The 44,587-nt window shown below is 71.4% G+C and carries 46 protein-coding genes, 2 tRNA genes and 1 pseudogene (1 of these 49 cut by a window edge); 28 read left to right on the forward strand and 21 right to left on the reverse strand.

Annotated features, from left to right (window positions below; genetic code table 11):
• Both ACWEPL_RS31335 and ACWEPL_RS31340 read left to right on the forward strand, forming a co-directional pair.
• Nucleotides 1–157 carry the final stretch of an ABC transporter permease gene (locus ACWEPL_RS31335; RefSeq protein ID WP_363981591.1) on the forward strand. The gene continues 605 nt to the left of window position 1, outside the view, so 157 of the gene's 762 nt are visible here — the last part of the coding sequence; its start codon lies beyond the left edge, outside the window; its stop codon occupies nt 155–157.
• Nucleotides 154–1,185, forward strand: a complete 1,032-nt coding sequence (locus ACWEPL_RS31340) for an ABC transporter ATP-binding protein (RefSeq protein WP_452438300.1) — start codon at nt 154–156, stop codon at nt 1,183–1,185. The genes ACWEPL_RS31335 and ACWEPL_RS31340 overlap by 4 nt, the downstream gene beginning before the upstream one ends.
• A 3-nt stretch (nt 1,186–1,188) precedes the next feature.
• Here ACWEPL_RS31340 and ACWEPL_RS31345 read toward each other — a convergent pair whose 3' ends face one another.
• From ACWEPL_RS31345 to ACWEPL_RS31375, 7 genes are all read right to left on the reverse strand, one after another.
• Entirely contained in the window at nt 1,189–1,422 is a 234-nt protein-coding gene (locus ACWEPL_RS31345) for a hypothetical protein (RefSeq protein WP_452438301.1), read from the reverse strand.
• A gap of 69 nt (nt 1,423–1,491) precedes the next feature.
• Nucleotides 1,492–5,622 (reverse strand): molybdopterin-dependent oxidoreductase, encoded by a 4,131-nt coding sequence (locus tag ACWEPL_RS31350; RefSeq protein WP_452438302.1) that lies wholly within the window; start codon nt 5,620–5,622, stop codon nt 1,492–1,494.
• Nucleotides 5,623–5,802: 180 nt separating this feature from the next.
• On the reverse strand, nt 5,803–6,861 hold the full coding sequence (locus tag ACWEPL_RS31355) for a threonine aldolase family protein (RefSeq protein WP_452438303.1): 1,059 nt from the start codon (nt 6,859–6,861) through the stop codon (nt 5,803–5,805).
• Nucleotides 6,862–6,921: 60 nt separating this feature from the next.
• Complete coding sequence (locus tag ACWEPL_RS31360) at nt 6,922–7,209, reverse strand: DUF1905 domain-containing protein (RefSeq protein ID WP_350733675.1); 288 nt, start codon at nt 7,207–7,209, stop codon at nt 6,922–6,924.
• A 19-nt stretch (nt 7,210–7,228) separates the two neighbouring features.
• Nucleotides 7,229–7,861 carry a rhomboid family intramembrane serine protease gene (locus tag ACWEPL_RS31365; protein ID WP_363981479.1) on the reverse strand — a complete coding sequence of 211 codons (633 nt, stop codon included), beginning with the start codon at nt 7,859–7,861 and terminating at the stop codon, nt 7,229–7,231.
• A 115-nt stretch (nt 7,862–7,976) separates the two neighbouring features.
• Nucleotides 7,977–8,624 (reverse strand): response regulator transcription factor, encoded by a 648-nt coding sequence (locus tag ACWEPL_RS31370; RefSeq protein WP_452438304.1) that lies wholly within the window; start codon nt 8,622–8,624, stop codon nt 7,977–7,979.
• Complete coding sequence (locus tag ACWEPL_RS31375) at nt 8,609–9,850, reverse strand: sensor histidine kinase (RefSeq protein ID WP_452438305.1); 1,242 nt, start codon at nt 9,848–9,850, stop codon at nt 8,609–8,611. The genes ACWEPL_RS31370 and ACWEPL_RS31375 overlap by 16 nt, the downstream gene beginning before the upstream one ends.
• A gap of 189 nt (nt 9,851–10,039) precedes the next feature.
• Between ACWEPL_RS31375 and ACWEPL_RS31380 the strand changes: the two genes are divergently transcribed.
• The 7 genes from ACWEPL_RS31380 to ACWEPL_RS31410 all read left to right on the forward strand — a co-directional run bounded on the left by ACWEPL_RS31380 (nt 10,040) and on the right by ACWEPL_RS31410 (nt 17,007).
• The gene (locus ACWEPL_RS31380; protein ID WP_363981485.1) at nt 10,040–10,456 is read left to right on the forward strand and encodes a hypothetical protein; all 417 of its coding nucleotides are present in this window, start codon (nt 10,040–10,042) and stop codon (nt 10,454–10,456) included.
• Between the two features lie 37 nt (nt 10,457–10,493).
• The gene (lepB, locus tag ACWEPL_RS31385) at nt 10,494–10,928 is read left to right on the forward strand and encodes a signal peptidase I (RefSeq protein WP_355206899.1); all 435 of its coding nucleotides are present in this window, start codon (nt 10,494–10,496) and stop codon (nt 10,926–10,928) included.
• A gap of 10 nt (nt 10,929–10,938) precedes the next feature.
• Complete coding sequence (locus ACWEPL_RS31390; RefSeq protein ID WP_452438306.1) at nt 10,939–13,839, forward strand: BTAD domain-containing putative transcriptional regulator; 2,901 nt, start codon at nt 10,939–10,941, stop codon at nt 13,837–13,839.
• Nucleotides 13,840–13,913: 74 nt separating this feature from the next.
• The gene (locus tag ACWEPL_RS31395; RefSeq protein WP_192789616.1) at nt 13,914–14,108 is read left to right on the forward strand and encodes a hypothetical protein; all 195 of its coding nucleotides are present in this window, start codon (nt 13,914–13,916) and stop codon (nt 14,106–14,108) included.
• 63 nt (nt 14,109–14,171) lie between these two features.
• The gene (locus tag ACWEPL_RS31400) at nt 14,172–14,693 is read left to right on the forward strand and encodes a MauE/DoxX family redox-associated membrane protein (RefSeq protein ID WP_452438307.1); all 522 of its coding nucleotides are present in this window, start codon (nt 14,172–14,174) and stop codon (nt 14,691–14,693) included.
• 14 nt (nt 14,694–14,707) lie between these two features.
• Nucleotides 14,708–15,205 (forward strand): hypothetical protein, encoded by a 498-nt coding sequence (locus ACWEPL_RS31405; RefSeq protein WP_452438308.1) that lies wholly within the window; start codon nt 14,708–14,710, stop codon nt 15,203–15,205.
• Nucleotides 15,202–17,007, forward strand: a complete 1,806-nt coding sequence (locus ACWEPL_RS31410) for an ABC transporter ATP-binding protein (protein ID WP_452438309.1) — start codon at nt 15,202–15,204, stop codon at nt 17,005–17,007. The genes ACWEPL_RS31405 and ACWEPL_RS31410 overlap by 4 nt, the downstream gene beginning before the upstream one ends.
• Here ACWEPL_RS31410 and ACWEPL_RS31415 read toward each other — a convergent pair.
• The 5 genes from ACWEPL_RS31415 to ACWEPL_RS31435 form a co-directional block, all read right to left on the reverse strand.
• Nucleotides 16,980–17,468, reverse strand: coding sequence for a S26 family signal peptidase (locus ACWEPL_RS31415; protein WP_363981503.1), 489 nt, complete (start codon nt 17,466–17,468; stop codon nt 16,980–16,982). The two genes, ACWEPL_RS31410 and ACWEPL_RS31415, sit on opposite strands and share 28 nt — an antisense overlap.
• Nucleotides 17,465–19,306 (reverse strand): ABC transporter ATP-binding protein, encoded by a 1,842-nt coding sequence (locus tag ACWEPL_RS31420; protein WP_452438310.1) that lies wholly within the window; start codon nt 19,304–19,306, stop codon nt 17,465–17,467. Before ACWEPL_RS31420 ends, ACWEPL_RS31415 begins: the two co-directional genes overlap by 4 nt.
• Nucleotides 19,303–19,851 (reverse strand): TlpA family protein disulfide reductase, encoded by a 549-nt coding sequence (locus tag ACWEPL_RS31425; RefSeq protein WP_452438311.1) that lies wholly within the window; start codon nt 19,849–19,851, stop codon nt 19,303–19,305. The genes ACWEPL_RS31420 and ACWEPL_RS31425 overlap by 4 nt, the downstream gene beginning before the upstream one ends.
• Nucleotides 19,852–19,914: 63 nt before the next feature.
• Entirely contained in the window at nt 19,915–20,100 is a 186-nt protein-coding gene (locus tag ACWEPL_RS31430; protein ID WP_350733697.1) for a hypothetical protein, read from the reverse strand.
• Between the two features lie 179 nt (nt 20,101–20,279).
• The gene (locus ACWEPL_RS31435) at nt 20,280–23,000 is read right to left on the reverse strand and encodes a tetratricopeptide repeat protein (RefSeq protein WP_452438312.1); all 2,721 of its coding nucleotides are present in this window, start codon (nt 22,998–23,000) and stop codon (nt 20,280–20,282) included.
• An 87-nt stretch (nt 23,001–23,087) separates the two neighbouring features.
• On the opposite strand from ACWEPL_RS31435, the gene ACWEPL_RS31440 reads away from it, so the two are divergent.
• From ACWEPL_RS31440 to ACWEPL_RS31450, 3 genes are read left to right on the forward strand one after another with little or no spacing between them, the layout of a single operon-like run.
• Nucleotides 23,088–23,612 (forward strand): MauE/DoxX family redox-associated membrane protein, encoded by a 525-nt coding sequence (locus ACWEPL_RS31440; RefSeq protein ID WP_452438313.1) that lies wholly within the window; start codon nt 23,088–23,090, stop codon nt 23,610–23,612.
• Between the two features lie 16 nt (nt 23,613–23,628).
• Complete coding sequence (locus ACWEPL_RS31445; RefSeq protein ID WP_452438314.1) at nt 23,629–24,516, forward strand: hypothetical protein; 888 nt, start codon at nt 23,629–23,631, stop codon at nt 24,514–24,516.
• 48 nt (nt 24,517–24,564) lie between these two features.
• On the forward strand, nt 24,565–25,197 hold the full coding sequence (locus ACWEPL_RS31450; protein ID WP_363981519.1) for a 2'-5' RNA ligase family protein: 633 nt from the start codon (nt 24,565–24,567) through the stop codon (nt 25,195–25,197).
• A 16-nt stretch (nt 25,198–25,213) separates the two neighbouring features.
• Here ACWEPL_RS31450 and ACWEPL_RS31455 read toward each other — a convergent pair whose 3' ends face one another.
• On the reverse strand, nt 25,214–25,654 hold the full coding sequence (locus tag ACWEPL_RS31455) for a MarR family winged helix-turn-helix transcriptional regulator (protein ID WP_363981522.1): 441 nt from the start codon (nt 25,652–25,654) through the stop codon (nt 25,214–25,216).
• Nucleotides 25,655–25,716: 62 nt separating this feature from the next.
• Here ACWEPL_RS31455 and ACWEPL_RS31460 point away from each other — a divergent pair, with 62 nt between their 5' ends.
• Nucleotides 25,717–26,850, forward strand: coding sequence for an FAD-dependent oxidoreductase (locus tag ACWEPL_RS31460; RefSeq protein ID WP_452438315.1), 1,134 nt, complete (start codon nt 25,717–25,719; stop codon nt 26,848–26,850).
• Here ACWEPL_RS31460 and ACWEPL_RS31465 read toward each other — a convergent pair.
• The gene (locus tag ACWEPL_RS31465; protein ID WP_452438316.1) at nt 26,847–27,737 is read right to left on the reverse strand and encodes an NAD-dependent epimerase; all 891 of its coding nucleotides are present in this window, start codon (nt 27,735–27,737) and stop codon (nt 26,847–26,849) included. The two genes, ACWEPL_RS31460 and ACWEPL_RS31465, sit on opposite strands and share 4 nt — an antisense overlap.
• A gap of 71 nt (nt 27,738–27,808) precedes the next feature.
• On the opposite strand from ACWEPL_RS31465, the gene ACWEPL_RS31470 reads away from it, so the two are divergent.
• A complete protein-coding gene (locus tag ACWEPL_RS31470; RefSeq protein ID WP_452438317.1) occupies nt 27,809–28,744 on the forward strand; it encodes a GlxA family transcriptional regulator in 936 nt (311 codons plus the stop codon).
• A gap of 19 nt (nt 28,745–28,763) precedes the next feature.
• On the opposite strand, the gene ACWEPL_RS31475 is transcribed toward ACWEPL_RS31470, so the two are convergent.
• Nucleotides 28,764–29,036 carry a ribbon-helix-helix protein, CopG family gene (locus tag ACWEPL_RS31475; RefSeq protein ID WP_355206940.1) on the reverse strand — a complete coding sequence of 91 codons (273 nt, stop codon included), beginning with the start codon at nt 29,034–29,036 and terminating at the stop codon, nt 28,764–28,766.
• A 468-nt stretch (nt 29,037–29,504) separates the two neighbouring features.
• Between ACWEPL_RS31475 and ACWEPL_RS31480 the strand changes: the two genes are divergently transcribed.
• A complete protein-coding gene (locus tag ACWEPL_RS31480) occupies nt 29,505–29,852 on the forward strand; it encodes a hypothetical protein (RefSeq protein ID WP_355206943.1) in 348 nt (115 codons plus the stop codon).
• Here the strand turns inward: ACWEPL_RS31480 and ACWEPL_RS31485 are convergent, their stop codons facing one another.
• Genes ACWEPL_RS31485 through ACWEPL_RS31495 form a run of 3 tightly spaced genes read right to left on the reverse strand, consistent with a single transcriptional unit; the run spans nt 29,853 to nt 32,034 of the window.
• Nucleotides 29,853–30,356 (reverse strand): NUDIX hydrolase, encoded by a 504-nt coding sequence (locus tag ACWEPL_RS31485; protein ID WP_363981537.1) that lies wholly within the window; start codon nt 30,354–30,356, stop codon nt 29,853–29,855. It abuts the gene before it with no gap.
• 12 nt (nt 30,357–30,368) lie between these two features.
• The gene (locus ACWEPL_RS31490; protein WP_452438318.1) at nt 30,369–31,112 is read right to left on the reverse strand and encodes an ABC transporter permease; all 744 of its coding nucleotides are present in this window, start codon (nt 31,110–31,112) and stop codon (nt 30,369–30,371) included.
• The gene (locus tag ACWEPL_RS31495) at nt 31,093–32,034 is read right to left on the reverse strand and encodes an ATP-binding cassette domain-containing protein (protein ID WP_452438319.1); all 942 of its coding nucleotides are present in this window, start codon (nt 32,032–32,034) and stop codon (nt 31,093–31,095) included. Before ACWEPL_RS31495 ends, ACWEPL_RS31490 begins: the two co-directional genes overlap by 20 nt.
• Nucleotides 32,035–32,281: 247 nt before the next feature.
• Here ACWEPL_RS31495 and ACWEPL_RS31500 point away from each other — a divergent pair, with 247 nt between their 5' ends.
• From ACWEPL_RS31500 to ACWEPL_RS31520, 5 genes are all read left to right on the forward strand, one after another.
• Nucleotides 32,282–32,815 (forward strand): AAA family ATPase, encoded by a 534-nt coding sequence (locus ACWEPL_RS31500; protein ID WP_452438320.1) that lies wholly within the window; start codon nt 32,282–32,284, stop codon nt 32,813–32,815.
• 50 nt (nt 32,816–32,865) lie between these two features.
• Nucleotides 32,866–33,828, forward strand: a complete 963-nt coding sequence (locus tag ACWEPL_RS31505) for a GH25 family lysozyme (protein WP_363981549.1) — start codon at nt 32,866–32,868, stop codon at nt 33,826–33,828.
• Between the two features lie 88 nt (nt 33,829–33,916).
• Nucleotides 33,917–34,444 carry a C40 family peptidase gene (locus ACWEPL_RS31510; protein WP_363981552.1) on the forward strand — a complete coding sequence of 176 codons (528 nt, stop codon included), beginning with the start codon at nt 33,917–33,919 and terminating at the stop codon, nt 34,442–34,444.
• Nucleotides 34,445–34,517: 73 nt separating this feature from the next.
• Nucleotides 34,518–34,748 carry a transposase gene (locus ACWEPL_RS31515; RefSeq protein WP_350733721.1) on the forward strand — a complete coding sequence of 77 codons (231 nt, stop codon included), beginning with the start codon at nt 34,518–34,520 and terminating at the stop codon, nt 34,746–34,748.
• A gap of 39 nt (nt 34,749–34,787) precedes the next feature.
• A tRNA-Thr gene (locus tag ACWEPL_RS31520) sits at nt 34,788–34,860 on the forward strand.
• A 199-nt stretch (nt 34,861–35,059) separates the two neighbouring features.
• Here ACWEPL_RS31520 and ACWEPL_RS31525 read toward each other — a convergent pair.
• On the reverse strand, nt 35,060–35,806 hold the full coding sequence (locus tag ACWEPL_RS31525) for a DUF2071 domain-containing protein (protein ID WP_452438321.1): 747 nt from the start codon (nt 35,804–35,806) through the stop codon (nt 35,060–35,062).
• A 302-nt stretch (nt 35,807–36,108) separates the two neighbouring features.
• Here ACWEPL_RS31525 and ACWEPL_RS31530 point away from each other — a divergent pair.
• The 7 genes from ACWEPL_RS31530 (at nt 36,109) to ACWEPL_RS31560 (ending at nt 41,156) form a co-directional block, all read left to right on the forward strand.
• A tRNA-Met gene (locus ACWEPL_RS31530) sits at nt 36,109–36,182 on the forward strand.
• Between the two features lie 71 nt (nt 36,183–36,253).
• The gene (rpmG, locus tag ACWEPL_RS31535; protein ID WP_019632658.1) at nt 36,254–36,418 is read left to right on the forward strand and encodes a 50S ribosomal protein L33; all 165 of its coding nucleotides are present in this window, start codon (nt 36,254–36,256) and stop codon (nt 36,416–36,418) included.
• Between the two features lie 692 nt (nt 36,419–37,110).
• Nucleotides 37,111–37,560 (forward strand): MaoC family dehydratase N-terminal domain-containing protein, encoded by a 450-nt coding sequence (locus tag ACWEPL_RS31540; RefSeq protein WP_192789633.1) that lies wholly within the window; start codon nt 37,111–37,113, stop codon nt 37,558–37,560.
• Nucleotide 37,561: 1 nt separating this feature from the next.
• Entirely contained in the window at nt 37,562–37,990 is a 429-nt protein-coding gene (locus tag ACWEPL_RS31545; RefSeq protein WP_363981561.1) for a MaoC family dehydratase, read from the forward strand.
• Nucleotides 37,991–38,404: 414 nt separating this feature from the next.
• Nucleotides 38,405–39,247 (forward strand): hypothetical protein, encoded by an 843-nt coding sequence (locus ACWEPL_RS31550; RefSeq protein ID WP_452438322.1) that lies wholly within the window; start codon nt 38,405–38,407, stop codon nt 39,245–39,247.
• An 11-nt stretch (nt 39,248–39,258) separates the two neighbouring features.
• Nucleotides 39,259–40,296, forward strand: coding sequence for a UDP-N-acetylmuramate dehydrogenase (locus tag ACWEPL_RS31555; RefSeq protein ID WP_452438323.1), 1,038 nt, complete (start codon nt 39,259–39,261; stop codon nt 40,294–40,296).
• 278 nt (nt 40,297–40,574) lie between these two features.
• Nucleotides 40,575–41,156: a TMEM165/GDT1 family protein gene (locus tag ACWEPL_RS31560; protein ID WP_350733731.1), complete on the forward strand. Its 582-nt coding sequence runs from the start codon at nt 40,575–40,577 to the stop codon at nt 41,154–41,156.
• Here ACWEPL_RS31560 and ACWEPL_RS31565 read toward each other — a convergent pair.
• Together ACWEPL_RS31565 and ACWEPL_RS31570 are read right to left on the reverse strand one after the other, a co-directional pair.
• Nucleotides 41,142–43,994 carry an ATP-binding protein gene (locus ACWEPL_RS31565; protein ID WP_363981569.1) on the reverse strand — a complete coding sequence of 951 codons (2,853 nt, stop codon included), beginning with the start codon at nt 43,992–43,994 and terminating at the stop codon, nt 41,142–41,144. The two genes, ACWEPL_RS31560 and ACWEPL_RS31565, sit on opposite strands and share 15 nt — an antisense overlap.
• Before the next feature lie 115 nt (nt 43,995–44,109).
• On the reverse strand, nt 44,110–44,256 hold the full coding sequence (locus ACWEPL_RS31570; RefSeq protein ID WP_192789639.1) for a hypothetical protein: 147 nt from the start codon (nt 44,254–44,256) through the stop codon (nt 44,110–44,112).
• A 199-nt stretch (nt 44,257–44,455) separates the two neighbouring features.
• On the opposite strand from ACWEPL_RS31570, the pseudogene ACWEPL_RS31575 reads away from it, so the two are divergent.
• A pseudogene (locus tag ACWEPL_RS31575) lies at nt 44,456–44,587 on the forward strand (deoxyribose-phosphate aldolase); the annotation flags it as partial.

Consider the following 44,587-nt stretch of genomic DNA (forward strand, 5'->3'; position numbering starts at 1 on the left):
GGGCAACTTCCCGGGCACCACCCGTACGATGCCGCTGGCCGTCTACCTGGCGCTGGAGACGGAGCCGGAGGCGGCGATCGTGCTCAGCCTCGTCCTGCTGGCCGTCTCCGTGATCATCCTGGCCAGCCTGCGGGATCGGTGGGTGAGCAGCCCATGACACTGCAGGCCCATCTGGTGGTCTCCCGGCCCGCCTTCACCCTCGACCTCGCGTTCGAGGTGGCCGCGGGCGAGGTGGTGGCCCTGCTCGGCCCCAACGGGGCGGGCAAGACGACCGCGCTGCGCGCCCTGGCCGGGCTCGTCGCGCTGTCCGGCGGCGAGATCGTCCTGGACGGCCGCGATCTGCACCCGCTGGCCGCCGAGCAGCGCCCGATCGGCATGGTCTTCCAGGACTACCTGCTCTTCCCGCACCTGACGGCGCTCGACAACGTCGCCTTCGGGCCGCGCTGCCAGGGCGTCCCCAAGGCCGAGGCCCGCCGCACGGCCGCCGTCCTGCTGGAACGGGTCGGCCTGGCCGACCGGGCCGCCGCCAAGCCGCGCCAGCTCTCCGGCGGGCAGGCTCAGCGGGTCGCGCTGGCCCGGGCGCTGGCCGTACGGCCCAGCCTGCTCCTGCTGGACGAGCCGCTGGCCGCCCTCGACGCCCACACCCGGCTGGAGATCCGCTCGCACCTGCGCCGTCACCTGGCCGACTTCGACGGCGCGACCGTCCTGGTCACCCATGACCCCCTGGACGCGATGGTGCTGGCCGACCGGCTGATCGTCATCGAGAACGGCGCCGTCGTCCAGCAGGGCACCCCGGCCGAGGTGGCCCGGCACCCGCGTACCGACTACGTGGCCCGCCTGGTCGGGCTCAACCTGTATCGGGGTCTGGCCGACGGGGCGCGGGTCAAGGTCGGCGAGCTGCTGCTGCACACCTCCGAACGGCTCGACGGACCCGCGTTCGTCGCCTTCCCGCCCGCCGCCGTGGCCCTCTACCGGACGCGTCCGGACGGGAGCCCGCGCAACCTGTGGGAGGCGCGCATCGAGGGCATCGAACGGCACGGCGACAACGTACGCGTCCACCTCGACGGGCCGATCACCGCCTTCGCCGACATCACCCCCGCCGCCCTGGCCGACCTCGACCTGACGCCCGGCCAGCAGATCTGGGCCTCGGTCAAGGCCGGCGAGACCCACGCCTACCCGGCATGAACGCTAGACCCATAACCGGTCGGCGGCGCACACCCTGATGTCGGTGACCTGGCTGATGTGCCGCGAGCCGCAGTGATCTCCCGGCATCACCAGGTGCGGCCCCTGCTCGGTCAGGTCCCGGCAGTCCATGGTGACGGCGAGCAGCGCCGCCGTGTTGCCGAACTCAGGGTCGATCTCGCCCCACGACAGCACGGCGCGGTGGCCGTCGCGTCCCAGCACCGCGATCAGATAGCGCACACGTATCTGCAAGGGTTTTTCGGCATGTTCATGGCAGATGAGATGACGACAGGCTGATCAGCACCGCTTTCAGTACACGTCACGTACGTAGCGCTTCGCCGCGGCGAGCTGCTTGACGTACGCGGTGGCGTCGTCGGGGGCCAGGCCGCCGTGGCGGGCCGCGATGTCGCGCAGGGTCTGGTCGACGTCCTTGGCCATCCGGGCGGCGTCGCCGCACACGTACACGTGCGCGCCCTCCTGCAGCCAGCTCCACAGTTGCACGCCGTGCTCGCGCATCCGGTCCTGCACGTAGACCTTGGCCCGCTGGTCGCGGGAGAAGGCCAGGTCCAGCCGGGTCAGCAGGCCGTCGTCGTGCAGCGCGGCCAGCTCGTCGCGGTAGTAGAAGTCGGTCGTGCGGCGCTGCTCGCCGAAGAAGAGCCAGTTGCGGCCGGGGTGGCCGAGGGCCCGGCGTTCGTCGAGGAAGCCGAGGAAAGGAGCCACGCCGGTGCCCGGGCCGATCATCACCATGGGGGCGCCGGGGTCGGCGGGCGGCCGGAAGTGCTTGGTGGGCTGGACGTGCACCGGGACGGTGGTCTGCTCGGGGCTGTCGGCCAGGTACGCCGAGCACGCGCCGCCCCGCGTCGTGCCACGCGGGTTGCGGAAGCGCACCACCGAGACCGTCAGGCTGATCCGGTCGGGGCTGGTGAGCGGGCTGGAGGAGATGGAGTACAGGCGTGGCTGGAGCCGTTTGAGCACGTCGGCCCACTCCTGGGCCGTGGCGCGCACGGGGAGCTCGGCGAGCACGTCCACGGCCTGGCGACCCCACACCCATTTGTCCAGCTCGCCCTTGTTGCCCGGGCGCAGGAGCCGGGCGAGGTCGCGGTCGTGGGTGCGTTCGGCGACGAACTTCAGCAGGCCAGAGGTGATCTTGGTGATGTCGAGGTGGCGATAGAGGGCCTCGCGGAGCGGCAGCGTGCCCAGACCGGGGAGCTCGACGGTGTCGGCGGGGCTGAGGCCGGTGCCGGCCAGCCATTCCATGACCAGGTCCAGGCTGTTGACGGGCAGCACGCCGAGGGCGTCGCCCGCCTGGTAGGTCAGCTCGCCGCCGGTGTCGAAGGTGAACTGCCGAACCTCTTTGGCCGAGCCCGGCAGGCTGAGCAGCCTGTTCGCCGTCAGCGTCGCGGTGAAGGGGGTGGCGCGGGTGCCGGACGGCATGGCCGTCGTGGGTTCGCTCCGCGCCGGTCCGGGATCGGCCAGGGTGGACAGGAGCTGGTTGAGCCAGTCCAGGGCGCGTTCGTGCTCGTCCGGCTCGCAGTCGACGCGTGGCGCGAGGCGGAGCGCGCCGAGCTCCTCCAGGCGCCGGTCGAGGCGCCGGCCGTGGCCGCAGAAGTCGTCGTAGCTGGAGTCGCCGAAGGCGAGGACGGCATAGCGTACGCCGTCGAGCCGAGGCGCCCCGGGCTCGGCGAGCGCGTCCCAGAACGCGGTGCCGTTGTCGGGGGCCTCGCCGTCGCCGAACGTGCTGGAGATGATCAGCAGGTCCGCGTCCGGCGTCAGGGCCTGCGGGGCGCAGTCGTCCATGCTGACCAGGCGGGCGCTGCGGCCGGCGCCCGCCAGCCGCTCGGCGCTGGCCGCCGCGAACTCCTCGGCGTTGCCCGTCTGCGAGGCCCACAGGATGACGATCTCGCGTGCCGGGGCCTCCGGCTCGGCGGATGCGGGCTCCGGTTCGGTGGGCTTCCGCGCCGGGCGGACGATGCGGGAGAAGGCGCCGGCCAGCGCCCCGTTCACCCACACCGCGTGGTCCGGCGCGAAGGGCGCATGATCCGGCAGCACCGGTACGTCCGCTCCGTCCAGCGGGGTGCTCGCCAGGCCGGACAGGAATCCGGACAGATAGCGGCGTTCCGACGGGGAGAGCTCCGGCGGGGTCACGTCGGCGAGCCCGAACAGGCCGCGCAGCGCGCCGACGGCGACCGGCGCCCGCACCTCCTCGGCCGTACGAACATCGGATGCCGGGACGGGAGCGGCCGTGGCGGGGTCCGGGGCGACCTTGGCGAGGGAGACCGCGCACACCTTCAGCTCGGGCTGGAAGGAGATGGGGTCGACGGCATCGCTGGTGACGGCGTTGACGCTGAGGTACTCGCCGAAGAGATCGTTCCAGTGGAACGGCGCGAACAGGTTGCCCGGCATGACCCGGTCCGTCACCACCGCCGGCAACACGGCCCGCCCGCGCCGCGAGGAGACCGTCACGAGGTCGCCCTCGCCGATGCCGTGCTCGGCGGCGTCGGCCGGGTTGATCTCCACGAACGGGCCGGGGTTGAGCTTGTTCAGCTTCGCGATCTTGGCCGTCTTGGTGAGCGTGTGCCACTGGTGCTGCACCCGCCCGGTGTTGAGCACGTACGGGAAGGTGTCGTCGGGCAGCTCGGCGGCGGGCAGGTGCGGACGCGGGAAGAAGATGGCCCGGCCGTCGGGGGTGGCGAAGGCCAGCCGCGGGCCGCTGCCGTCCTCGCGCGTGAGCGTCTCCTGGCTGCGGCCGTCGTTGAGGTAGCGGACCGGGTTGCGCTCGCCGGAGCCGGGCGGGGCGGGCCACTGCACGGGGGTTTCGCGTAGCCGGTCGTACGTCACGCCGCGCAGGTCGTACCCGGTCGCCGGGTTCCACGCCCGCTTGATCTCCTCGAACACCTCCTCCGCGCTCGAATAGGAGAAGCCGTCCTCGAACCCCATCTCGCAGGCGACCCGGGCGATGATCATCCAGTCGGGCAGCGCCTCGCCGACCGGATCGACGGCCTGCCGGAGCAGGGTGAGGTTGCGCTCGGAGTTGATCATCACGCCTTCGGTCTCGGCCCACAGGGCGGCGGGCAGGACCACGTCGGCGTAGGCGTTGGTCTCGGTGGCCGCGAAGACGTCCTGCGTGACGACGAACTCGGCGGCCTCCAGACCCGCGATCACCGTCCTGCGGTTGGCGACGCTGGCCACGGGGTTGGTGCAGATGATCCAGCACGCCTTGATCTCGCCCTCGGCCATCCGGGAGAACATCTCGATCGTGCCCTGCCCGACGTCGGTACGCAGCGTGCCGGGCGCGATGCCCCACAGGTCCTCGACGAACCGGCGGTCCTGCTCCACCAGCACCGAGCGCTGCCCGGGCAGGCCGGGGCCCATGTAGCCCATCTCGCGGCCGCCCATCGCGTTGGGCTGGCCGGTCAGCGAGAACGGGCCGCTGCCCGGGCGGCAGATCGCGCCCGTGGCCAGGTGCAGGTTGCACAGCGCGTTGGTGTTCCAGGTGCCGTGGGTGCTCTGGTTGAGCCCCATCGTCCAGCAGCTCATCCACTCGCCGGCCTCGCCGATCCACCGGGCCGCCTGGCGCAGGTCGGCCTCGGGGATGCCGGTGAGCTCGGAGACCTTGGCGGGCGGGTAGTCGAGCAGGAAGCCCGGCATGGCCTCCCAGCCGCGGGTGTGCTCGGCGACGAACTCCTCGTCGACGTGCCCGTTCTCCACCAGCAGGTGCAGCAGCCCGTTGAGCAGGGCCAGGTCCGTGCCGGGCCGGATCTGCAGGAACAGGTCGGCCTTTGCGGCGGTGGCGGTGCGCCGCGGGTCCACCACGATCAGCTTGGCGCCGGCCTTGACCCGGTCCATCATGCGCAGGAATAGGATGGGGTGGCAGTCGGCCATGTTCGCGCCGATGACGAAGAACACCTCGGCGCGCTCGAAGTCCTCGTACGAGCCGGGCGGGCCGTCCGAGCCCAGCGACAGCTTGTAACCGCTGCCCGCGCTGGCCATGCACAGCCGCGAGTTCGACTCGATCTGGTTGGTGCCGACGAACCCCTTGGCCAGCTTGTTGGCCAGGTACTGGGCCTCCAGCGTCATCTGCCCGGACACGTAGAACGACAGCGCGTCGGGCCCGTGCTCGTCCAGGATCGCGCGCAGCCGCCGGGCGGTCGCCGTGATCGCCGCGTCGACGCCGCTCTCCTCCGGCTGCACGCCCCTGGCGGGCCTGACGAGCGCGCGTTCCAGCCGGCCCGGGGCGGCGAGCATGTCGGCGCTGGTCGCCCCCTTGGTGCACAGGCGACCGGCGTTGGCCGGATGGCTCTTGTCGCCGGCGACCTTGACCACCCGCCGCCGCCCGTCCGCGCCCCGGGCCACGTCCAGGACGATCCCGCACCCTACGCCGCAGTAGGAGCAGACGGTCTTCACACGCGCGATGGCGTTGCTCGGGTCTGTCGCCGTCATCGGCCCTTCCCCTTCGACAGGGCCTGAACGACGTTCCCTCTCCGTGGGCGCGCCGCAGCCGCACCGGGCAGATCCAACGCGCAAAACGTAAGAAACAGGCGTTACGCGGATGTCACAGCAGCCGACCGCCGCCGGTTACATCCACATCACCGCCGATCCCCGCCCGCCACACGCCCAGGGTCACGAGGCGGCGCGGGCGAGCACGTCGCGGATGAGGGCGACCACCTCGCCGGGGGTGAACTCCATGGCGTTGTCGCCGACGCTGATCTCGAAGCTGCATCGGCTCGGGCCGGGCGCGGAGCGGACCCGTCCCCAGAGCTGGATGCCGCGTTCGGCGAGGATCTCCTCGCCGGCCCGCTCGACGGCGCGCCTGGGAGCCGGCAGGTGGATGTGGAACAGCGGCGTCTGCGGGGGATCGGGGTAGGCGTGGGCGGCGCCGTCGGCGTTGACGGCCGCCGCGATGGCGACGGCGTGCTCGTGGTAGGCGGGCATGCGTGCGGCCAGGGTGTCGAGGCCGACGAGGGCGGCCAGGGCGAGCGGCCAGGCGTCGCGGATGCCGCCGCCGAGCCGCTGGCGCCACACCCGGGCCGCGTCCACCGTGGCGGTGTCGGCGGCGAGCACGGCGCCCCGTACGCCCTGCAGGCTCTTGTAGAGCGAGACGTAGACCGTGTCGAAGAGGGCGGCGATCTCGTCGAACGGCCGGCGATAGTACGTCTGGGCCTCCCACAACCGGGCGCCGTCCAGGTGCGCGGCGGCGCCGGTGGCCCGTACGAGGGCGACCTGCTCGCACAGGTCCTGCCATTCCGGAAGCAGGCCGCCGAGGTCGCGCTGCGGCAACTCCCAGACGACCGCCGCGAGCGGCTCGCCCGCCGCCCGCAGATCGTCGGTGGTCATCAGCTCGTGCGGGTCGCCGGTGCGGCGCATCCGCAGGCCGTGGACGGCGTTGTAACCCTGCTCCTCCCAGACGTCGAGATGCGATTGCGGGTGCGCGGCGAAGGTGCGGCGCCCGCGCCGGTCGGCGTGCAGGCGCAACGCGACCTGCTGGGCCATCGTCCCGCTGGGGAAGAACAGGGCGCTTTCCTTGCCGAGGAGCTCGGCCAGCCGCCGCTCCAGCACCGCTACGGGGCCGTCAGGGCCGTCCGGCGGGGTGTCGTCGTCCACGAGCGCCAGCATCTGCTCCAGCATCACCCGTGGCGTACGCCGGATCGGCGCGTGCAGGAACAACGACCGTCGGATCATCTGCATATCCTTCGCTATTGCGACTATTTCGCAATAGTAGCCTCCCGGCGCCCGGATGCGTCAGAGGTCAACGGTCAGGCGAACGGTCACCACGTCCCCCACGTCGAGCCCTTCGGCCTTCCGCACCCCCGCCTTCACCGGCACGATGTAACGCCCGTCCTTCGGGAACAGCGACGTCTTCCACCGGGTCTCCCGTATCTGGGCCGTGACCGGGATCATGCCCCAGCCATAGCTCACCGCGCCGGCGGTCGTCTCCAGATCACGGCACTCCTCGTCCGGAACGGTGATGAAGTGCCAGGGCGCCGGCCCCCTCCAGAACCACATCTCACTGCTGAACTCCACGTTCATCGACCCAGGATAGGAGCTGCTAAAGCCCGAGATCGTCCAGCTCCTTCAGCAGCGCGCTTCGAGGGCTCTGCCGCGGTGGGGCGGACGGCGTGCGCCGGGACCGGCCGCGTTCGCGGAATATCCAGCCGCCCGCCAGGCCGCCGGCAAAGCCGAACAGGTGAGCCTGCCAGCCGATCCCCTCCTGGGGCAGCAGGCCGGCGAACTGGTAGGCGAAGCACAGGGCCATGACCACGCCCACCACGATGTCGATGAGATGCCGGTCGAACGCGCCGCGCACCAGGATGTAGCCGAAGTAGCCGAAGACGACACCGCTCGCGCCCGCCCCCGTGGCGTCGGGGCTGGCGGTGAACCAGGCGCCGAGACCGCTGACCAGGATGATGAGCCCTGTCACGCTGAGGAACTTGCGCACGCCCCGATAAGCGGACAGGAAGCCGAAGATGAACAACGGCCCCGAGTTCGCCTCGATGTGCGCCCAACTCCAGTGCAGGAACGGCGCCGACACGATGTCGGGCAGGCTCGCGGGGTTCCACGCCTGGACCCCGTACTCGTAACTCAGCGTGTAGCCCGATGCCCAGTTGGCGATCTGGATCGTCCAGATGACGGCCAGCGCTCCGACCATCACCCATAACGCCTTGCGCGCCTCAGCGATCATGATCTCGGCCGTAGGGCCTTTGGCTTCCACGTGATTCCTCCGGAGCGTCCGTGCCTTTTCCGGGAATCAGTATCGGGGCCATCGATCACGAATACGGCAGCAGCCGGCGACGACGTCAGGGCTTGTTCAGGTAAGTGAGTACGGCGAGGACGCGGCGGTTGTTGTTGTCGTCATCGGTGATGCCGAGTTTGCCGAACATGGAGGTCGTGTACTTGCTGACAGCGCTCTCGCTGAGAAAGAGCCGCCGGCCGATGGCCTGATTGGACAATCCCTCGGCCATGAGGCCGAGCACGGAGTATTCGCGTTCGGTGAGCTGTCCGAGTCGTCGGTCCGAGGACCCGCTGGACAACAATTTGGCGATGACCGCCGGGTCCATGGCGGTCCCGCCGGCTGCGACGCGTTCGAGGGCGTCGATGAACTGATCGGCGTCGAACACGCTCTCCTTGAGGAAATAGCCGATGCCGCCGGCGCCGTCGGCGAGGAGTTCGCGGGCGTACAACTGCTCGACGTGCTGCGAAAGGATCAGGACCGGCAGCCCCGGCACTTCGCCGCGGGCGGCGAGGGCCGCCCGCAGGCCCTCGTCGGACTGGGTCGGCGGCATGCGGACGTCGACGACGGCGACATCGGCCCGCCACCTCAGCAGCGCGTCGAGCGTCTCGGGCCCGGTGGTCGCCGTCGCCACCACCTCGTGCCCGTACGCCTGGAGCAGGCGGACCATCCCGTCGCGCAGGAGGTAGAGGTCTTCGGCTACAACGATTCGCATGGCACGACCATCCTCACACGCGTCGGACCGCCCGCCGGACTGGTGATCTCCACGGTGCCGTCGAAGACCGCCAGGCGCCGGCGCAGCCCCGCGAGTCCGCCCCCGGCGCTCACACTCGCCCCGCCCCGGCCGTCGTCCTCGACGTCGACGGCGATGCCGGTCTCGTCGCGGGTGATCGAGATTCGCGCCCGGGTCGCGTGGGCGTGCTTGACGGCGTTGGTCAGCAGTTCGGCGACCCCGAAGTACACGGCGGACTCGATCGGCGGGTCCAGGCGCAGCTGAACGCCGGCGCTCACGGCCACGTCGAGCGGGCTGTCCAGGGCGAGAGCGCGGACGGCGTCGACGAGCCCGCGCTCGTTCAGCACCGGCGGGCTGATGCCCCTGACCAGCTCGCGCAGTTCGTTCAGGGAGGTGGCGGCGCCCACCCGCGCGTCCCGCAGCAGCGCCCTGGCCTGGTCGGGGTCGGTCTCCATGAGTTTCTCCGCGGTCGCCAGCGAGAGCCCGAGCGCGACCAGGCGTGCCTGCGCTCCGTCGTGCAGGTCCCGCTCGATCCGGCGGATCTCGGCGGCCTGCGCGACCGTGGTGTCCGCGCGCTGGGCCGTCAGCTCATCGACCCGGTCCGCCAGCGCCATCGCGGGCGACGGGCGCAGGAAGCGGACGGCCACCGGTACGACGGGCCGCCAGGCGTACGGGGCGGCGGCGACCGCCACGACCAGGCCGAGCACCCCGACGAGGAGCGACGACCGGCTGAACCCGAGGACCGCCGCCACGGCTCCGGCCGGCGGGACGGCGGCGACCACACCCGCGGTGAGCGGCGCGATCGCCGTGAACCGCAGGTCGCGCCAGAAGCCGGGATCTCTCCACCGGGTCCGCCACTTCTGGTCCATGAGGGCGTCGCGTCTGGTGCGCTCGTAGCTGAAGCCGTTCCACCAATACCCGGTGGACAGCTGCGTCACCGGCGCGGCCTGCCGATCTCCGGCGGGGATGACGGTGCCCGTCCACTTCGCGACGACGGCGCGGACCATCCGGCTCACCGGGCGCGCCAGGGCGAGCGTGCCGATGCACGCCCACACGAACGGCACCGTCCCCGACCACGGGTCCCCGCCCCACCACCAGATCCACAGAGCCACGGCGGCGGCCCACACGGCCGGGACCGGCATGGTGACGGCCACCACCACGCAGGCACGCACGAACCCCACGCAGGCGCTCGACACCCACTGTCGCATGATTCTTCCTTCTCACTTCACGACCACGGCTTGGTGTCTTCACTGTGCACCGCGCCGGAGCCGCTCCCCGCCGGATCGGCCCTGAAGTGGGTCTGGACCCACCCAACCGTACGTCCAGCCCCATACCGCCCCATCCATGCCCTCCCTAGCGTGATCACCAATCCAGACAACACAAGGGATGAAACAGACATGGAATCCTTCGGCAAGGTCAAGATCCTCGTCGCCGCCTACGGCGCGCTCAGCGCCGCCGTGCTCGCCACGGTCGCCGTCCTCGCGATCGGCGGTCAGACGGTGACCTCGTTCATGTGGGGCCGGTCGGCGGGGGTGCTCGCGAGCGCCGCGGTGACCTACTGGCTGACGGTCCTCGCCGCACGGGGAGCCCGGTGGGCCTATCTGCGTGTACGCGTCATCTCGATCGTCATGCCGGTCGCGATCGTCGCCGTCGACATGATCCCAGGCATCTGCCCGATGTGGTTCGCCATGATGCAGGCGGTATGTGCCCTCCCCATCGCCGCGGCCGGGTTCGTCGTCAACGGATCCGCCCTGCGCGCCGCCTTCCCAGCGGTTGACAGGGTGCGGAGCCAGCGGCGATCCTCAGCCGGATAAAGATCAATATTTCCCTGGGGCGGCGGTGGAAAAGCGGATGAAGCTGATCAGCATGGGATTGCTCGCCGGTGTGCTCGCGGCGGCGGCCGGCGCCTTGGTGGCCCGCCGGCGCTACGTGGTGGTCACCGTCGAGGGGACGAGCATGGCTCCGACCCTGCACGACGGCGACCGGGTGCTGGTCCGGCGGCGCCGGATCGGCCAGGTGGCCAGGGGCGATGTCGTGGTGCTGGAACCTCCGTCCGACCCGCGAGTGGGGATGGACGGCACGCGCTGGAACATCAAGCGCGCCGTCGCCCTGCCGGGTGACCCGGTGCCGCCGGACGTGGACGGCGCCGCGGAGCGCGTGCCCGCGGGTGCGCTGGTGGTCTACGGCGACAACCCCCGCAGCGTCGACTCGCGGCAGCGCGGTTTCTTCCCGGCCGATCGCCTGCTCGGGGTAGCGCTGCGCCGGCTGGGCGGGTCTGCCCTGTAGGCGGCGGGACGTGAAGTTCCGGATGCTCGGACCGCTGCGGATCGAGGGCGACGACCCGCTGGCGGGATGGGCGATGATCACGGCTCCCAAGCAGCGGACCGTCCTCGCCATGCTGCTCGCCCGGGCGGGCCACGTCGTACCGATCCGGTCACTGGTGGCGGAGGTCTGGGACGACCAGCCGCCCCGCTCCGCGGTGGCGAACCTGCGTACGTACCTCATGCAGTTGCGCAAGCTGATGCCGCCCGCGGCCGACCCGGCCGTGGAGCGGCTGGTGACCTCGGACGCCGGTTACCTGTTGCGGGTCGAGCCCGAGGAGTTCGACCTCTTCCAGTTCGAGGCGCTGTCCGCGCACGCCCGCCAGGCGCTGGGCAGGCGCGATCTCAGCACCGCCCTGGACTCCTACACCCGGGCCCTCGCGCTGTGGCAGGGGATGGCGGCCGAGGACGTGCCGCTGGGGCCGACACTGCGGGAGGTGGTCGCGCGGCTCACCGACCACTACCTGAGCGTGGTGGAGGAGCACGCGGACATCCAGCTCGCCCTCGGCAGGCACGCGACGGCGGCCAAGCGGCTGCGCGAGGTGATCGGGCAGTACCCGCTGCGCGAGCGGCTGCACGGCCAGCTCATGGTGGCCCTGTACCAGAGCGGCGACGTGGTGGGCGCGCTGGACGCGTTCGGGGCCGCCCGGAAGGTCCTCGCCGACGAGCTGGGCATCGATCCGGGCCCTGACCTGCGCAGGCTGCATCAGCTGATCCTGCGCAGGGACCCGGCCCTGCTGTCGGAGGAGGAGGCCCCCGCCGACGACGGGCGGCCGCGGCCGCGCCAGCTGCCGCGCGCGCCGAGCGTGTTCGTGGGCCGCTCGGCCGAGCTCGCCCGGATCCACGCCGTGCTGGGCGCCGGCGCGGGACCGCCCGTGCTGGCGCTGCACGGCCCCGGCGGGATCGGCAAGTCGACGCTCGCCATGAAGGCGGCGTACGGCGTGGCCGACCGGTACCCCGACGGCCACCTCTACGCCGACCTCCAGGGATCGACACCGAGCCTGTCGCCGTTGCGCCCCGACGAGGTGCTCGGCCGCTTCCTCCGCGCGCTGGGGGTGCCTCCGGGCGAGGTGCCCGCGGCGCCGGCGGAGGCGGCCGCCCTCTACCAGTCGGTGCTGGCCGACCGGCGCGTCCTGGTCGTCCTCGACAACGCCGTCGGCGCCGCCCAGGTGGCTCCCTTGCTGCCGGCGGGCGGTGGCTGCGCGGCGCTGGTCACCAGCCGGTCGGCCCTGACGACGCTGGACGCCGTACCGATCGCCGTGAACATGTTCGACGAGGAGCAGTCGGTACGGATGCTGGCGCTGCTGGCCGGTCAGGCGCGCGTGGCCGCCGAGAAGGAGGCGGCGGCCGAGATCGCGAGCTGGTGCTGCCACCATCCGCTGGCGCTGCGCATCGCCGGCGCCCGCCTCGCGGGCCGGCCGGACTGGTCGCTCGCGGGCTTCAACGAGCGCCTGAGCAACCAGCGGCGGCGGCTGGACGAGCTGCAGGCGGCCGACCTGCGCGTCCGCTCCTGCTTCGAGGTCGGCTACGCGACCCTGACGAGCGCCGCGAGGACCGTCTTCCGCCTGTTCGGCGTGCTGGAGGTGCCGGAGGTGGGCGTCGAGCTCGTCGCCGCGCTGGCCGACGTCGACCTGAAGACCGCCGAGACCGTGCTCGACGAGCTGGTCGAGGCGCGCCTGATCGAGCCGGTCGGCGAGAGCCGGTTCCGCACGCACGACCTGCTGCGGCTCTTCGCGGGGGAGCTGGCCGCCTCCCACGACTCGCCGGAAGACCTGGACCTGGCCGTACGGCGGGCCCTGGACTGGTACCTCGACCTCTGCCACCAGCTGCGCGACCTGCTGCAGTCGCACCTGCGAGCCGGCGGCGGGAGCCGGGAGCGCCAGCGCGATCCCGGCCTGGTGCTGGGTGACCCCGCCGCGGCCGTGCGGTGGCTCGACACGGAGCTGCACTGCCTGGTCGCGGCCGCCGTCCAGGCCGCGCGCGGGGAGCCGGATACGGCGCGCTTCGCCATCGAGCTGATGACCCTGGTCAAGGCCACGGTGATGAAGGGCGGCTACTGGCGGGAGCTGGAGACCATCGCACGGCTCGCCATCGAGGTGGCGCGGCGCGACGGCGACCGCGGCGCGGAGGCGTCCACGCTCGCGACCCTGGGGCTGCTGGAGTGGCGGGCCGGCCAGGGGGAGGCGGCCGGCGGCCACCTGCGGCGCGCGCTCGAGCTCTGGCGCGACCTGGGCAACCGCGAGGAGGAAGGGATGGCGCTGCACAACCTCGGCTGGCTGCACATGCAGACCGGCGACCTCAACGCGGCCCTCGGCCGCATCAGCGCGAGCCTGCGGCTGCTCAAGACGCACGGGTCCAGGCGCGTCGGGCTGGTCGGCCACAGCCTGGGCGAGCTCCTGCTCCAGCTGGGCAGGGACGCCGAGGCGGTGGACCGCTTCGAACGGTGCCTGACCGTCCGCCGGGCCGATCGCGACCTGAACGGCGAGAGCATCACGCTGGCGGCGCTCGGCCGGGCCTACTGCCTGCTCGACCGGCGGGACGAGGCGCTGGCCGCGATGGACGAGGCGCTGGCCCGCTGCGAGGAGACCGGCAACCGGGAGGACGAGTGGGAGGTGCTGCTCAGCAGGTCCGAGATCCGGCTGCGGCAGGGTGCCCTCGCCGCGGCCGAGCGCGACCTGGTCAGGGCCCTGGAGCTGGCCGCGCAGATCGGCGACGCGTACGGCTACGCCGCCTGCACCCGCCAGCTCGCCAGGGCCAGGACGGCGTCGGGCGACCCGCGTGCCGCGGGGGACGCCCGGCGGGCCGAGGAACTGTTCGCGGATCCGGCGATGCGTCTCAACCCGGTGCTGGAAAGGCTGCTCACCGCCCAGGTGTAGCGCGGCTGTATCGGTCGCTGTATGTCCCCCAAATAGCGTTTCGGCCTGACCGCATCGCTATACAAGGAGCGAACATGACTTCTGTCTTGGGCAAGCTCGGCGACAGGATTCTCGACAGGCTCGTCCCGAAGGCGTCCGCCAAGGCGGCCGCGGAGTGGTACGTGCACTGCTACTGCAGGGAGCGTTCCGACTTCAGGAAGATCTGCACGACCGCCGGCGGCACGACCCGCTGCGGGTCCTGCTACGCCTTCAGGGTCTGCGGCGGCTAGGTAGAACGCGCGGACCGGCGGCGGCCTCCTCCGCCGCCGGTCCCCGGACACGAGGGTGACGCCGTGCTCTATCTCATGATCATGTGCCGGGCGCTGCTGGCCGCCGTCTTCGCGATCGCGATCGCGGGGAAGGTCCGCGGCCGATCGGCGTACGGCGAGTACGTGTCCTCGATCGTGGTCCTCAAGATCCTTCCGCGAACCGTGTCCACCATGGCCGCGCACGCCCTGGTGGCGGCGGAGGCCGCCTCGATCGTCCTGCTGGCGCTGCCGTGGACCGTACCGCTGGGGTTCGCCGTCGCGGTGGGCACGCTCGCCGCGCTGACCGGCGGCATCCTCGTCGCCCTGCGCCGGGGGCGGCAGGCGCCGTGCCGGTGCTTCGGCGCGTCCGTCACGCCGCTCGGCCGGCCACACGTGATCCGCAATCTCGTCCTGGCGGCGTCCGGCGCCACCGGGCTCGCCGCATGGGCCGCGTCCGGCGCGGCGGTGGCGCATCCGGCCGGTGCCGCGCTCGCTCTCGTCGCCGCCGCCGTGGGCGCTCTGCTCGTGGTGCGCCTCGACGACCTGTTGGAGCTGTTCACCGCCTGAAGAGGGGTTGTCCGATGCCTTTCCTGATCGTCGCCGTCGTGCTGGTCGGCCTGCTGTGCCTGCTGGACCTGGTGCTCACCCTGGGCGTGCTGCGCCGGCTGCGCGAGCACACCGCCGAGCTGGAACGCCTCGCGGGGGCGTCGACGCTCATGCCATACGATCCCCGCGTGCTGGTCGGGCGCACGCTGCCGCAGGATGTGACGGGGCCGCGGCTCGTGGGCTTCTTCGACGTCGGCTGCGACACCTGCCACGAGCGCGCGCCGCAGTTCGCCGCGGAGGCCAAGGGGCAGAGCGCTCTGGCGGTCATCTCCGGCGCCGTCGAGGAGACCGCGGACCTGGTCGAGGTGGTGGGCGGCGTGGCGAGCGTCGTCACGGGCGAGGACGCGCTGCGCATCGTGCAGGCTCTCGACATCCACGCGTTCCCCACGTTCCTGCGGACCGACCAGGACGGCAGGGTCGTGGCCGCGGACACGGAGCTGACCGACCTCGCCGCCATGGCACCGGCGAAGTGACCCGTCGCGCCGCCACCCTGGCGCTGCTGTGCTGGCGGGCCGGGCCGGTGCTGGCGGTGTGCCAGCTGGTCGCCACCGTCCTGGCCGGACTGCTGCCCTCGGCCACCGTGTGGGCGACCAAGACGCTCGTCGACGGGCTGGCGACAGGCCGGCCGGAACGCGTGCTCACCCCGGTCGCGGGCCTCGTTGTGCTGGGGCTGGTCGCCGGGGTCCTGCCGCAGTTGACCGGCTATCTGCGGGGCGAGACGGATCGCCGGCTGGACCTGCTGCTGCAGGATCGCCTGTACACGCGGGTGAACACGTTCCACGGCCTGTCGCGGTTCGAGAATCCGGTGTTCCTCGACGAGCTGCGCATGGCCGCGCAGGCGACGGGCAACGCGATGGGGCCGATCACCTCGGGCCTGTTCGACCTCGGGCGCAACGTGATCGCCCTGACCGGGCTCCTCGTGGCCCTCGCCGTGCTGAGCCCGCTCATGGCGGGCCTGGTGGCGCTCGCGGCGCTGCCCGTCCTCGCGGCGAGGATGTCCCTGGAGAAGCGGCGGATCAAGATGATCGCCGGGCAGTCCGCCGCGGCCCGGCGGCAGATCTTCTACTCCTCCCTGATCACCGACGTCGAGGCCGCCAAGGAGGTCCGGCTCTTCGGGCTCGGCGACTTCCTCAAGCGGCGGGTGCTCGGCGAGCTGGCCGTCCTGCAGTCGGGGGAGCGGCGGCTGGACCGGCGGGAGGCGCTCACGCAGTCGGCGCTCGCGGCGCTCTCCGCCGCCGTCAGCGGCGCCGGGCTGCTCTGGGCGGTGTACTCCGCCCTGGACGGCCGGCTCACCCTCGGCGACGTGACCGCGTTCGCCGCCGCCGTGGCGGGCACGCAGGCCGCGCTGACCGCCACCGTGGACAACGCCGCGAACGCCCGCCAGGCGCTGCTCCTGTTCGCCCACCACGAACGGGTCATGTCGCTGCCCGGCGACCTGCCCACGCCCGGCGAACCGGAGCCGCTGCCCGCGCTGCGCCGCGGCATCGAACTGCACGACGTGTGGTTCCGGTACGACGACAGCCATCCCTGGGTGCTGCGCGGGGTGGACCTGACGATCCCCCACGGCGCCTCCGTCGCGCTGGTGGGGCTCAACGGGGCCGGCAAGAGCACGCTGATCAAGCTCCTGTGCCGCTTCTACGACCCGTCCCGCGGCGCGATCCTCTGGGACGGCATCGACATCCGCGACGTGCCACCCGCCGAGCTGCGCGCCAGGATGGGCGTGCTCTTCCAGGACTACATGAGCTACGACCTGACCGCGGCGGAGAACATCGGGGTGGGCGAGGTCGAGGCGATGTCCGACCGCGCCAGGCTCCGGACCGCGGCCGAGCTGGCGGGCGCGCACGAAACCGTCCAGGCGCTGCCCCGGGGCTACGACACCATGCTGAGCCGCGTCTTCTTCGGCCCCGAGGACGACGACGACCCGCAGGCGGGCGTGACGCTCTCCGGGGGCCAGTGGCAGCGCCTGGCCCTGGCCCGCGCGCTGGTGCGCGAGCGCCGCGACCTGCTCATCCTCGACGAGCCCAGCTCAGGCCTGGACGCGCAGGCCGAGTACGAGGTGCACCGCCGGCTGCGCGAGCACCGCGCGGACAACACCAGCCTGCTGGTCTCGCACCGGCTCGGAGCGGTCCGCGACGCCGACCTGATCGTGGTGCTCGGCGACGGCCGGATCGTCGAGCGGGGCACCCACGACGAGCTGATCGCGCTGGGCGGCCGGTACGCCCACCTGTTCGCCACCCAGGCCAGCGGCTACCGTGAGGGCGCCGACATCGGCTGATCGATCTTGCGCAGCACCACGCCGAACAGGCGATCCGCCGCCAGGTAGCCGGACTGCCGGGAGTCGAGCGAGTGGTCCGGATTGTCGCCCAGCACCACCAGGCGTCCGGCCGGCACCCGCGTGCCCGGCTCGGTCCGCAGCGCGGGGACGGTGTCGCGGGGGATGGGGTCACCCGGGACGGCCGCGACGCGCTTGATGATCCAGCCCGGGCCCGCGCCCAGCTGCTGGTGCGGTTCCCGCGGGCGCTCGCCCGGCCGGGCGTGGGCGAAGCCGCTCAGCACGACGACCTGCCCGGGGCGCAGCGATCCGGGTGGCGTCCGCCGTACGAGGACGCGCTCACCCGGCCGGTACGCCGGCAGCATGCTCTCCCCCTGGACGGTCACCACCAGGTATCGCCGGCGCACCCGGAGAACGGCGAGAACGATGCCGACGGCCGCCAGCACGACGATCGCGCCGGTCACCGCGACAGCTCCACGTCGTCCCGGTAGCCGGTCGCCTGCCGGGCGAACAACTCGGCGTACGTGCCGCCCTCGGCCAGCAGGGCGGCATGCGTGCCCTGCTCCGTGACGACGCCGTCGGTCAGCACCACGATCCGGTCGGCCGTGCGGATCGCGCCGAGCCGATGGGTGATGACCACGCTGGTCCGCCCCGACCTCAGCGTGGCGAGCCGGCCGTGCACCTCGTACTCGGCCTCTGGGTCCAGGCCGGCGCTGGGCTCGTCGAGGATCATCAGGTCCCGGTCGCGGCGCAGGAACGCCCTGGCCAGCGCCAGCCGCTGCCACTGCCCGCCGGAGAGCAGCACTCCGGAGTCGGCGTCGTCCTGCTCGTCGTCCGGGTCCTGGGGGAAGCCACGGCTCAGCAGCATGCGGTAGCCGCGCGGCAGGGCCGCGACCACGTCGTGGATCCCGGCGTCCCGCGCCGCCCGCTCGATCCGCGCCGGGTCCTGGGCGGCGGCGAGGTCGCCCACGGCGATGTTGTCGGTCGCCGTCAGCTCGTACGACACGAAGTCCTGGAAGACGGCGCCGATCCGGGCACGCAGCGTCTCCGGCGGCACGTCGCGGATGTCCACGCCGTCCCACAGGACCGCCCCGCGCGTCGGGTCGTAGAAGCGGCACAGGAGCTTCACCAACGTGCTCTTGCCGGCGCCGTTGCGCCCGACCAGCGCGACCGTGCACCCGTTCGGGATGAACAGGTTGACGCCGCGCAGGATCCACGGATGGTCCGGGCTGTAGCGGAACCAGACGTCGCGCAGCTCGATGCCCCGGCGCAGGGGCGGCAGCGACGGGCGCTCGCCCGGCGCCGGCAGATCGGACTCGGCGGTCACGATCGCGACGTGGTGATGAAGGGTCAGCAGGTGCTCGTACGCCATCACGCCGGCCGACACCATGCTGTCCAGCGCCGCCTGCACGCCGGCGACCGCCGCCACGAACATCGCCACGTCGCCGACGCTGAGCCGTCCCTGCCCCGCCGCCAGGATCGCCCAGATGAGGCCCGCTCCGGCCACGATCGCCGAGGCGCCTGACAGACTCGCGTGGATGCGGAGCTCCCGCCGATCCATCCGGCGGCGTTCGGCGTTCGCGGTGCGCAGCTCGGCCAGCATGCGAAGCCGCAAGAAGCCGCCGAGGTCGAACAGGCGGATCTCCTTGGCGGCGTCCGCAGTGGACATCAGGTGCGCGTAGAACCCTTCGCGACGCTCGGCCGGCCCGATCCGCCACAACATCGTGTTCCGTTGCCGCGACATCCGCAGCTCGATGAGCAGCGCCGGCAGGGCCGACAGCACGACCAGGATGGTGAAGGCGGAGTTGACGAGTGCCAGGGACGCGACGAAGCCGGCGACCGTCACCGCGCTGCGAGCGGTGGTGAGCGCGGTGTCCACCAGCCTGCCGGGGTTGCTCGCGCTCTGCTGGGCCAGCCGCAGCCGGTCAAGGAATGCCGGGCTCTCGAACCTGGCCAGACCGGTGAAGCCGGAGACCGCCGCGAACAGCTCGTCCTTCGCGTGCAGCGCCGTCCTGCGATCCACCTCGGCACGCAGGTAATGTCCCGCGTGCGCCGCCACGGCGGCGGCCGTGGTGACGGCGGCGACGGCCGTCGCCAGGGCGAGCAGCGTGCCGGTCTGCCGTAGCGCCACCCCGTCCAGCACGGCCTTGGTCAGCCAGGCCACGGCGATCGGGGTGGCCGAGCCCACCAGCGTGACCGCCAGGTAGGCAAGGACATGGACGGGCGCCGACCGCCACACCATCGCGGCGGCGCGTGCCGCGCTCCTGGCCAGCCCCCGCGACGTCGGCGCCGGCTCGCTCACGCAGGCGACCCGGCCGGCAGCCGGGAGATCTCGGGCGCCACCGCGAGCAGCCTGCCGCCCGCGGTCACCTGGAGGAACGTCGGGAACGAGTGCACGCCGAACGCGTTGCTCACAGCGCTGTCCACGATCACCTGTGCCACGGGCTTCAGAGCGCTGACCATGTTCGCGGGGTCACCCGATCGGTTGTCGACCACCGCCAGCACCCGCGAGCGGTCCTGGCCCGCGGCCCACGAGGCGAAGCCGGGAAGCTTCTCATGGCAGCCGCGGCAATCGGGCGACAAGAACGCGACGACCGTCCCGTCCGGCAGGAGATCCCGGGTGAGAGGGCTCCCGTCCACCGTCGTCGCCTCAAAATCACCGGCGACGTCGCCGACGGCCGGCCCCGCGCCCGGCCCGGAAGGGCCGCCCATCAGGTCGACGGCTTCATACAGTCCGTCCAGCAGCTTGGTGTGCTCCCGAAGCCGCCGGATCACGCCGAGGGTCAGCACCAGACCCACGAGGCACAAAGCGCCGATGAGGGCCACGACGGCGATCAAATAGGACATGAGACAACCTTCCGTGTAAAGGGCCCGGCCGGCCCGCCAGCCGGGCACCCGCTCAACGTGCGGTCACGAGCAGTAGATGTAGCTCTTGCAGCCGCCGCAACTGCGGCTGCCGTTCGGGTAGTAGCAGCAGTACTTCGCGGTGAACGCCGGGAAACTGCAGCACTCATAACCGCAGTCGGTAGCCCTGGCCACGGAGTGCGGCGCGATCAGCTCGAGGAGCCGGTCGGCCATTCTGGTCACGACGCGCATCGAACTTTCCTTTCGGTTGTTCCGGCGGGACGGCGCCCGCCCGTGCGGAAGCGGTACGCCGGACCACGCCGCCGTCCCGCCGCCCGTCGCAGCGTGCGCCAGAGGTCTGAGCGATTTCTCAATGAATTCTTAACGGCCTGTTTCGGCAGTTCAGGCGGGCGATCGCAGGCGCGTGCGGATCAGGGACGGTGGAAGGAGACGATGCGGTCGCGGACCTTCGCCGCCTGCGCGTCGTCAACGGCGTCGAAGAACTCCGCCGCCTGCTTCCAGGTGTCGAGCGCGGTCGCGATGTCACCGGCCGCGACGTGCGTCTCGCCCAGGCGGACCAGCGTCTCGGCGGCCGCGTGCGGGTCGTCGCAGTCGCGCAGCAGCTCCGCCGCCCGCTCGAAGCAGGCCACCGCCTGCGCGTAGTCGCCCTTGAGGTGCAGGACGTGGGCGACGCTGTCCCACGCGTGCCCCTCGCCCTGGGTGTATCCGAGGCCGGCGAGGAGCCGCTGGGACCGGCGGCAGTCCGCCAGCGCCTCGTCGTACTCGCCGAGCTGGGCCCGCAGCCAGCCGGAGTTGTTCAACGCCCGCGCCTCCCCGCCGACGTCCCCGGCCTGCCGGAACAGCTCCAGCGCGTGCAGGGTGTGGCTCAACGCCTCATCGGGTCGCGTCCGGCTCAGCGCGACGGTCAGGCCGAGGTGGACGTGCGCGCGCAGGACGGGTTCGCCGAGGTCGCGGTGCAGCTCGACCGCCCGCTCGAAGTGCTCGACCGCCTCGCCGTCGCGGCCGAGCCGGGCGTGGGCGCGGGCGATGCTGTTGTGGCAGCGGGCCTCGGCCAGCCGGTCGCCGAGCCGCTCGGCCGCGGCCAGCGCCACCGCGTGGGTGCGCAGGATCTCCTCCCAGAGGCCGCGCCGCTGCATGAACTCCGCGAACGCCCACGCCAGCCGCCACGCGTGGCCGTCGAACCCGGCCTCGGTGGCCTCCGCCAGCAGCGCGGGCAGCGCCACCGACGCGTCGGCGTACCACCACAGGGCCTCCGCCGGCCCGGCGAACCGCTCCACCACGGTGCCCCGCGCCGGCGGGTCCAGGAGCAGGTTGTCGCGGTGCGGGTAACACATCCCGTTCGCGACGCAGGCCGAGTGCAGGTAGTAGTCCAGCAGCCGCCGCGTCGCCGACCGCCGTGCCGCCCGGGTGTCGGCGGCCCGCGCCTGCTCCGAGGCGTACACGCGCAGCAGGTCGTGCAGGCGCAGCCGGCCGGGCGCGCGGATCTCGGCCAGGTTGGCGCGGTCGAGGTGCGCGGCCAGCTCCCGCGTGCGCCCCACCGGCAGGGCGGCCAGGCTCGCCGCCGCCGACAGCGGCAGGTGCGGCCCCGGGTGCTGCCCGAGCCGCCGGAACAGCCGGGCCGCCGGCACGGGCAGATCCCGGTACGAGCGCCCGAACACGTGGCGCAGGTCGATCGCGGGGTCGCTGTGCGCGAACGGTTCCAGATCGGCGTCGGCCCGCTCGAGGTCCGCGGCGGCCTCGGCCAGCGGCAGATCGGTGCGCTGCGCCAGCTGCGCCGCGACGATCGCCAGCGCCAGCGGCAGCCGGCCGCACCGGCGGATGATGTTCGCGGTGGCCTCCGGCTCGGCCGCCGGCCGGGCCTCGCCCAGCCACGCCACCAGGAGGTCGTGCGCGTCGTCGCCGGGCAGGACGTCCAGGCCGACCAGGTGCGCCCCCGCCGTGACCGCGAGCCCGGACAGCTCGGAGCGGCCGGTCACCAGCGTCAGGCACCCCGGCGCGGTGGCCAGCAGCGGGCGGACCTGGGTGGCGCTGCGGGCGTCGTCGAGCACGACCAGGACCCGGCGGCAGTCCAGCATGCTGCGGTAGAGCCCGATCTGCGCCTCCACACCCGACGGCACCTGCGCCTCCGTGACCCCGAGCGCGCCCAGGAACCGGGGCAGGACCACGGCCCCGTCGGCCGGGTCGATCGTGCTGAGATCGGCGTACAGCTGCCCGTCGGGAAAGCGGTCGCGGTGCAGGTGGGCCCAGCGCAGGGCGAGTGACGACTTGCCCACCCCGGGAGGCCCGGAGATCGCGCAGACCGTCGCGGTGGCCTGCTGTTCGCCGATCGCGGCCAGCCGGTCCAGCTCGGTCGACCGGCCGACGAAGTGCCGCAGGCCGACCGGCAGCTGTGCCGGGACCGGCCGCGCGGCCTCGGTCGAGTCGCCGGAGCGCAGCAGCTTCCGGTGGACGCTCCGCAGCGGCGTACCCGGTTCGACGCCCAGCTCCTCGGCGAGCGTCCGGCGTACCTGGGCGAAGTGGGCCAGCGCCTCGGCGGTCCGCCCCCACGCGTGCAGCGCCTCGATCAGCGCGGCGGCCACCAGCTCGTCCAGCGGGTACTCCTCGGCCAGCGGCGACAGCGCCGCCACCGCGGCCGCGGCGTCCCGGCCGGTGACCACCCGTGCCCAGCGCAGCAGGAGCTCCCTGCGCTCGTCGCGCAGGCGGTGGCGGGCCCGTTCGGCCCATTCGCCGGGCAGCCCGGTCAGCGGATCGCCACGCCACAGCGCCAGCGCCGCGCCCAGCGGCGGCACCGGGTCCGGTACGGCCATCGCCTGGTCGGCCAGGCCGCGGAAGCGCGGCACGTCCACCGCGGACTCGTCCACGTCGAGCAGGTAACCCCCGAGCCGGCGGACGACGGCGCCCTCATCCGCGAGCACGTCGCGCCGGATGCGGGTGATGATCGTGTACAGGGTGCGCCGCGCGCCGGGCGGGACCTGCTCGCCCCAGACCCGGGCGAGGAGCGTGTCCACCGGCACGACCCGGCCGACCTCCCAAGCGAGCGCGGCGACGGCGAGCGCGACCTGTGGAGGGCGTACGGGCCGGGTCTGCCCCGACCGCTCCACCTCCACCGGGCCGAGTAACCGGATCAGCACGACGGTCCACCCCTTGCTCGTGGATCTTCGAAGACTAACGCAGTGGTGCTCTTGCCGGATTTGCGCGGCCATGGCAGGTTGCGGTCTATGCAGTACGTCGATGTGGCGAGCAGACTGCTGCTGCTCACGGTGTTCGTCCTCGCGCTGGCGAGCAAGGTCTCCAGCCGCCGGGCCTGGAACGAGTTCGTCCAGTCGATCAAGGCGATGGCGGTGATCGACAACGCCAGGGCGCCGGCAGCCGCGACGGCGACGGCGGTGGCCGAGGCCGGTGTCATCGTGCTGGCCGCGATCCCCCTTCGCTGGGCCGGGTCGGCGTCGTTCGTGCTCGCGGCGGGGCTGCTCGGCTGCCTCACCGTCGCCGTCATCATGGTGGTACGGAGGGGCGCCGCCGTTCCCTGCCGCTGCTTCGGCGCCTCCCGGACGCCCCTGAGCATGGCGCACGTGGCCCGCAACGGCATCCTCATCGCGGTGGCGCTGCTCGGGCTGGCCGCTTCCTTGGTGAACGGCTCCTTCGATCCGGCCATCGTCGCGATCGTCGGTGTCTTCGGCGCCGTACTGGGCCTGCTCATGGCCCGGTGGGACGATCTCGTCTCGCTGCTCCGGACGACCTGAGCCGGCGGCGGCTCACGTGGCGGGCTGGCGGGTGGCCGAGCGCGCGGTGCGCGCGAAAGGCGCGGGACCCGGCGAGGACCGGGTGGTCGTCATCGAGGACGGCGGCGGTGTCCGCTGCGCGGCGGTGATCGACGGCGTCACCGACAAGTCCGGCCGCGACTACGGCGGGGCGAGCGGCGGGGCCCTGGCCGCCGATCGCGTCGCGCAGACCCTCGCCACCCTGCCGGACGACGTCACCGTGGCGGAGGCGGTCGCGGCCATCTCGGCCGAGCTCATGGAGCTGCGCCGCAAGTGGTCCGTCGCCGACGACGACCCTCTCGCGCCGGCCGCCGTCGCGGCGGTGGTGTGGCCGGGACGGCGGCTGGTGTGGCGCGTGGGCGACGTCCACGTCGCCCTGGGCCACCGCGACGGCGGGTGGCGTCGTCATCCCGGCGGGAAGCTGATCGACACGGTGCTGGCCGGCGCCCGGGCCGCCCACCTGCACTGCCTGCTGCTGCAGGGAGAGCGCCCGGAGGACCTGGCGGCCACCGATCCGGGACGGGCGCTGATCCGGCCGGTGCTGGAGCGCCAGGCCGTGCTGGCCAACCGGGATGAGGCCGGTCCTTTCGGGTACGGCCTGCTGGACGGGCGGCCGGTCCCGGAGCGGTTCGTGGAGACGTTCGGGCTGGCGGAGGACGTGGACGAGGTGGTGCTGGCGTCGGACGGCTACCTCGGCCCGGCGCAGACCCTCGCGGGAGCCGAAGCGGAGCTCCGGGCCTCGTTACGGGCCGATCGGCTGCGCATCATGGAACACGCGGCCACCAAGGCGATGGCGGCCGGCGCCGAGAGTTTCGACGACCGGGCCTACGTGCGGCTGTCCCGCAATTCCCCTCGTGACCGCGGCTCACCGAGTCGGATATCGTGACCACGCTGCGTGAGCAGATCAGCTGCCCGCGCCCACCGAGGAGGACGCGTGAGCCCGCTTCCGACGCGCATGGCGAATCGCTGGGAGAAGCGCCGATCGCTCATGCTGCCGCCGGGGCAGGGCCGGCTCTACTGGCACGTTCTGCTGGGGGAGGACCCGCAGGCGCGGGCCATCGTCGAGGAGGCGCACGACCGGCTGGCCGGCCTGGCGGGGCTCGACCTGGTGCCGCGGCGGTTCATCCACCTCACCACGTTCGTCGCCGGATACTCGCACGAGATCACCGAGCGTCAGGTGACCGTGATGGCCGCGGAGGCGGCGGGCCAGCTCGCGCGGGTCGCGCCGATCACGGTGACGCTGGGGCGGGTGCTCTACCACCCCGAGGCGGTCGTGCTGGAGGCACGGCCGGCCGAGCGGCTGCGGCCCCTGCTGGAAGCGGCGCGGTTCGCCACGCGGGCGGCCACGGGACGTGACGGCGTGCTCGCCCATGACACGTGGCTGCCGCACGTCACCGTGGCCTACAGCAACGCGGACGGCCCGGCGGCGCCCATCATCGACGCGCTCGGGGAACGCCTTCCGGAGCGCGAGGTGACGATCCGCAGCATCCATGTCGTCAACCAGGACGGCCCGGAGACGGCCTGGGACTGGCGACCGGTGGCGGAGGTCCGGCTCGGCGCGTCGTGAGCGGGCTCCGCGGGGTTCACCCCCGTACTTCCTTGGTGGCGCGTCGGTAGGCCTCGGTGACGCGGCTGAACATGTCCAGCATCACCATCGCCTGCTCCGGCTCGTAGTGCGCGCTGATCGCCGCCAGGTGCCGCCTGGACGCCTCGCAGGCGGCGTTGTAGTCGTCCAGGCCGCCCTCGACCAGCTCCACGGTGACCGTGCGCCGGTCGCGTTCGCCGCGCACCCGCCGTACGTAGCCCGCCTTCTCCAGCCTGTCGATCAGCCGGGTCGTCGAGGCGGACGGCAGCCCCAGCTCCTCGGAGATCGTCCCCACGGCGAGCGGTCCGCGCGTCTCCAGCAGGATGGCGGCCGCGACATCGACGGGTTGCAGGCCGAGCCGGTCGGCGACCGCCTCGTTGTGCAGGAGGACCGCGACCAGGAACTCGCGGAAGACGTCGTCTGGATGTTCGTGGGCCACCTTCCTAACCTACTCCATCACGGAGTATCTTCGAATCGAAGATACTCCGCTTTGGAGGAGATATGGATGTTCTCGTCATAGGCGCCGGGGTGGGCGGCCTGGCCGTCGCCCGCGAGTTGCTGGCCGCCGGTCACCGGGTGCGGGTCTACGAGCAGGCTCCGGCCCGGCGGACGGGCGGCAAGGCGGTGCTCATCTGGAGCAACGGCACCGCCGTGCTGAACGATCTCGGCATCGGCCTCGACGGCGTCGGCGCCCGCATCGACCGGATCGACGCGCTGACCGCCGCCGGCCGGCTGCGTACCAGCATGGACATCGCCCACGCGGCCGGCCGCTTCGGCTTCGAGACCAGGGCGATCCCCCGTCGCCACCTGCTGGAACGCCTGGCCGACGGGCTGCCCGGCGACCTCGTCCGCCACGGCCTGGCCTGCCGGGGCGTGACCCAGGACGACGGCCAGGTCACGGCGACCTTCAGTGACGGCTCCACGGACAGGGGAGACCTGCTCATCGGAGCCGACGGCCACCACTCGGTCGTACGGCGCTGCCTGTGGGGCGGCGGCGCCGTACGGCCGGCGACCTTCGGGACCTGGCAGGGGCTCAGCCGGATCGACATCGATCTCGCCGGCACGCACCGGCACCTCATCATCTCGGGGCGCGAGGGCGCGTGCGGGCTCATGCCCGCCGGTGAGGGCCTGCTGCAGTGGTGGTTCGACGTGCGCTGGTCGCCCGCCGATCCGCGGCCGGCGGCGCCGCTGGCCGAGCTGAGGCGGCGGTTCGGGCACTGGGCGTCACCCGTCCCCGAGGTGCTGGCCGGCGCGACCGAGGACGACCTCGAGTTCTTCGGCCACCACTGGACCAAGGTGCGCCCGGCGTGGGGCAAGGGGCGGATCACCCTGGTCGGCGACGCGGCCCACATCATGCCGCCCACCCTGGGGCAGGGCGCCAACCAGACCCTCGAGGACGCGTGGGTGCTCGGGTGCGAGCTCGCCAAGGGCGGCGACGACCCGGCGGCACGGCTGCGCGCCTACGAGAAGCTCCGCTACCCGTACATCTCCCTGGTCTCCCGGCTGGCCAGGCGCAACCCCGCGAACTGGCGCGTCCCACCGCTGATCGCCCGGCTGTTCCCCGAGACGTCCCAGACCGCCATGCTCGCCCGCTTCAGCAACCGCCTCAACGAGCCGGCGGTCTCGCGACGCTAGATCAGTTGCCGGAGCACATCGTCGACCGGGGTGGCGCCGACGCCGAGGATCTTCTCGGTCTCGGAGAAGTCGAGGACGAGCGGGTGGCCCGGCTTGGTGAGCACTTCGTGCATCTCCCCCCACAACGGATCGGTGATCCCGAGCAGGGTCAGGTCGCGTTCCGTCATCTCCTCCAGCCGCGGCGCGGGCGCTCCCGAGAGCTCCGCGAGCCGCCGGGCCAGTTCCCGCACCGACAGGGTCGCGGTGGGCACGTGCCAGGCCCTGCCGTACGCCTGCTCCTCCCGGCTCGCGGCGACCAGCGTGCGCGCGGTGTCGTCGATCGCCGAGTAACTGTGCGGAACGTCGAGTTCCTGCGGCACCAGGACGAGCCGGCCTTCCAGCACGGGCCGCTGCACCAGGAGGCTGAACACCGAGAAGGCGCCGGTGCCGTAGAACTGGGCGGCCCGCACCTCGGTGACCTTCACCCCCGAGGCGGCGGCCTCCTCCCACGCCCGCGCCCTGGCCCGCCCCTTGGGCCCGGTCGCCGCCAGCGGGAAGTGCGGCGTGATCGGCCCGTCCACCGGCCCGTAACCGTAGATGTTGCCGAGCATGACGTACGCGGCCCCCGTCCGCCGCACCGCGGTCAGCAGCGACGCCGACAGGATCGGCAACCGCTCGGGCCAGGTGTGGTAGGGCGGCACGGCGGTGGTGAACAGCGTCTCCGCCCCCTCGGCCAGCTCGGTGAGCCGGTCGGTGTCGGTCGCGTCCGCGGCGACCCTCTCGACGAGCCGGTGGTCGGGCCCGCCGCCCGTGCGGCTGATCATCCGTACCCGCTCGCCGTCCTCGGCCAGCAGCAGAGCGGTCTTCGACGCGGTGGCCCCGCGACCCACGATCACATGAGATTTCATGATGACAACCGTGCCGACCGGCGGCCTCGTAACATAGTGGCCGGAATGCCAACTATCCGGAGGATCTGGCCATGCACCGCCTCGCCGCAGTGATCGTCCCTCCCGTGCTGGGCTTCGACGTCTCGATCCCGCTCATGGTGTTCAACAGCGTCCCGCACTACGACGTACGCGTCTGTACGGCGCGGCCCGGCCCCGTGCCGACCGTCGGGGGCCCCGACGTGGTGGTGGCGCACGGCCTGGAGGCGCTGGAGGAGGCCGAGACGGTGATCGCGGTCGGCAGCGGCGGCGAGCCGGCTCCCCCGGAGGTCCTCGACGCCCTGCGGAAGGCCGCGGCCGGCGGGGCGCGGATCGCCTCGTTGTGCACGGGCGCGTTCGTGCTGGCCCAGGCCGGCCTGCTCGACGGGCGCCGCGCCACCACCCACTGGGGGCTGGCCGGAGACCTCGCCGCCCGCTTCCCGTCGATCGACGTGCGGCCCGACGTCCTGTTCGTCGAGGACGGCGGCATCTTCACCTCGGCGGGCGCCGCGGCCGCCATCGACCTGTGCCTGCACCTGATCAGGCTCGACTACGGGGCGGCGGTGGCCAACACGGCCGCCCGGCTCGCGGTCGTCTCCCCCGTACGGCCGGGCGGGCAGGCCCAGTTCATCGAGACCCCGCTGCCTCCCGAGCGCGGCACCTCGCTCGCCCCCACCCGGGCCTGGGCGCTCGAACATCTCGACCGCCCGCTCACCCTGGCCGACCTGGCCCGCCACGCCAGGATCAGCGTGCGCACCCTGACCAGGCGCTTCCACGCCGAGACCGGGCTGAGCCCGCTCCAGTGGCTGCTGCACCGGCGCGTGGACCGGGCCAGGGAGCTGCTGGAGACCACCGGACTGCCGATGGACCAGGTGGCCGGGCGGAGCGGCCTGGGCAGCGCGGACTCCCTCCGCAAACACCTGGTCAGCCGGGTCGGCCTCACTCCCACGGCCTACCGCGCGAGCTTCACCCGAGAGCCTCTTCCGTCTTAGGCCCACGGTGAATGGCTGATCAGAGGAACAGTATTTTTCGCGGATTTCCGTCGGATTCCACGATGGCCAGCTCATGGCCCTGCGCGAGCTGGTCCTCGACGAATTTCCAGATGGTGATGGCGCGGCGGATCGCCTCGGTGAACGACAGGCCCTTGCGCTCGGCCAGTGCCTTGAACGTCTGCGCTGTTTCGTGGCTCAGATTGACGGACAGCCGGACGAAATTGCTGTTGTTGTTGCTCCTCTCCTGCTCGAGCCTGGGGTCCTTGCCGGTGGACTCACGCGTCATGGTCATGTCACCTGGCCCTTGGGGTAAGGGGGCACGTGGAGTAGAGGGCGGGGATGCTCCGACGTCTCGCTGCTCTCGGTCCTCATCGATAGGCGCATGCTTTTTATACACGCTGGCTTGCCATGAGGAACGGGTCCGATCCGTACCGAGTGTTGTCCTGTCACACCTCGAAGGAAGAACGTTATACCGGTGCGGAAAGATCTGTGCCTCATATGCGGTTAATGCTGGCAAATGGTGCGCGTCGCGGCATCATGAAATGTGGGCTAAAGGCGCGCTCGAATCCCACAGGCCCCTAGGATGTGCGTTATCCCGCAGGGGCGCGCGATCGGGCAGCGTGGCAGAAATCCCGCATGAAGCGGCAGAAATCTGACATAAACACGTGGCTCGCTCTCCGAGGTGGGTCCCATCGCAGTCCGAGGTGGTCCAACGCACCTCCCCGTAGTCAGCCCTGACGACTGGGCTGATGGAGGAAACATGAGTGGAGCCAGTCAGCCGTCTGGCGCCGGAGATCGATCCGGGGCCGAGGGGGCCGAGGACGTCCGACCGAAGAGCGAACTGGTGGATCTCTCCCCGCCGCCTCCGGACTCTCCGGTGGTGCAGCTGCTGGAGAAGACCGCGGTCCGCCATCGCAGCTGGTTCATCGGCGTCTACTTAGGCGTGCTCATCACCGTCGTCCTGGCCAGCATCCTCGGCCCCGGCTTCCTGCCGGAGCAGGCGTGGAGCCAGATGAAACCCGAGGTGGCGGACGTGCGGCTCTGGCTCTTCCAGATCGGGTTCGTGATCGTGGGCGGCTATCTCTTCGCCGAGAAGGCGCCCAAGTAGCTAGTGCGGGCTCAGGCCGTCCAGAAGCGGCAACCAGGTGCGATCAGGGCAGACGCGGGCGATCTCCGACGGCGGGAGCCAGTCCGCCCTGGTGCTCTCCGAGCCGGCCGGCGGACGGGTCGGCCGGCCCGGATGCGGGAGACGGGCCCTGAACATCACCATGTACGTCAGCGGCGGGTAGCGGTAGCCGGCCGGGGCCGCGTCCAGGAGCTCGATGCGCTGCCAGGCGAAGGCGGACAGCGCGGTGGCCGGCAGGCGCAGGCCGGTCTCCTCATACAGCTCCCTGGCCGCGGCGTCGAGGGCCGTTTCGCCGGGTTCGAGGTGGCCGCCGGGGATGTCCCACCCGCGGCCCTCCTCGTCCACGCACGTCATGAGCGTTCTGCCGGTCTGGTCCGAGACGAACGCGAACGCCGACGTGGTCTTGTCCACAGGCGGGAGGGCCGGGGACAGGATCACGTCCAGGCGATGGCGTACGGGGATCCAGGGGACCGTCAGATGAGTCATCCCTCAAGGGTCTCAGACACCCCGGCGCATGGCCCGGTTGCCCAGATACAGGCCGATCGCGGCTATCGCGCAGGCGGCGACGGTCCCGTACAGGATCGAGGGGCTTGTCAGGTTGCCGGAGAAGAGGGCTCGCTGGCCTTCGACGATGTACGTGACCGGGTTGGCGTACCCGATCGTCCGCAGCCACGCCGGAGCCGTCTCCAGGGGGAGCATCATCCCCGAGAGGAGAAGCAGGGGGAACATGATCGACTGGCTGACGATGTAGAAGAGCGTGCCGCCGGGCGCCGACTTGATGGCCAGCACGAACGAGAGCGAGCCCAGGCCGACGCCGAAGACCACCAGCTGCGCCAGGCCCGCCAGGACGCCCGCCGGATACAGCTCGAAGCCCAGGGGGACGGCCAGCACGATGATCAGGACGGCCTGGGCCAGCAGCACGATCATGGTCTTCAACGTCCGGCCCACCAACATCGCCGTGCGGTTCAGCGGGGTGACCATCAGGCGTTCCAGCGAGCCGCCGATCAGCTCGACCAGCAGGGTGTAGCCGGCGGACATGGGGCCCGTCAGGCACATCATGACCAGGATCCCCGGCACGAACCACTGCCACGACGACCCGACCGCCCCGTCCAGCAGCGACCCGAACAGGAACAGGAACAGCAGCGGCTGCCCCATCTCGAACAGCAGCCCGACCGAGTCGCGCACGACCGGCTTGAACTCCCGCGAGAAGACGGTGGCGGTGTCACGAAAGAATGTCGTCATCGGTGAGGCTTCTCCCGGTAAGAGCGAGGAACACGTCGTCGAGCGTCGGACGGATGGTCTCGGCGGTGGTGACCTTGATGCCGGAGCCGTCCAGGGTTCTGAGGTAGTCGGGGAGCGCGGCGGCCGCGTTGGGAACGCGCAGGCGCACGGTGGTGCCGTCGGCGGCGCCGCCACCGAGCTCCGCGGCCCTGCGCGCCTCCTCCTCCGTGCTGGTGGTGATCGTGATGTGGTCGCCGGCGAGGTCGTTCTTGAGCTGCTCGGCGGTGCCGTCCGCGATGATCCGGCCGTTGTCGATGATCACCACGCGTTCGGCCATGTTGTCGGCTTCCTCCAGGTAGTGGGTGGTCAGGAACAGCGTCGTCCCGTACGTCTCCCGCAGCCGGAGGATGTGCTGCCAGACCTCGGCGCGGCTCTTCGGGTCGAGCCCGGTCGAGGGCTCGTCGAGGAACAGCAGGCCGGGGCGGTGGATGAGGCCGAGCGCGATGTCCAGGCGGCGGCGCTGGCCGCCCGAGAGCGTGCCGGGGCGTCGCTTGGCCAGCGCTCTGAGGTCGAGCAGGTCGAGCAGCTCCTCGGCGCGGGCGGTCGCCTGCCTGGCGTCCAGGCCGTAGCAGCGGCCCTGGGTGACGAGCTCGTCGCGGACGAGGAAGTTCTCGCCCGCGCTGTTGCGCTGGCCGACGTAGCCGATCCGGGCGCGCACGCCCGCCGGGTCCTTGGCCACGTCGTGGCCCGCCACCACGGCGGTGCCCGAGGTGGGCGGCAGGAGGGTCGTGAGCATGCGCAGGGTGGTGGACTTGCCCGCGCCGTTGGGCCCCAGGAAGGCGACGAGCTGGCCGGCCTCCACCTCCAGGTCGATGCCGCGTACGGCTTCCACACGCTCCTTCTTGATTTTGAACACTCGGGTCAGTCCCCGGGTATGGATCATGGTCGGCCTCTCCGGGCATGGCGAAATAACCCCTGGTCGGGGGCGCGATTGAGGATCGAATCAAGTTTGTGCAGGTTCAATCCGGTTTGGCAAACGTGAATGTCACGTTCATAAACCCCTTTCACCTGCGGAAACACCGTTTCCGACGGTGGTCCGCGACGGTGGATTTCGGGGCCCTGAGGTGCGGTTTCCCGGGTGTCGCAAAATTTTCCGGGCGGGGCTGGCAGCATGGCTGACCGTGTGCCGGATGGTGGTGCTGGTGAACGGGTTGCCCGGGGCCGGGAAGACCACGGTCGCGCGGGCGCTGGGGCGGGCGCTCGGCCTGCCGGTCTTCAGCAAGGACGACCTCAAGGAGACGCTGGCCGACGTGCTCGAACGGCCGCCCGGGGTGGGCGAGCGGGAGTGGAGCAGGCGGCTGGGCACGGCCGCCGGGGAGAGCATGTGGACGCTGCTGGCGAGCGCCGGGCGGGGCGCGGTGCTGGAGAGCCCCTGGCTGGCGCCGACGCGGCCGCTGGTGCTCGCCGGACTCGAGCGGGCCGGGGTCGAGGCCTCGGTCGAGGTGCGCGAGGTCTGGTGCGCGGTGCCGCCGGAGCTGGCCAGGCGTCGGTACGAGGGGCGGGTGCGGCATGCGATCCACGGCGAGGCCCGGCTCGGGGACGAGCGCTGGGCGGAATGGGCGGCGGGGGCACGGCCGCTGGGAGTTGGGACGGTCTATTGGATTGATACCTCAAAAACAGTTGATATTTCGGGACTTGCGGGGTTGTGTCAGGGTCCGCAATGATCTCCCGCGTGAAAAGTCTGTGGGTAATTGCGGCAATTGCTGCCTTAGGTATGGGTGGAGTCGCGGAGGCGGCCGACGGTGTTCCCGGCGTCGACGTCAGTAACTGGACGGGCGAGGTCGACTGGGAAAGCGTGGCCTCCGGGGGCGCGAAGTTCGCGTTCGTCCAGGCCACCGAGGGGACGAACTACCGCAACCCCAGTTTCGACGCCCAGTACGGCGGTGCCGCCGGGGCCGGGCTGATCCGGGGCGCATATCACTTTGCGCAACCACACGAATCCGACGGGACGGCCCAGGCCGATTATTTCCTGCAGAACGGCGGCAACTGGATCAGCGACGGTCAAACGCTGCCAGGAGTGCTCGATATCGAGGACAACCCGTACAAGGACAAGAACGGCAAGAACAACTGCTACGACCTGTCCGCCGAGGACATGGTCACCTGGATCAAGGACTTCACGAAGAAGTACCACGAGGCCACCGGCCGCCGCGCGATCATCTACACCACCACGAGCTGGTGGCAGACCTGCACGGGGAACTCCGACAAGTTCAAGTCGAACCCGCTCTGGCTCGCCCGCTGGGGCGGCGACCCCGGTGAGCTGCCGAAGGGCTGGAAGAGGCACACGTTCTGGCAGTCGGCGGAGAAGGGCACGCTGGCCGGTGGGCAGAACTCGTTCAACGGCTCCGAGTCCCAGCTCAAGGAGCTGGCCAACCCGCCGGCCGAGGTGACGGTCTCGGGCGCGGCCCGGAACCGGAAGACGTACACGGTCACCGTCTCGAACACCGGCCCGCACCCCGTCAAGGACGTCAAGGTGTCGGGGCGGGCGTTCGGCGGGCAGCGCGTGGTGAAGGCGCCCGGGTGCAAGTTCAGCGGCACGGCGGTGCTGTGCCAGGTGGGGGAGCTGACGCGGGGACAGAAGGCGACGTTCACGATCACCACGAAGCCGTCGAAGTCGAAGGGCACGGTCGGGCTGTACGTCACCGTGGGCTCTGTGAAACTGACCCTCAAGGCCCGCTGACGCCTGCCGGGGAGCCGCCGAGCAGCGCAGATCCCCATGAGGCAGGATGACTCCTGAGGGCCATGGAGCTTGTCGGGGGCGGGACGGTATGAGGCGGTGGCGGCTGGCAGCAGGGGCGGCGGCGCTGGTCCTGCTCGTCGCCACAGCCTCCGTGCCACTCGGGCTGTACGTGCCGGAGAACGTCGTGCGGATCGCGTACGAGCTCGAGCAGCGCAGGATCGTCTACTCATGGGGAGGCGGTCACGCCGAGGAGCCCGGGCCGTCGAACGGGACCTGCAAGGGATACCAGGGAAAGATCCGGCCCTGCCCGGCCGCCCGGACGCGCGGTCTCGACTGCTCGGGGTTCGCGCGATGGGTGTACGCGCTGGCCAGCGGGTCTGACGTGCTGGGGCCGGGGAACACCAACGATCACGTACGGCGGATGCGGCGGGTTCTGGTGGCCATGCCGGGGGACCTGGTCTTCTTCGGAAGCATCACGAAAAAAGCCATCAAAACCCACCATGTGGGCATCTATCTCGGCAACGGGAAGATGATGAACGCGCCCGAGACCGGTGCGGTGGTGCGCGTGGACGACATTGCCCGTCGTAAGGATTTCTTGGGTTTCTACCGGCTCTGAACTGATTCGGTATGGCCTGTAACGCGTGTGGCATGGCAAAAATTGAGAGACCCGGCGGCTACTGTGTGCCGCTATGGACAGGCGATGGGTCGGCCTCGACGGCTACGAGGTCGTAGGCGTGGTGCACGGCGGGCGGCAACTGCTGCGGGTGCGCCGGCACGGGTGGGTGGTCGCCGACTGCACCTCTGTGGCGGAGGTGGCCAGACACGTCGACCTGGCCGACCTGTGCGAGGTCATCGAACTGCCGGCGCGGCGGCGGACGGAAGAGCGCGCGGAGGCCCGAACGAGTTCGCATCATCGCTGAGTGCCGTGTATGGTTACACCTGTCCGCAGCGCCGGACAGGCCCCTATAGCTCAGTCGGCAGAGCGTCTCCATGGTAAGGAGAAGGTCAACGGTTCGATTCCGTTTGGGGGCTCTTGCTCTGAACGCCTACAACGCCCGACCCGCAAGATCGCGGGGCCGGGCGTTTCGCATTTCCCACCCCTCGCCCCACCCTCAACCACCACCTCCCACGCCACCCAACCTCCGCCACCCACCCTCCGCCACCCACCCCAAATCACCGGCCCGCCGCGCCGCCTACGCCCTGCGCGTACCGTCGAGGCCGAGCGGCGTGGTCACCCGTGCGGGTGGAAGCGGTGCGGTGGGGTGTGGATGTCGAAGGGGATCCGGGCCTGCGCCAGGACCGAGTGCGGGGGCGTGTCGGGCGCGATCAGCCCCAGACGCTCGAAGAAGGGAAACCTGGCGGAGGTGGCCTCCAGGTGCCGGGGCCGCATGACCGGGTGCCAGATGCTGTAGGCGCCCACCCTGCCGTCTCTACGCCGGTACCAGCCCTGGGTCGGATGGGTGAGTTGCTCCAGCCAGTCCGAATCGTCCGTGAAGCCGTCCAGCAGCGCCGGAGCCTGCGGGAGCTCGACCGCCTCGCACCGGCCGTCGGTGGACTCCAGGCGCCAGCGGGCCGGGGTGCCCAGCCAGTCGGCCTCGATGCGGATGTGGTCGCGGCGCCACGGCATGCCCCACAGGTGCTGCGGGATCGCCACGACGGGGTGGTCCAGACGGGTGCCGAAGAACCAGACGCCCGCCTTGCCGTACGCCGTGACGTAGGCCCGGTAGTTGATCTGCCCGCAGTTGATCGACGCCTGCGGCAGGAACCGGAAGTGGAAGTCCCGGTCGCGGAAGGCGACGGCGGAGACCAGGGCGCCGGGGCCGTCCCTGAAGCTCGCCTCCATGGGCGCGAAGCCCTCGGGCAGGTGCCGGGCGAGCGCGTCGGCGTCCACCCGGTAGCTCACGATCGCGAAGTCCTCCAGATCCGTGTGCGCGTGGTGCCAGCGCGGACGCGGCCGGGGAGTGCCCACGAAGCTCATGCCCAAAAGGTACGGCTCCTACGGCTGCGCGGGGCCGGGCGGGATCATGTGCGCCACGGCGAGATCCAAGGGCTCTCAGGGGTTGTGCGCGTCGCGCCGGTCGCTGCTACGCTTGCCTCCTCCACTGCTTGATCTTCAGGTGGAGTCGGCTGTTCGGGGGCGAGCATCGCCGATTGGTAATGGATTTCGGTTGTCGGGGGTTCCTGAGGCATACTGGGAGCACCCCACCCGATCGGGCGAGTTACGAATGTGCTCGCTGCGTCGGGTATCCTCTACGGGGCCGGGGTCGTTACCGGCCCAAAGGCGGAGTAGCTCAGTCAGGCAGAGCAAACGGCTCATAATCGTTGTGTCGCCGGTTCAAGTCCGGCCTCCGCTACTGCCCACTCCCAGGTCACCAGGCCTGGGTACGGGCGTGTCCATGTCCCGAACGTAGAAAGGCACTCCCAAGTGGCTGCCACCGACGTTAGGCCGAAGATCACGCTGGCCTGCCAGGAGTGCAAGCACCGCAACTACATCACGCGGAAGAACCGGCGCAACGACCCGGATCGGCTTGAGCTGAAGAAGTACTGCCCCAACTGCCGCTGCCACCGCGCGCACCGCGAGACCCGCTAGGTCTCCGGGCAGGGCTTCTGCCCCACATTTCGTCATATCGCACAACCGGCGTCCTACCACAGGGCGCCGGTTTGTCGCGTCTGTACAGGGGTTCAGCGACTCCACACGGACCCCAGGGCCCCCTCTGGCCGCTGATGGACGGCCCGCGGATGGCGGCATGGCCGTCGGCGCCTTGGGACGATGGGGTGGGCGCCTTGGGGTGTTCGGGGTGGGTGTCTGGGGTGTTCGGGGTGGGCGTTGGTCCCGGTTCGGCGCGCCGCCGCCGGGGCTCCGGTCGCCACCCAGACGGGGACAAGCGGGCACCGTGACGGGTGACCGGCCCCTTGGCGGTCTGCGGGCGTCGTGACTGTGACTGGTTGGCCTCCTGGGAGGGGGCGGTGGCGTCGTGACGCTGGCTGGCCCTGTGGGGGGCGCTGGGCGTCGTGACGGTGGCCAGTCCCGAGAAGGTCGGCGGACGCGCTGACTGCGGTTGGCCGGGGTGTGGGTCGGTGGGTGCAGTGACGGGTGGGCGGCGTCGTGCGCACCGACCGTCGTGCCGAGAGAAGGCGGTGGTTATGGCGGGAGTTTTGGAAGGGCCGGGCGCCGGGAAAGTTCGCGGGGCAAAATCAAGATAATCACCGGCGACAGCCGAACCTTGTTCTGTTACCGTCGGCCTCAGCAGCGCTCGGTTGGTGACATGCGAGGGAGCACTGATGGCCTTGAACCGAGACTTCGTGGGCAGGACCTATTCGCCCAGCGCGCCGTACGAGGTCAGCCGGGTGAAGATCAGAGAGTTCGCCGCCGCGATCGGTGACAACAACCCGCTCTACCGGGACAAAGAGGCAGCCCAGGCCGCCGGATATCCCGATGTGATCGCGCCGCCCACGTTCCCCATCGTGTTCAGTCTGCAGAGCGGGGGCGAGGCGCTCGTCGATCCCGACCTCGGGCTGAACCTCGCCATGGTCGTCCACGGCGAGCAGCGCTTCGAGTACGTCCGGCAGGTCTGCGCCGGGGACCAGCTCGTCACGACCGCGACGATCACCGACATCCGCACGGCCGGGCGGAACGAGCTGTTGACGGTCAGGAGCGAAGTGACGACCGTCGACGGCGAGCCGGTCTGCGTCACCTACAACACGATCGTCGAGCGCGGAGGGGCCGGCTGAGATGACCGCCACGGTGAAGTACGACGAGGTCGAGGTCGGTCAGGAGATCCCGGCCGCCGATTACAACGTGCGCCGGCTCAACCTGGTGATGTACGCCGGGGCTTCCGGGGACTTCAACCAGATCCACTGGAACGAGCGGTTCGCCAAAATGGTGGGGCTGCCCGACGTGATCGCGCATGGGATGTACACGATGGCGCAGGCCGGGCGGTTCGTCACGGACTGGGCCGGGGATCCCGGGGCGGTGGTGGACTTCGGGGTGCGGTTCTCGTCGATGGTGGTCGTTCCCGACGACGATCAGGGGGCGACGGTCTCGGTCAGCGGGGTGGTGGAGGAGAAGCTGGAGGACAAGCGGGTGGTCATCGGGCTCACCGCCAGGTCGGGCGAACAGAAGGTGCTGTCCAAGGCCCGCGCGGTGGTCCAGCTGTCCTGACGCGGCGGCCGGCCGGGTGATATTTCGGGCGGGTCTCGGGTACGCGTGACGTCTATGAACGAAGCCGCGCGACGAGTTTGGCCCACAGTTCGCTCGATCCCCGTTTCCGCTGTGACCGATGCCAAGCCGCCCGCCCACCTTCGGCCGGCGCGGGTCGAGCAGGTGGCGGGCAGCTCCGGCACGGGACGCGACACCGCGGGCGGCACCGAAACCGGGACTGTCGGTGCAAGGGGCAGGGCGACCGAGGCCGGTGCGGCCGATACGAAGGCCAAAGCGACCGAAACAGGAAATGCCGGTGCGAAGGCCAAGGCGAGCGGGGCAGGGGCGGGCAACGGGGCGCATGCTCGGCCTGATCCCGCTGCCGAGTTGGGCTTTTCCGGCGCTCCCGGGCAGCGGGGCGACACGGGTGACACCATGCTGCACGCTCAGCGCGTCTGGGACAGCTCGCTGGCCACCAACCGCCTCGACGAGCTGGGCGTCAAGCTGGAACGCCAGCGTACGGAGACCAAGGACGTCACCGTGACCGTGAGCCTGCTGGTCGACGGCTGGCCGGAGGACGTCAGGAAGAGCGTGGGATCGATCGTCGAGCACACGAACGCGCGCGTGCTCGCCTTCGACCTCGGCGACGTCGACGGCGCCGGTGAGGTGCTGGACGAGCTGGCCGACCAGCATCCGGACCGGATCGCCGTGTGGCACGTGGCCGAGGAGCCGCACTGGCGAGGGGGTACGGCCACCTGGGGCGAATGCCGCGCCAAGCTGCTGCGGCTCGACGAGGCGGACGTGCACGTGCTCATGGACACGAATGTCGAGCTCTGCGGCGACGCGCTGACCCCGCTGGTCGCGGCCGTCGCGGGTGGCGCCGTGGCGGCCGGGTGGAGGGGCGTGGACTTCCCGGACGGGGAGCCGGAGCCGGTCCGCGTGGTGGAGCCGGGGCCGGGCACGGCCGGGCCCAGGAGGGTGCGGGCGCTGACGGGGGAGCTCATGGCGGTACGCCGGGCCCCGGCGCTCGGAGCCCTGCCCGAGGACGCCGGCTACGGCAGGAACGCCGATCTGGCGCTCTCCCTCGCACTCCAGCAAGGGTCCCCCCAGGGGTCCAACCAGCAGGGGCCTCTTCGGCAAGGGCACAGAGAGCTGGTTGTGCCCGAGGAGCCGTTGCCCGCCGTGCGGCTGGGATCGCACGACGTGGACCCCGACTACGACGCACGGGAGTCCCGCCGGAACTTCGACCGCGTGCTGCGCATACTGGGCACCTCATAAGCTATTGGCCCATGGAGATGCTCGCGCCGTATACCACGCTGCGCCTAGGCGGCCCCGCCCGCGACTTCGCCGAAGCGACCACGGCGGAGCACCTCGTGTCCCTGGTGGCCGAGGCGGACATGAAGGGGCTGCCCACGCTGGTGCTCGGCGGAGGCAGCAACGTCGTGGTGGCCGACGAGGGCTTCGACGGGCTGGTCATCAAGGTCTCGACCCGGGGCGTGACCGTCTCGCGCGACGGCGAGCAGGTGCTGGTCACGGTCGAGGCGGGGGAGGACTGGGACCCGCTGGTCGTCCGCGCCGTGGCCGAGGGCTGGTCGGGCATCGAGTGCATGTCGGGCATCCCCGGGCTGGTCGGCTCGACGCCCATCCAGAACGTCGGCGCGTACGGGCAGGAGGTGGCCCAGACCGTCTGGTGCGTGCGTGCCTACGACCGCCGCACCAGGCAGGTGGTGGATCTGGAGGCGCGGCAGTGCGGGTTCTCCTATCGTGACAGCGCCTTCAAGCGCGACCTGGCGCGGCATGTGGTGCTCGCGGTGACGTACGCGCTGGATATTTCGGAAATGTCCGGCCCGCTGGCGTACGAGGAGCTGGCCCGCAGGCTGGATGCGGAGCCCGGCGGGAGGGTGCCGCTCGCGCAGGCCCGTGAGGCCGTGCTGGCGCTGCGGCGCGGCAAGGGCATGGTGCTCGACCCGGACGATCCCGACACCCGCAGCGCCGGCTCGTTCTTCACCAACCCGATCCTCACGCCCGAGGAGGCCGCGGAGCTGGCCTCCCGCGCCCCGGGGCATCCGCGCTGGGAGCTGCCCGGCGGGGCGGTCAAGGTGCCCGCCGCGTGGCTGATCGAGCAGGCGGGCTACCCGAAGGGGTACGCGCGCGGGCCCGTACGCATCTCCACCAAGCACACGCTCGCGCTGACCAACCCCGACGGGGTCGCCACCACCGGCGACCTGCTCGCGCTGGCCAGGGAGGTCCGGGACGGGGTGCGGGAGAAGTTCGGGGTCACGCTGGTCAACGAGCCCGTGCTCGTCGGCTGCGAGCTCGGGGAATAGGTCCCGCCCGGGACAGGGGGACGGGAGAAGCCCGTGCTCGGGCCTCGGGGAATAGGTCCCGTTCGCGGGCTGTTATGGTTGGTTGGAATTTCCGAAGGGGAGTAGTCCCAATCGTGTGATCGACACACTGGCGCTTCATCGCGCCCGGTCACACGGGCCTCATACGGGCGGACGAGACCTTCGGCCTGGCAGTTGTGCAATGAGACGCTGCCGGGCCGAAGTCGTGCCCGAATCTCCCCGGGTCGCCGCTTCCGGCTCGGTCGCGCGGAAGGGGACCGTTGGAAGCGTTCTGGATCAGTCTCGCCGTCATCTTCGTGGCCGAGCTCGGCGACAAGAGCCAACTCATGGCGATGACGTTCGCGACCCGTTTCAAGATCTGGCCCGTGCTCGCGGGCATCACGATCGCCACGACCCTCGTGCACCTGGTCAGCGTAGCCCTGGGCGGGTTGATCGGTGACGCGCTGCCGACGACGGCCATCGCGGTGGTGGCGGGGCTGGCCTTCCTCGGGTTCGCCGCGTGGACGCTGCGCGGGGACGAGCTGACCGAGGACGAGTCGAAGAAGGCCCAGCGCACCACCAGGAACGCCCTGATCGCGGTGACCGTGGCGTTCTTCCTGAGCGAGCTGGGCGACAAGACGATGCTGGCCACCATCACGCTGGCCACGCAGCACGGCTGGCTCGGCACCTGGATCGGCTCGACCGTCGGCATGGTGGCGGCGGACGCGCTGGCGATCCTGGTGGGACGGCTGCTGGGCAAGCACCTGCCGGAGAAGGTCATCCGGTACGGCGCCGCGGCGGCGTTCGCGATCTTCGGCGTCGTCCTCCTGGCGGAAGCGCTTATCGGATCAGGGGGACAGTAGTGAGAGGCGGTGGGCCGCGGCGGCGGCCTCGCCGCGGGTGGTGACGCCGAGCTTGGCCAGGATGTTGGACACGTGCACGCTCACCGTCTTCGCCGAGATGAACAGCTCGGTCGCGATGTCCCGGTTGGTCCTGCCCTGGGTCACCAGCCGCAGCACCTCCAGCTCGCGCGGCGTCAGCAGCTCGGAGGGCTCCTGGGCGGGCTGAACCCCGCCCACCCGGCGCGACAGCACCTCGATCTCCTCGATCAGCGGGGTCGCGCGCAAGGCCTGGGCCAGCGGGTGCGCCACCTTCAGCCGGGCCGCCGCCCCCTCCCGGTCGCCCCCGCGCGCGGCCGCGGTGGCCGCCCGCAGCAGGGCCTTGGCCTGGTTGTGCGGGCGGTTGAGCCGCTCCCAGGCCGCCGCGGCGGCGTCGAAGTCGCCGGTGTACGACAGCCGGTACGCCTCCACGACCGGCCCGATGACCGACAGCTCGGCCGCCACCTCCGCGGCCAGCTCGCGCACCGCGGCGGCCCGTTCGGGCTCGGTGGTCTCGGCGGCGTCGCAGACCGTGCGGAGCAGCGAGAGCAGCCGCCAGCTGAGCATGGCCTTGCTGGACTGTTTGTGGTGCGAGAGCACGCGCTCGGCCACGCTGAGCGCGGCCCCCGGCTCGCCCTTCGTCAGGTGCCAGCCGATGTGCAGGCGGGCGTTGTTGATGATGTCCTGGACGAACTCCTCGGGCCGGTCCTTCAGCACGCCGACCTCTGACAGGATGCCCTCGACCAGTTGCAGCTCGCCCCTGGCCAGGGCGATGTCGGCGCGGACGCGCAGGAGCGCGTACCGGTGGCGCAGGACGGGGCCGTGGCCGAGCGCGCCTTCGATGATCTCGATGGCTTCGTCCCAGCGGCCGATCGCCTCCAGCGCCTCGGCCCAGTTGTTCTTGATGAACAGCCCGCTGCCGCGCAGCCTGCCGTACTTCTTGGCCAGCTCCCAGCCGTGCTCGGCCAGGCGCAGCGCCTCCTCGTGGCGGCCCATGTCGATCAGCGCGTCGATGTTGTTGCCGACCGCCCTGGTGATCAGGCGGGCGGACCCCGCCGCCGTGCCGATCTCCAGCGCCTGCTCGTTCACGGTGATCGTGGACTCGTTCTCGCCGTTGAGGGAGTGGCCCAGCGCCAGGTTCATCAGCAGGTCGGCTTCGAGGCAACCGTCGCCGAGCTCCCTGGCCAGGCGCAGCCCTTCCGTGATCAGCTCGCTCGCCTCGGCGATCTCGCCCCGCAACATGAGGTGGCGGCTCAGCACCGAGACCACTTCGGCGCGGTCGGCGCCGTTCTCGGGCACGAGCCGCAGCGCGTGCCGGAGGTCCTCGATGACGCCGAGCTGCCCCTTGGCGTTCTTGAACCCCACCCGCCGCACGATGAGCTGCGCGACGCGGCCGGGCTCCTTGGCCTCGTCCAGCTCCGACAGCGCGGCCTTGACGAACTTGGCGCCCTTGTCGGCCTCGCCGCCGGCGTTCGCGGCCTCCGAGGCGCGTTCGAGGACGGCGGTGTGGTCGGCGTCGATGAGCTCGGCCGCGTCGGGCACGCGCTCCCACAGCATGAGGACGCGTTCGAGCAGCGGGACGGCCTCGGTGTACGCGAACGCCTTGAACGACTTCTGCGCCGCCTCCCAGGCGGAGATCAGCGCCCAGGTGTCGTTGCGGGCGCCGTACCAGTGGTGTGCCAGCTCGACGGCGGCGCGCCCCGGCGGGACCAGCCCGCGGTCCTTGGAGATCTCTTCGGCGAACCTGGCGTGCAGCCGCTGGTGCTCGCCGGGCAGCAGCTCGTCGTGCACGGCCTCGCGGATGAGCGAGTGCCTGAAGACGTAGGCGCGGTTGTCGGCGATCTGCAGGACGTTGCCCGCGATGGCCGGGCGCAGCGCGGCCTCCAGTTCGACGTCGGACAGGCCGCTCACGGCGGCCAGTAGCTTGTGGCTGACCCGGATGCCGCCGGCGGCGGCGACGCGCAGCAGGCGCTGGGTCTCCTCGGGCAGCCGTTCGACGGAGTTGAGGATGAGGTCCTGCATGGACTCGGGGAACGCGCAGTCCTCGCCCTCCAGCATGGCCTCCACGAACAGCGGGATGCCCTCGCTGCGCTCGTAGACCTTCTCGACCTTGGCGTACTGGGGGACCTCGCCGAGGATGCCGGCCATCTGCTGGGCGACCTCGTCCCGCGACAGGCGGGGCAGGTCGAGCCGGTGCACGCCGCTCACCCTGCCCAGCTCGGCCAGCACCGGCCGGAGCGGATGCTGGCGGTGCAGGTCGTCGGAGCGGTAGGTCATGACGATCAGCACCTGCGGGGCGTGCAGGTTGCGGCTGAGGAAGGCGATGAGATCGCGGCTGGACCTGTCGGCCCAGTGGATGTCCTCGATGACGAGGACGGTGGGACGGGCGAGGGCCAGGCGTTCGAGGAGGGTGAGGAACTGCTCGAAGAGCCGGGCGCGGCCGGTGTCGGTCTCGCCGTCGCCGCTCGGCTCGCCGAACTCGGGCAGCAGCCGCGCGAGATCGCGCTCGGCGCCGTCCGGCAGCAGCCCGGCGACGGCCGCGGGGCCCTGCTCCCTGACGAGCTGCCGGAGCGCGGCGGTGAACGGCGCGTAGGCCAGACCCTCCGTGGACAGCTCCACGCAGCCGCCGAACAGCACGTGAGCGCCGCAGGCCTGGCACTGCTCGGCGAAGCGCTGGATGAGCCTGGTCTTGCCGACCCCGGCCTCGCCGCCGAGCAGAACGGCCGTCACCGTGCCTTTTCGTGCCTCGTCGAAGCTTTCAGACAGAGCCGCCAGCTCCTCTTCCCGCCCGACGAAGACGGGACTGACAGAACGTCCCCGCATGTCATCCAGCATGTCATGCCCGATCGATTACTTTCGACGCTTTTATGGGGGTCCCTTTACGGGGGTTTCGAGGCCCGGCCACGAGGGAGGTGGTGGCCGGGCTCTCGTGGGATGGTCATGAGAAACGGAGTTTGCCGAAGACCGAGCGGCGCTCGGACTTGTTGGCCCTCTCGGCCTCGCGTACCCGCCGGTGCTCGGCGGCGGCCTTGCGGAGCTCGCTCGCGTGGTTCTTCATGAGCTCGTACTCGATCTCGGGGTGCATGGTGTGTCTCCTGAAATTTCGTGCTTCTTCCTGACACCTTTAAGACTCGGTCTAAGGCCCTGCCTGCCACATCGGGTGGATGCCTTATCTCCGGTACGCCGACGCGTACGGCATGCCTAAGACCCCCGGGGCCGGCCGCCTAAGGCGGTCCGGTTTGGAGCTCACGGCCCTGGTCGGCGATGCTGTGTTGGTGTCAACTGTGACTACCTCGCTCGCGGACGTCGCCTCGTCCGACTCGGCGTTGCGAGCTTTCCTGCACGGCCTGCCCGGGGTTGACCGGGTCGGCGCGGACCAGCGGGCGGCGATGCTCGGCACCCGTTCGATCAAGACC

The organism is Nonomuraea sp. NPDC004186 (genome assembly GCF_053603495.1).

What these genes read in the sequence shown, in the direction of transcription:
- ACWEPL_RS31570 (WP_192789639.1), bottom strand. Translation starts at nt 44,256, where the DNA reads ATGCACCCCGAGATCGAGTACGAGCTCATGAAGAACCACGCGAGCGAG.
- ACWEPL_RS31425 (WP_452438311.1), bottom strand. Translation starts at nt 19,851, where the DNA reads ATGTCCTATTTGATCGCCGTCGTGGCCCTCATCGGCGCTTTGTGCCTC.
- ACWEPL_RS31395 (WP_192789616.1), top strand. Translation starts at nt 13,914, where the DNA reads ATGACTTCTGTCTTGGGCAAGCTCGGCGACAGGATTCTCGACAGGCTC.
- ACWEPL_RS31515 (WP_350733721.1), top strand. Translation starts at nt 34,518, where the DNA reads ATGGACAGGCGATGGGTCGGCCTCGACGGCTACGAGGTCGTAGGCGTG.
- ACWEPL_RS31460 (WP_452438315.1), top strand. Translation starts at nt 25,717, where the DNA reads ATGGATGTTCTCGTCATAGGCGCCGGGGTGGGCGGCCTGGCCGTCGCC.
- ACWEPL_RS31365 (WP_363981479.1), bottom strand. Translation starts at nt 7,861, where the DNA reads ATGATCGCTGAGGCGCGCAAGGCGTTATGGGTGATGGTCGGAGCGCTG.
- ACWEPL_RS31405 (WP_452438308.1), top strand. Translation starts at nt 14,708, where the DNA reads ATGCCTTTCCTGATCGTCGCCGTCGTGCTGGTCGGCCTGCTGTGCCTG.
- ACWEPL_RS31505 (WP_363981549.1), top strand. Translation starts at nt 32,866, where the DNA reads ATGGGTGGAGTCGCGGAGGCGGCCGACGGTGTTCCCGGCGTCGACGTC.
- ACWEPL_RS31500 (WP_452438320.1), top strand. Translation starts at nt 32,282, where the DNA reads ATGGTGGTGCTGGTGAACGGGTTGCCCGGGGCCGGGAAGACCACGGTC.
- ACWEPL_RS31355 (WP_452438303.1), bottom strand. Translation starts at nt 6,861, where the DNA reads ATGATCCGACGGTCGTTGTTCCTGCACGCGCCGATCCGGCGTACGCCA.
- ACWEPL_RS31440 (WP_452438313.1), top strand. Translation starts at nt 23,088, where the DNA reads ATGCAGTACGTCGATGTGGCGAGCAGACTGCTGCTGCTCACGGTGTTC.
- ACWEPL_RS31340 (WP_452438300.1), top strand. Translation starts at nt 154, where the DNA reads ATGACACTGCAGGCCCATCTGGTGGTCTCCCGGCCCGCCTTCACCCTC.
- ACWEPL_RS31360 (WP_350733675.1), bottom strand. Translation starts at nt 7,209, where the DNA reads ATGAACGTGGAGTTCAGCAGTGAGATGTGGTTCTGGAGGGGGCCGGCG.
- ACWEPL_RS31480 (WP_355206943.1), top strand. Translation starts at nt 29,505, where the DNA reads ATGAGTGGAGCCAGTCAGCCGTCTGGCGCCGGAGATCGATCCGGGGCC.
- ACWEPL_RS31370 (WP_452438304.1), bottom strand. Translation starts at nt 8,624, where the DNA reads ATGCGAATCGTTGTAGCCGAAGACCTCTACCTCCTGCGCGACGGGATG.
- ACWEPL_RS31465 (WP_452438316.1), bottom strand. Translation starts at nt 27,737, where the DNA reads ATGAAATCTCATGTGATCGTGGGTCGCGGGGCCACCGCGTCGAAGACC.
- ACWEPL_RS31550 (WP_452438322.1), top strand. Translation starts at nt 38,405, where the DNA reads ATGCTGCACGCTCAGCGCGTCTGGGACAGCTCGCTGGCCACCAACCGC.
- ACWEPL_RS31470 (WP_452438317.1), top strand. Translation starts at nt 27,809, where the DNA reads ATGCACCGCCTCGCCGCAGTGATCGTCCCTCCCGTGCTGGGCTTCGAC.
- ACWEPL_RS31555 (WP_452438323.1), top strand. Translation starts at nt 39,259, where the DNA reads ATGGAGATGCTCGCGCCGTATACCACGCTGCGCCTAGGCGGCCCCGCC.
- ACWEPL_RS31490 (WP_452438318.1), bottom strand. Translation starts at nt 31,112, where the DNA reads ATGACGACATTCTTTCGTGACACCGCCACCGTCTTCTCGCGGGAGTTC.
- ACWEPL_RS31350 (WP_452438302.1), bottom strand. Translation starts at nt 5,622, where the DNA reads ATGACGGCGACAGACCCGAGCAACGCCATCGCGCGTGTGAAGACCGTC.
- ACWEPL_RS31375 (WP_452438305.1), bottom strand. Translation starts at nt 9,850, where the DNA reads ATGCGACAGTGGGTGTCGAGCGCCTGCGTGGGGTTCGTGCGTGCCTGC.
- ACWEPL_RS31495 (WP_452438319.1), bottom strand. Translation starts at nt 32,034, where the DNA reads ATGATCCATACCCGGGGACTGACCCGAGTGTTCAAAATCAAGAAGGAG.
- ACWEPL_RS31475 (WP_355206940.1), bottom strand. Translation starts at nt 29,036, where the DNA reads ATGACCATGACGCGTGAGTCCACCGGCAAGGACCCCAGGCTCGAGCAG.
- ACWEPL_RS31485 (WP_363981537.1), bottom strand. Translation starts at nt 30,356, where the DNA reads ATGACTCATCTGACGGTCCCCTGGATCCCCGTACGCCATCGCCTGGAC.
- ACWEPL_RS31430 (WP_350733697.1), bottom strand. Translation starts at nt 20,100, where the DNA reads ATGCGCGTCGTGACCAGAATGGCCGACCGGCTCCTCGAGCTGATCGCG.
- ACWEPL_RS31540 (WP_192789633.1), top strand. Translation starts at nt 37,111, where the DNA reads ATGGCCTTGAACCGAGACTTCGTGGGCAGGACCTATTCGCCCAGCGCG.
- ACWEPL_RS31510 (WP_363981552.1), top strand. Translation starts at nt 33,917, where the DNA reads ATGAGGCGGTGGCGGCTGGCAGCAGGGGCGGCGGCGCTGGTCCTGCTC.
- ACWEPL_RS31565 (WP_363981569.1), bottom strand. Translation starts at nt 43,994, where the DNA reads ATGCGGGGACGTTCTGTCAGTCCCGTCTTCGTCGGGCGGGAAGAGGAG.
- ACWEPL_RS31380 (WP_363981485.1), top strand. Translation starts at nt 10,040, where the DNA reads ATGGAATCCTTCGGCAAGGTCAAGATCCTCGTCGCCGCCTACGGCGCG.
- lepB (WP_355206899.1), top strand. Translation starts at nt 10,494, where the DNA reads ATGAAGCTGATCAGCATGGGATTGCTCGCCGGTGTGCTCGCGGCGGCG.
- ACWEPL_RS31525 (WP_452438321.1), bottom strand. Translation starts at nt 35,806, where the DNA reads ATGAGCTTCGTGGGCACTCCCCGGCCGCGTCCGCGCTGGCACCACGCG.
- ACWEPL_RS31545 (WP_363981561.1), top strand. Translation starts at nt 37,562, where the DNA reads ATGACCGCCACGGTGAAGTACGACGAGGTCGAGGTCGGTCAGGAGATC.